The sequence below is a fragment of the Lentzea chajnantorensis genome, assembly GCF_054300775.1.
The window spans coordinates 7,088,817-7,145,039 of sequence record NZ_JBSDZT010000002.1; the positions used below are offsets into that span (position 1 = coordinate 7,088,817).

The 56,223-nt window shown below is 71.5% G+C and carries 51 protein-coding genes, 3 pseudogenes and 1 riboswitch (2 of these 55 running past the window's edge); of the genes and pseudogenes, 29 read left to right on the plus strand and 25 right to left on the minus strand.

Translation table 11 applies throughout. The annotated features are described in order from the left end of the window. From ACVDFE_RS33990 to ACVDFE_RS34020, 7 genes are all read left to right on the plus strand, one after another. On the plus strand, positions 1-272 hold the end of the coding sequence (locus ACVDFE_RS33990; protein WP_360386935.1) for a DEAD/DEAH box helicase. The gene continues 2,215 nt to the left of window position 1, outside the view; 272 of the gene's 2,487 nt are visible here — the last part of the coding sequence; its start codon lies off the left edge, out of view; it ends in the stop codon at positions 270-272. Positions 273-669: 397 nt separating this feature from the next. Then, positions 670-957, plus strand: a complete 288-nt coding sequence (locus ACVDFE_RS33995) for a hypothetical protein (RefSeq protein WP_360386932.1) — start codon at positions 670-672, stop codon at positions 955-957. A 312-nt stretch (positions 958-1,269) separates the two neighbouring features. After that, positions 1,270-2,181, plus strand: coding sequence for a LytR/AlgR family response regulator transcription factor (locus ACVDFE_RS34000; RefSeq protein WP_360386929.1), 912 nt, complete (start codon positions 1,270-1,272; stop codon positions 2,179-2,181). Positions 2,182-2,231: 50 nt separating this feature from the next. Next, a complete protein-coding gene (locus ACVDFE_RS34005) occupies positions 2,232-2,579 on the plus strand; it encodes a hypothetical protein (protein WP_458433370.1) in 348 nt (115 codons plus the stop codon). Next, the gene (locus ACVDFE_RS34010; RefSeq protein ID WP_458433371.1) at positions 2,576-4,321 is read left to right on the plus strand and encodes a sodium/solute symporter; all 1,746 of its coding nucleotides are present in this window, start codon (positions 2,576-2,578) and stop codon (positions 4,319-4,321) included. The genes ACVDFE_RS34005 and ACVDFE_RS34010 overlap by 4 nt, the downstream gene beginning before the upstream one ends. A 12-nt stretch (positions 4,322-4,333) precedes the next feature. Continuing rightward, complete coding sequence (locus ACVDFE_RS34015; protein WP_360386920.1) at positions 4,334-5,509, plus strand: histidine kinase; 1,176 nt, start codon at positions 4,334-4,336, stop codon at positions 5,507-5,509. Between the two features lie 33 nt (positions 5,510-5,542). Further along, the gene (locus tag ACVDFE_RS34020; protein ID WP_458433372.1) at positions 5,543-5,716 is read left to right on the plus strand and encodes a hypothetical protein; all 174 of its coding nucleotides are present in this window, start codon (positions 5,543-5,545) and stop codon (positions 5,714-5,716) included. A 146-nt stretch (positions 5,717-5,862) separates the two neighbouring features. Here the strand turns inward: ACVDFE_RS34020 and ACVDFE_RS34025 are convergent. Then, positions 5,863-6,261, minus strand: a pseudogene (locus ACVDFE_RS34025) (transposase); the annotation flags it as partial. A gap of 659 nt (positions 6,262-6,920) precedes the next feature. On the opposite strand from ACVDFE_RS34025, the gene ACVDFE_RS34030 reads away from it, so the two are divergent. Genes ACVDFE_RS34030 through ACVDFE_RS34060 form a run of 7 tightly spaced genes read left to right on the plus strand, consistent with a single transcriptional unit; the run spans position 6,921 to position 12,695 of the window. Next, positions 6,921-7,739, plus strand: coding sequence for a metallophosphoesterase family protein (locus ACVDFE_RS34030; RefSeq protein WP_360386917.1), 819 nt, complete (start codon positions 6,921-6,923; stop codon positions 7,737-7,739). Continuing rightward, positions 7,740-8,381, plus strand: a complete 642-nt coding sequence (locus tag ACVDFE_RS34035; protein ID WP_360386914.1) for a 4'-phosphopantetheinyl transferase family protein — start codon at positions 7,740-7,742, stop codon at positions 8,379-8,381. It abuts the gene before it with no gap. A 34-nt stretch (positions 8,382-8,415) separates the two neighbouring features. Next, entirely contained in the window at positions 8,416-9,159 is a 744-nt protein-coding gene (locus ACVDFE_RS34040; protein WP_360386911.1) for an amidohydrolase family protein, read from the plus strand. Beyond that, positions 9,156-9,884: an amidohydrolase family protein gene (locus ACVDFE_RS34045; RefSeq protein WP_360386909.1), complete on the plus strand. Its 729-nt coding sequence runs from the start codon at positions 9,156-9,158 to the stop codon at positions 9,882-9,884. The genes ACVDFE_RS34040 and ACVDFE_RS34045 overlap by 4 nt, the downstream gene beginning before the upstream one ends. Further along, positions 9,881-11,095, plus strand: coding sequence for an ABC transporter substrate-binding protein (locus ACVDFE_RS34050; protein WP_360386907.1), 1,215 nt, complete (start codon positions 9,881-9,883; stop codon positions 11,093-11,095). The genes ACVDFE_RS34045 and ACVDFE_RS34050 overlap by 4 nt, the downstream gene beginning before the upstream one ends. After that, entirely contained in the window at positions 11,095-11,901 is an 807-nt protein-coding gene (locus tag ACVDFE_RS34055; RefSeq protein WP_458433373.1) for a carbohydrate ABC transporter permease, read from the plus strand. The genes ACVDFE_RS34050 and ACVDFE_RS34055 overlap by 1 nt, the downstream gene beginning before the upstream one ends. Continuing rightward, a complete protein-coding gene (locus ACVDFE_RS34060) occupies positions 11,898-12,695 on the plus strand; it encodes a carbohydrate ABC transporter permease (RefSeq protein ID WP_360386902.1) in 798 nt (265 codons plus the stop codon). The genes ACVDFE_RS34055 and ACVDFE_RS34060 overlap by 4 nt, the downstream gene beginning before the upstream one ends. Here ACVDFE_RS34060 and ACVDFE_RS34065 read toward each other — a convergent pair. The 3 genes and pseudogenes from ACVDFE_RS34065 to ACVDFE_RS34075 all read right to left on the minus strand — a co-directional run. After that, positions 12,676-14,778, minus strand: coding sequence for an ATP-binding protein (locus ACVDFE_RS34065; protein ID WP_458434443.1), 2,103 nt, complete (start codon positions 14,776-14,778; stop codon positions 12,676-12,678). The genes ACVDFE_RS34060 and ACVDFE_RS34065 overlap by 20 nt on opposite strands. A gap of 42 nt (positions 14,779-14,820) precedes the next feature. Beyond that, positions 14,821-15,159 (minus strand): annotated as a pseudogene (locus ACVDFE_RS34070) (AfsR/SARP family transcriptional regulator); the annotation flags it as partial. A 166-nt stretch (positions 15,160-15,325) separates the two neighbouring features. Beyond that, positions 15,326-15,754 (minus strand): annotated as a pseudogene (locus ACVDFE_RS34075) (AfsR/SARP family transcriptional regulator); the annotation flags it as partial. 124 nt (positions 15,755-15,878) lie between these two features. On the opposite strand from ACVDFE_RS34075, the gene ACVDFE_RS34080 reads away from it, so the two are divergent. Further along, entirely contained in the window at positions 15,879-17,360 is a 1,482-nt protein-coding gene (locus tag ACVDFE_RS34080) for a glutamate--cysteine ligase (protein WP_360388337.1), read from the plus strand. Positions 17,361-17,420: 60 nt separating this feature from the next. Here ACVDFE_RS34080 and ACVDFE_RS34085 read toward each other — a convergent pair whose 3' ends face one another. After that, positions 17,421-19,103 (minus strand): cellulase family glycosylhydrolase, encoded by a 1,683-nt coding sequence (locus tag ACVDFE_RS34085; RefSeq protein WP_458433374.1) that lies wholly within the window; start codon positions 19,101-19,103, stop codon positions 17,421-17,423. A 181-nt stretch (positions 19,104-19,284) separates the two neighbouring features. Here ACVDFE_RS34085 and ACVDFE_RS34090 point away from each other — a divergent pair, with 181 nt between their 5' ends. Both ACVDFE_RS34090 and ACVDFE_RS34095 read left to right on the plus strand, forming a co-directional pair. Next, positions 19,285-19,959 carry an NAD-dependent protein deacetylase of SIR2 family gene (locus ACVDFE_RS34090; RefSeq protein ID WP_360386894.1) on the plus strand — a complete coding sequence of 225 codons (675 nt, stop codon included), beginning with the start codon at positions 19,285-19,287 and terminating at the stop codon, positions 19,957-19,959. Then, on the plus strand, positions 19,947-20,642 hold the full coding sequence (locus ACVDFE_RS34095) for a class I SAM-dependent methyltransferase (RefSeq protein ID WP_458433375.1): 696 nt from the start codon (positions 19,947-19,949) through the stop codon (positions 20,640-20,642). The genes ACVDFE_RS34090 and ACVDFE_RS34095 overlap by 13 nt, the downstream gene beginning before the upstream one ends. 318 nt (positions 20,643-20,960) lie before the next feature. Here the strand turns inward: ACVDFE_RS34095 and ACVDFE_RS34100 are convergent, their stop codons facing one another. The 5 genes from ACVDFE_RS34100 to ACVDFE_RS34120 all read right to left on the minus strand — a co-directional run bounded on the left by ACVDFE_RS34100 (position 20,961) and on the right by ACVDFE_RS34120 (position 23,911). Continuing rightward, positions 20,961-21,290 carry a condensation domain-containing protein gene (locus tag ACVDFE_RS34100; protein WP_360386889.1) on the minus strand — a complete coding sequence of 110 codons (330 nt, stop codon included), beginning with the start codon at positions 21,288-21,290 and terminating at the stop codon, positions 20,961-20,963. A 20-nt stretch (positions 21,291-21,310) separates the two neighbouring features. After that, positions 21,311-21,877: a TIGR03086 family metal-binding protein gene (locus tag ACVDFE_RS34105; RefSeq protein WP_458433376.1), complete on the minus strand. Its 567-nt coding sequence runs from the start codon at positions 21,875-21,877 to the stop codon at positions 21,311-21,313. Next, positions 21,877-22,287, minus strand: a complete 411-nt coding sequence (locus ACVDFE_RS34110) for a type III secretion system chaperone family protein (RefSeq protein ID WP_360386884.1) — start codon at positions 22,285-22,287, stop codon at positions 21,877-21,879. The genes ACVDFE_RS34105 and ACVDFE_RS34110 overlap by 1 nt, the downstream gene beginning before the upstream one ends. After that, entirely contained in the window at positions 22,212-22,919 is a 708-nt protein-coding gene (locus tag ACVDFE_RS34115; protein ID WP_360386882.1) for a DUF998 domain-containing protein, read from the minus strand. The genes ACVDFE_RS34110 and ACVDFE_RS34115 overlap by 76 nt, the downstream gene beginning before the upstream one ends. A gap of 134 nt (positions 22,920-23,053) precedes the next feature. Next, positions 23,054-23,911, minus strand: coding sequence for a LysR family transcriptional regulator ArgP (locus ACVDFE_RS34120; RefSeq protein WP_360388334.1), 858 nt, complete (start codon positions 23,909-23,911; stop codon positions 23,054-23,056). Positions 23,912-24,010: 99 nt separating this feature from the next. Here ACVDFE_RS34120 and ACVDFE_RS34125 point away from each other — a divergent pair, with 99 nt between their 5' ends. After that, complete coding sequence (locus tag ACVDFE_RS34125) at positions 24,011-24,559, plus strand: LysE/ArgO family amino acid transporter (RefSeq protein WP_360388331.1); 549 nt, start codon at positions 24,011-24,013, stop codon at positions 24,557-24,559. On the opposite strand, the gene ACVDFE_RS34130 is transcribed toward ACVDFE_RS34125, so the two are convergent. After that, positions 24,525-24,692 (minus strand): hypothetical protein, encoded by a 168-nt coding sequence (locus ACVDFE_RS34130; RefSeq protein ID WP_360386879.1) that lies wholly within the window; start codon positions 24,690-24,692, stop codon positions 24,525-24,527. The two genes, ACVDFE_RS34125 and ACVDFE_RS34130, sit on opposite strands and share 35 nt — an antisense overlap. 63 nt (positions 24,693-24,755) lie before the next feature. Then, a riboswitch (cobalamin riboswitch) is annotated at positions 24,756-24,965 on the plus strand. Between the two features lie 103 nt (positions 24,966-25,068). Here ACVDFE_RS34130 and ACVDFE_RS34135 point away from each other — a divergent pair. Together ACVDFE_RS34135 and ACVDFE_RS34140 are read left to right on the plus strand one after the other, a co-directional pair. Continuing rightward, a complete protein-coding gene (locus ACVDFE_RS34135) occupies positions 25,069-28,434 on the plus strand; it encodes a ribonucleoside-diphosphate reductase subunit alpha (RefSeq protein WP_458433377.1) in 3,366 nt (1,121 codons plus the stop codon). Positions 28,435-28,487: 53 nt separating this feature from the next. Then, positions 28,488-29,474: a ribonucleotide-diphosphate reductase subunit beta gene (locus ACVDFE_RS34140; RefSeq protein WP_458434444.1), complete on the plus strand. Its 987-nt coding sequence runs from the start codon at positions 28,488-28,490 to the stop codon at positions 29,472-29,474. Here ACVDFE_RS34140 and idi read toward each other — a convergent pair. Further along, on the minus strand, positions 29,460-30,044 hold the full coding sequence (gene idi, locus ACVDFE_RS34145) for an isopentenyl-diphosphate Delta-isomerase (protein WP_360388326.1): 585 nt from the start codon (positions 30,042-30,044) through the stop codon (positions 29,460-29,462). The two genes, ACVDFE_RS34140 and idi, sit on opposite strands and share 15 nt — an antisense overlap. 227 nt (positions 30,045-30,271) lie before the next feature. On the opposite strand from idi, the gene ACVDFE_RS34150 reads away from it, so the two are divergent. After that, positions 30,272-30,457 (plus strand): MbtH family NRPS accessory protein, encoded by a 186-nt coding sequence (locus ACVDFE_RS34150; RefSeq protein ID WP_360386874.1) that lies wholly within the window; start codon positions 30,272-30,274, stop codon positions 30,455-30,457. A gap of 79 nt (positions 30,458-30,536) precedes the next feature. Here the strand turns inward: ACVDFE_RS34150 and ACVDFE_RS34155 are convergent, their stop codons facing one another. Beyond that, complete coding sequence (locus ACVDFE_RS34155; protein WP_458433378.1) at positions 30,537-31,859, minus strand: serine/threonine-protein kinase; 1,323 nt, start codon at positions 31,857-31,859, stop codon at positions 30,537-30,539. Between the two features lie 69 nt (positions 31,860-31,928). On the opposite strand from ACVDFE_RS34155, the gene ACVDFE_RS34160 reads away from it, so the two are divergent. The 3 genes from ACVDFE_RS34160 (at position 31,929) to ACVDFE_RS34170 (ending at position 34,386) form a co-directional block, all read left to right on the plus strand. Continuing rightward, positions 31,929-32,885, plus strand: a complete 957-nt coding sequence (locus ACVDFE_RS34160) for a magnesium transporter CorA family protein (protein WP_360386868.1) — start codon at positions 31,929-31,931, stop codon at positions 32,883-32,885. Between the two features lie 10 nt (positions 32,886-32,895). Beyond that, positions 32,896-33,663 carry an enoyl-CoA hydratase/isomerase family protein gene (locus tag ACVDFE_RS34165; protein WP_360386865.1) on the plus strand — a complete coding sequence of 256 codons (768 nt, stop codon included), beginning with the start codon at positions 32,896-32,898 and terminating at the stop codon, positions 33,661-33,663. A gap of 99 nt (positions 33,664-33,762) precedes the next feature. After that, positions 33,763-34,386: a PIG-L deacetylase family protein gene (locus ACVDFE_RS34170; protein WP_458433379.1), complete on the plus strand. Its 624-nt coding sequence runs from the start codon at positions 33,763-33,765 to the stop codon at positions 34,384-34,386. 15 nt (positions 34,387-34,401) lie between these two features. On the opposite strand, the gene ACVDFE_RS34175 is transcribed toward ACVDFE_RS34170, so the two are convergent. The 4 genes from ACVDFE_RS34175 to ACVDFE_RS34190 form a co-directional block, all read right to left on the minus strand. Next, a complete protein-coding gene (locus tag ACVDFE_RS34175) occupies positions 34,402-35,697 on the minus strand; it encodes a UDP-glucose dehydrogenase family protein (RefSeq protein WP_360386859.1) in 1,296 nt (431 codons plus the stop codon). Continuing rightward, complete coding sequence (locus tag ACVDFE_RS34180; protein ID WP_458433380.1) at positions 35,697-37,025, minus strand: glycosyltransferase family 4 protein; 1,329 nt, start codon at positions 37,023-37,025, stop codon at positions 35,697-35,699. Before ACVDFE_RS34180 ends, ACVDFE_RS34175 begins: the two co-directional genes overlap by 1 nt. Positions 37,026-37,090: 65 nt before the next feature. Further along, positions 37,091-37,918 (minus strand): glycosyltransferase, encoded by an 828-nt coding sequence (locus tag ACVDFE_RS34185; protein ID WP_458433381.1) that lies wholly within the window; start codon positions 37,916-37,918, stop codon positions 37,091-37,093. After that, positions 37,915-38,865: a glycosyltransferase family 2 protein gene (locus ACVDFE_RS34190; RefSeq protein ID WP_458433382.1), complete on the minus strand. Its 951-nt coding sequence runs from the start codon at positions 38,863-38,865 to the stop codon at positions 37,915-37,917. The genes ACVDFE_RS34185 and ACVDFE_RS34190 overlap by 4 nt, the downstream gene beginning before the upstream one ends. 44 nt (positions 38,866-38,909) lie before the next feature. On the opposite strand from ACVDFE_RS34190, the gene ACVDFE_RS34195 reads away from it, so the two are divergent. Then, on the plus strand, positions 38,910-39,626 hold the full coding sequence (locus ACVDFE_RS34195) for a polysaccharide deacetylase family protein (RefSeq protein WP_458433383.1): 717 nt from the start codon (positions 38,910-38,912) through the stop codon (positions 39,624-39,626). A 31-nt stretch (positions 39,627-39,657) separates the two neighbouring features. Here ACVDFE_RS34195 and ACVDFE_RS34200 read toward each other — a convergent pair whose 3' ends face one another. From ACVDFE_RS34200 to ACVDFE_RS34210, 3 genes are read right to left on the minus strand one after another with little or no spacing between them, the layout of a single operon-like run. Beyond that, positions 39,658-40,638 (minus strand): hypothetical protein, encoded by a 981-nt coding sequence (locus ACVDFE_RS34200; RefSeq protein ID WP_458433384.1) that lies wholly within the window; start codon positions 40,636-40,638, stop codon positions 39,658-39,660. Continuing rightward, positions 40,635-41,900, minus strand: coding sequence for an MFS transporter (locus tag ACVDFE_RS34205; protein WP_458433385.1), 1,266 nt, complete (start codon positions 41,898-41,900; stop codon positions 40,635-40,637). The genes ACVDFE_RS34200 and ACVDFE_RS34205 overlap by 4 nt, the downstream gene beginning before the upstream one ends. 27 nt (positions 41,901-41,927) lie before the next feature. Beyond that, positions 41,928-43,073 carry a glycosyltransferase family 4 protein gene (locus tag ACVDFE_RS34210; RefSeq protein ID WP_458433386.1) on the minus strand — a complete coding sequence of 382 codons (1,146 nt, stop codon included), beginning with the start codon at positions 43,071-43,073 and terminating at the stop codon, positions 41,928-41,930. Between the two features lie 76 nt (positions 43,074-43,149). Between ACVDFE_RS34210 and ACVDFE_RS34215 the strand changes: the two genes are divergently transcribed. Both ACVDFE_RS34215 and ACVDFE_RS34220 read left to right on the plus strand, forming a co-directional pair. Then, positions 43,150-43,920 carry a GumC domain-containing protein gene (locus ACVDFE_RS34215; protein WP_360386839.1) on the plus strand — a complete coding sequence of 257 codons (771 nt, stop codon included), beginning with the start codon at positions 43,150-43,152 and terminating at the stop codon, positions 43,918-43,920. Between the two features lie 4 nt (positions 43,921-43,924). Continuing rightward, positions 43,925-45,307, plus strand: coding sequence for an O-antigen ligase family protein (locus tag ACVDFE_RS34220; protein ID WP_360386837.1), 1,383 nt, complete (start codon positions 43,925-43,927; stop codon positions 45,305-45,307). A gap of 17 nt (positions 45,308-45,324) precedes the next feature. On the opposite strand, the gene ACVDFE_RS34225 is transcribed toward ACVDFE_RS34220, so the two are convergent. After that, complete coding sequence (locus ACVDFE_RS34225) at positions 45,325-46,272, minus strand: right-handed parallel beta-helix repeat-containing protein (RefSeq protein ID WP_360386834.1); 948 nt, start codon at positions 46,270-46,272, stop codon at positions 45,325-45,327. 245 nt (positions 46,273-46,517) lie between these two features. On the opposite strand from ACVDFE_RS34225, the gene ACVDFE_RS34230 reads away from it, so the two are divergent. Together ACVDFE_RS34230 and ACVDFE_RS34235 are read left to right on the plus strand one after the other, a co-directional pair. Further along, entirely contained in the window at positions 46,518-47,981 is a 1,464-nt protein-coding gene (locus tag ACVDFE_RS34230; RefSeq protein ID WP_458433387.1) for an oligosaccharide flippase family protein, read from the plus strand. Between the two features lie 60 nt (positions 47,982-48,041). Then, positions 48,042-48,863, plus strand: coding sequence for an APH(3'') family aminoglycoside O-phosphotransferase (locus tag ACVDFE_RS34235; RefSeq protein WP_458433388.1), 822 nt, complete (start codon positions 48,042-48,044; stop codon positions 48,861-48,863). Between the two features lie 12 nt (positions 48,864-48,875). On the opposite strand, the gene ACVDFE_RS34240 is transcribed toward ACVDFE_RS34235, so the two are convergent. The 4 genes from ACVDFE_RS34240 to ACVDFE_RS34255 all read right to left on the minus strand — a co-directional run. Further along, positions 48,876-50,072 carry a glycosyltransferase family 4 protein gene (locus tag ACVDFE_RS34240; RefSeq protein WP_458434445.1) on the minus strand — a complete coding sequence of 399 codons (1,197 nt, stop codon included), beginning with the start codon at positions 50,070-50,072 and terminating at the stop codon, positions 48,876-48,878. A 2-nt stretch (positions 50,073-50,074) separates the two neighbouring features. Further along, the gene (locus ACVDFE_RS34245; RefSeq protein ID WP_360386826.1) at positions 50,075-51,232 is read right to left on the minus strand and encodes a glycosyltransferase; all 1,158 of its coding nucleotides are present in this window, start codon (positions 51,230-51,232) and stop codon (positions 50,075-50,077) included. Positions 51,233-51,249: 17 nt separating this feature from the next. Further along, positions 51,250-55,215 carry a DUF4082 domain-containing protein gene (locus tag ACVDFE_RS34250; RefSeq protein ID WP_360386824.1) on the minus strand — a complete coding sequence of 1,322 codons (3,966 nt, stop codon included), beginning with the start codon at positions 55,213-55,215 and terminating at the stop codon, positions 51,250-51,252. A gap of 277 nt (positions 55,216-55,492) precedes the next feature. After that, positions 55,493-56,223: the 3' portion of a hypothetical protein gene (locus tag ACVDFE_RS34255; RefSeq protein WP_458433389.1), read on the minus strand. The gene runs 127 nt beyond the window's last position; the window shows 731 of its 858 coding nt (coding positions 128-858); the start codon falls outside the window, past its right edge; it ends in the stop codon at positions 55,493-55,495.

Genomic DNA, 56,223 nt, shown 5'->3' on the forward strand with positions numbered 1-56,223 from the left:
AGCTGGACCACGAGTCCGGCTGGACGGCCAAGGAGTGGATGGACGCCCTGGAGCCGTACTTCGAGGAGCACTCGGACATCGGCACCGGCCCCAACGCGCGCGGCCCGGCGTTCCTGATCATCAACGTCGAGCAGGAGCGCTGGGTGTGCCGGCAGATCTTCGAGGACCCGGCAGGCGACAAGGACTGGGGCTTCAACGCCGAGGTCGACCTGGCCGAGTCCGACGAGCTGGGCGAGGCGGCGCTGACCATCACCGACGTCGGCCGGCTCTGAGGCCGTCCCCGCGCCCCGATCGCGGAACCGGGCCGCGGACCGTTTCGCGAATCCCGTACGAATTCGAACGACTCTTCGTCGTTCTCCGGCCTGGGTGCGCGCGACAGCGGCCACGACAAAAGCGTTAATGCGCAGAATCCGGGGTTACCTGGATTCTGCACCCGCTAAACGTTGAAACCCGATGCATTTCAGCGATCGGGCATAACCGCTGGCCAGTTGAGACGACGGCTCCACCGGGGCGCTATGACGGCTTGATTGGCCGGGTGGTCCGGTCGGGGCAACATCATTGCGCCGCACCTCCGCGGTCGAGATATGGTGTTGCCCATGGGGGAATTAGTTCGCGCTCGTTCTCGGCAGCCGCAGCCGCCCACTGGCGCACCACCACGGGAGGAGTGAAGTGGACCCGGCACTGGACTCGCTGCGCGACCGGCTGGCGGAGATCGTCGCGTCGCCGCCGGACAACACCGAAGCCCTCGTCGACACGCTGAGCGGACTGGCCAAGCTCTCGAACCAGTGGTCCGAGGCGATCCAGGCGCTGCGCGCGCCCACCCGCAGACTCGTCGGGCCGGCCGCTGCCGCCTCGGTGAGCGTGGCGGCGCGGCGCGCGGAGGAGTCGTTCATCGAGCTGGAGATCACGCTGGGTGACGCGCTGGCGGCTCAGCCGAGGGCGATCCGGCAGTCCTGAGGCCGCCGCTCGCGTGACCAGGCAACTGCACGGTGGGTGACGACGGCGCCGATGACAGGGGCCAGACGCACCCGTTCGGAGGGTTCCCGTACCTCCTCGCCCTGTCGGATGATGCGCCAATTGGGCTTTCTGGGGTCGAGGGGGTGCTTGCCGTGCGCACGACGGGCAACCGGACCCCCGCGGCGACTCACCCTCCGTGAGGAGGCATGATCGCGTATCCGACGCCCTCGGCTCACCAGGCGCGCGTTGACCGAGCGTGGTCCAGTCGCGCCACGTGAGGATCGGCCGTACACAGTTTGGACTCGATCTCGAATGACCTCAGGTCTGCCGTGCCCCCTGTGCGAGGGACCGGATCGACGTGGCAGCCTCGAACGGTCCCTGCGGGTGCTCGCCGTCGACGACGAGGCACCCGCGCTGGAGGACCTCACCTACCTGTTGCGCTCAGACCCGCGCATCGCGCACGTCGAAGCCGTCACCGACGCCACGAAGGCGCTGCGGGTGCTGCACCGGGCGATGGACGCGGGCCAGCCGCTCGACGCGGTGTTCCTCGACATCCGCATGCCGGGGCTGGACGGTCTCGACCTCGCCCGCGTGCTGTCGAGGTTCGCGCAGCCGCCACCGGTCGTGTTCGTGACCGCGCACCAGCAGCCCGCCGTCGAGGCGTTCGAGCTCAAGGCGCTCGACTACCTGCTCAAGCCGGTGCGCCAGGAGCGGCTGGCCGAGTCGGTGCACCGGATCGTGCACGAGGTCTGGGACTCGAAGAACCCCGCGGAGGCCGCCCCGCCCGCGGCCGCGCAACCGGCCAACGCCACCCCGCCCGAGGTCGGTGACGAGGTCATCCCGGTCGAGCTCGGCGGCGTCACCCGCTTCATCCGGCTCGCTGACATCCGGTACGTGGAGGCGCACGGCGACTACGCCCGGCTGCACACCGCGACCGGCAGCGGGCTGGTCCGCGCCGCGCTCAACGGGCTCGAGGAGCGCTGGCGCAGCGCCGGGTTCGTGCGCATCCACCGCAGCCACCTCGTCTCGCTCGGCCACATCGACGAGCTGCGGCTGGAGGAGGGGCACCTCAGCGTCACGATCGGCGGCGCGGTGCTGCCGGTGAGCCGCCGGCACGCCCGGCACCTGCGGCAGCTGCTCGTGCGCCGCGCCCGGCCGGCGCCGGTGTCCGGTCAGGCCGCGCCCGCGGCCACCGCGCACCCGCGCAACGGGCTGGGGTCGTGACGACACCGCCACCGGGGCAGCCGCCCCCGCGGCCGGTCCAGCGCGTGGTGGTGACGAGTCCCCGCACCAGGGCGCCGCGGGCCCGGCGGCCGTACCCGGGCACCAGGGAGATCAACGAGCAGAGCGAGCTCGGCGCTGTCTACATGCGCACCCTGATCCGCGCCCAGCGCAGGCTGGGCCTGTCGGTGTGCTTCGTGGTGTGCGGGACGCTGGGACTGCTGCCGCTGCTGTTCGCGATCGAGCCGCAGATCGGCAAGATGCGGATCTTCGGGCTCGGGCTGCCGTGGTTCCTGCTGTGCGTGGCGACGGGCCCGATGCTGCTGCTGGCCGGCTGGTTCTACGTGCGGCAGGCCGAACGCAGCGAGCGCGAGTTCGCGGAGCTGGTCGAACGGCCATGACGAGCGGGTACGCCGTCGTGGCGGTGCTGGTCGTCGCACTGGGCACGATCCTGGTCGGCACGTACGGGCTGCGCGTCTCCCGCACCACGTCGGACTTCTACGTCGCGTCGCGCACGGTGTCGCCGTGGTGGAACGCCTCGGCGATCGGCGGCGAGTACCTGTCGGCGGCGTCGTTCGTGGGCATCGCCGGGCTGATCTTCGCCTACGGGCCGGACATGCTGTGGTTCCCGGTCGGCTACACCGCCGGGTACCTGGTGCTGCTGACGATGGTCGCCGCACCGCTGCGCCGCTCCGGCGCGTACACGCTGCCGGACTTCGCCGAGGCCCGCTTCCGCTCGCGCGGTGTGCGGGGCGTCGCGTCGGCGCTGGCGCTCGCGATCGGCTGGCTGTACCTGTTGCCGCAGCTCGAAGGCGCGGGGCTGACGCTGAACACGGTGACCGGGGCGCCGGACTGGGTGGGTGCGCTGGTCGTCGCGGCGGTCGTGACGGTCAACGTGATGTCCGGCGGGATGCGGTCGATCACGTTCGTGCAGGCGTTCCAGTACTGGCTCAAGCTCACCGCGATCACCGTGCCGGTCGTGTTCCTGGTCGTCGCGTGGCAGGTGCACGGCGCCCAGTCGCTGACCGCACCGGAGTTCCCGTCGTTCCGGCAGGACACCGAGGTCGTGTTCCGGAACGAGACGGTGGTGCACGCCGAGCAGGCCGTCACCGTCCGGGGCTCCGGCGAGGTCGACGGGCAGCGCGTGGAGGGCGGCGGGCACGTGCTGACCGCCGGCCACCACCGCGTCGGACAGGGCTCGAAGCTCACGTTCCCGCAGGGCTCGACCGTGCCGCACGTGTCCACGATGGGGCACAACACCAACGAGACGTGGTCGCTGCCGGAGTCGAGCGGGCAGCAGTTCCCGCTGTACGCGGCCTACTCGCTGATCATCGCGACGTTCCTGGGGACCATGGGGCTGCCGCACGTGATCGTGCGCTTCTACACCAACCCGAACGGCACGGCCGCGCGCCGCACGACGTTGATCGTGCTGGGCCTGCTGTCGGTGTTCTACCTGATGCCACCGGTGTACGGGGCGCTCGGCCGGCTGTACACGCCCGAGCTGCTGATGACCGGGCAGACCGACGCCGTGGTGCTCGTGCTGCCGACGCGGATGATCGACGGTCTCGGCGGCGAGCTGCTCGGCGCGCTGGTGGCCGGTGGCGCGTTCGCGGCGTTCCTGTCGACGTCCTCGGGGCTGGTGGTGTCGCTGGCGGGTGTCCTGTCGCAGGACGTGCTGCGGCTCGGCGGCGTGCGCGGGTTCCGGATCTCGACGGTGCTCGCGGGCATCGTGCCGCTGGCGATGACGTTCGTGTCGACGGGCATGCCGGTGGCGGACATGGTGGGCCTGGCGTTCGCGGTGGCGGCGTCGTCGCTGTGCCCGTTGCTGATGCTGGGGATCTGGTCGACCCGGATCACGACCGCCGGCGCCATCGCGGGCATGCTCGCGGGCGGCCTGCCCGCCCTGACCGCGGGGCTGGTCACGATGTTCACCGACACCGGCGACGCCCGGTACGAGACGCTCCTGTCCCGTCCGGCGGCGTGGACGGTGCCGCTGGGCTTCGGGGTCATGTACGTGGTCTCCCTGCTCACCCAGCGGCACGTGCCGCCGGGGGTGCAGCGCACGATGGTCAAGCTCCACGCGCCCGAGAACCTCGGGCTGGACGGCTCAGGTTCGTCTTCCCACGGCGACGAGCGAAGCTAGAGGTGAACTGAGATGCACGACCTCCTCACCGCCGCGGCGATCCTGATCGTCGGCGGGGCGGCGGTGCTCGTGCTGTGGCGGGGCACGCGCAGCCGGCAGTCGCTGTCGACCGAGGCCCAGCGCGTGACCTACGAGACCCTGCACACCGCCTGGTCCGCCGCTCCCCCGCTGCGCGCGGGCCTGGTCCCGGACGCGGCGAAGAGGTCCGCGCGCCACCTGCGCACACTGCTCGACACCCCCGCGCTCGCGCTGACCGACGAGACCGAGGTCGTCGCGTGGGAGGGCGTGTCCGAGCACCACGCCGCGGAGGCGATGGCGCAGGCGCAGGACGTGTTCCTGACCGGCCGCACCCAGGCGTTCGACATCGGCTGCACCGAACCGAACTGCCCGATCAACTGCGCGGTCGTCGCCCCGCTGACCGTCGAGGGCCGCGTGGTCGGGACCCTGGCCGCCTACTCCCGCGAGGCCTCCGCGGGCCTGGTCCGCGCGACGAACCAGGTGGCCCGGTGGGCGGCGGGGCAGCTGGAGCTGGCCGAGCTCGACCGCTCGCGGACGCGCCTGGTGGAGGCCGAGGTGCGCGCACTCCGCGCCCAGATCTCACCGCACTTCATCTACAACTCGTTGTCCGCCATCGCTTCGTACGTCCGCACCAACCCGGAGCGCGCGCGTACGTTGCTCCTCGACTTCGCGGACTTCACCCGCTACTCGTTCCGGCGGCACGGCGACTTCACGACGCTGGCCGAGGAGCTGCGTTCGATCGACCAGTACCTCGCCCTCGAACGCGCCCGCTTCGGCGAACGCCTGAGGGTGACGTTGCAGGTGGCGCCCGAGGTGCTGCCGGTGACCGTGCCGTTCCTGTGCCTGCAGCCGCTCGTCGAGAACGCCGTGCGGCACGGCATGGAGGGCAAGGTCGAGCCGGGCCACATCCAGATCTACGCGAACGACAGCGGTGCCGAGGCCGAGATCACCATCGAGGACGACGGCATCGGCATGGACCCCGACGAGCTGCGGCGGACGCTCGCCGGTCAGGTCGACGAATCCGCGGGGATCGGGCTCGGGAACATCGACGAGCGGTTGCGGCGGGTGTACGGGGACGAGTACGGGCTCGTGGTGGAGACGGCGTGCGGGCTGGGCACGAAGATCACCGTGCGGGTGCCGAAGTACCAGGCGGGCATCAACGGCATGTGACGCGGGATGCGGTGAAGTGGCGCGGGAGCGGCCATGAGTGCGATGAGCGGTCGTGGTGCGATGAGCGGTCACGGGTGCGATGAGCGGTCTGGAGTGGCGGTGCTCGGTCCGGCGGGCGACGCGGTGGTGCTGACGATGCCGGAAGCCACGCGGTTCATCACCCACGCGCGCCAGATGATCGCGGAGGCGACAGCGACAACGCACTGAGCGGACACCGGTCGGCCGGTCACGGTGCGATGAGCGGTCAGTGCTCGGCAGGGCGCACGAACCGGGCGAGCGCAACACAACGCCGGGGCCACCCTTCCTCAGGGTGACCCCGGCGCGAGCAGGGGGACGGCGCCTCAGCCGGCCGCCTTCGCCGACCGGCGGTCCGCCGCGTCGAGCACGGCGCGGATCCAGTCGACCTCGTCGGTGCCGCAGGCGCCCTCGGCCACGGCGCGGCGCAGGCGGGTCCACAGGCCCAGGTCGGTCCACTCCTGGAAGCGGCGGTGCACGGTCGGCACGGTCACGCCGAAGGACGCGGGCAGGTGCCGCCACGCGCAGCCGGAGGAGAGCACGAAGACGATGGCGGTGAAGACCGTGCGGTTGCAGACGCGGCCGCGGCCACCGCCCTGGCGGCGGACCTTCGCGGGTGGGATGAGGGGTTCGACGACGGCCCACAGGTTGGGGCTGACCAGGCGGGACGAGAGCTGTTCGATGACGTCGCCGCGACCGGGGTCGGCGGTCTGCTCCGGCCACACGCCGGCGCGCATCCAGGAGTCCTGGCGCGGGACGGAGGTGTCGGCGGACCGGGTGTCCTGGCGGGCGGACTCGGCGCGCTGGCGGGAGCGCAGCAGGGTGGCCAGCGCGGTCTCCTCGGCCGTGCTGCGGCGCGAGGGGACGGCGTAGGCCTGGTGCTGCTGGGCGTGGCGGGCGATCTCGGCGCCGACGGTGCGGCGGAACGACGGTGCGGCGGCCAGGCGCGGGTCGACCGGCTGGCCGTAGCGGGGCACCTGGCCCTGGCGCGGCGGCAGCGGGCGCTGGGGCAGCTGACCCTGGGGGGCCTGGCGCGCGGGCACCGGGCGCGCGGGGACCTGACCCTGGGGGACCTGCCGCTGCGGGACTCCGCGCGCGAGTCGCGGGTCCGGCGTGCGGGCGAACTGGGAGTCGGTCATGGTGTGGTCCTCCGCCAGGACTTTTCCGTCAGGTGACAGCGCTCACGGTAGGAACGGTGCAGGTGGACAGGTAAGTGCGCGGGCCGTCGGCAGCGATGAGCGGGGCAAGGTCGGCGACTTGCGGCTCGCCCTGTTGAGACGAGTGGCGCACTGTCTGCGACGAACGGATAACCGGTCGTGTTACTCAGGACACGAACGGGTGGTCTCTTCGGTTCAGGTTGATCTCCTCGCGTTGACGCCACGGCTACCGTCGAGGTGTGAAGCTCTTGGCCACCAGCGACCTGCACGTCTCCTACCAGGACAACCGCGACGTGGTGGCGGCGATCACCGCACCGGACCCGGCCGACTGGCTGATCGTCGCCGGGGACGTGGGTGAGAAGTTCGGCGACATCGAGTGGACCCTGCGGACGCTGCGCCCCCGGTTCGGCCGGGTCATCTGGTCCCCGGGCAACCACGAGCTCTGGACCACGAAGGACGACGAGAACCAGGCGCGCGGCGAGGTGCGCTACAAGCAGCTCGTCGAACTCTGCCGCAGCCTCGACGTGCTCACCCCGGAGGACCCGTACGCGGTCTTCGACGGCGACGGCGGGCCGGTCACCGTCTGTCCCCTCTTCATCGGCTACGACTACTCGTTCAGGCCACCGGGTGCCACGGACGTGCAGTCCGCCCTCGCCATCGCGCACGAGGCGGGCGTCGTGTGCACCGACGAGTACTTCCTGCACCCCGACCCCTACCCGTCGCGCGAGGCCTGGTGCCGGGCGCGGGTGGAGGAGACGGCGCGGCGGCTCGCCGAGGTGAGCGGGCCGACCGTGCTGATCAACCACTACCCGCTCGTGCGCGACCCCACGTTCGTGCTGCGCTACCCCGAGTTCGCGCTGTGGTGCGGCACCACGGCGACGGCCGACTGGCACACGCGGTTCAACGCCGTCGAGATGGTCTACGGCCATCTGCACATCCCCCGCACGACCGTCTACGACGGCGTGCGCTTCGACGAGGTCTCCCTCGGCTACCCGCGCGAGTGGCGACCGCGCGGCGTGACCGGGGCCAAGTTGCACGACGTGTTGCGGGAGTCATAGGTGCTGGAACAACTCCTCCCCCCGCCGATCGCGGCGGTGGAACGGTTCGACGACGAGCAGCCGGCCGGCCTCTTCCCCGAGGAGGAGGCGCTGCTGGGCAACGCGGTGCCCAAGCGCCGCGCGGAGTTCGGCACCGCGCGCTGGTGCGCGCGCCAGGCCATGGCGCGGCTCGGTGTCGCACCCGCGCCGGTGCTGCCGGGGCCCAAGCGCGAGCCGCTGTGGCCGGAGGGCGTCGTCGGCAGCCTCACGCACTGCCTGGGCTACCGGGCGGCCGCGCTGGCGAGCACGGCGGACTTCCTGACGATCGGCATCGACGCCGAACCGCACGGGCCCGCGCCGGACGGGGTGCTGGGGGCCATCGCGGTGCCGGCCGAGCTGGACCGGATGGCCGGGCTGCGGGCGGAGGACCCGAAGATCTGCTGGGACCGGCTGCTGTTCAGCGCGAAGGAGACCACGTACAAGGCGTGGTTCCCGGTCACGCGGCGGTGGCTCGGGTTCGAGGACGCGGACATCACGCTCGACCCGGACGGCACGTTCCACTCGCGGATCCTGCTGCCCGACACCCCGATCGCGGACTTCCGCGGCCGCTGGCTGGTGCAGGGCGACGTCCTGGTCACCGCGATCGCGGTGCCCGCCGTGTAGGGCTCGTGTAGGGGCGGCCACCAGGCTGCTGGTCATGGTGGCTCCCCTCCCCCACGTCCCGCACGAGCGGCACGAGATCGCGCTCGACGTCGACGTGCTCTTCGGCGCTGTGCCCACCCGCGACGTCGACGCGTCCATCGAGGCCGTGGGTGAGCAGCTCTCTCGTCACGGCATCGCGCGCGGGTTGGTGTGCTCGTTGCGGGGCGGGTTGTTCGACGCGTGCTCGGGCAACGACGAGATGCGCAAGGCGATCGAACAGACGGGTCATGTCCCCGTGGGCACGGTGGACATCCGTGACGCGCTGACGGCCGAGACGGAGATAGCGCGCCTTGCGGCCGAGGGTGTGCGGCTGCTGCGGGTGTTCCCGCCGGAGCAATGGGTGGAGCCGGAGTCACCGGGTCTGCAGCACGTCGTCGGCCTCGCGTCGGCCCACGGCATGGTGCTGCTGACGAGCGGCGACATCAGCCGCTACTGGCCCGCGTTCAGCGGCACGCGGGTGTGCTTCCTGGACGTGCACGCCTACAAGGTGGCGGACTTCGTCGTACTCGCCCGTCGCGAGCCGGGGTTCGTGGCCTCGACCCGGATGCTGGTCGGACCCGACTCGATCGAGCGGATCGCGGGCGAGGTCGGGGCGCACCACCTCGCGTACGGCTCGCGGGCGCCGGTGCACGACGTCATGCCGTCGGCGTTGCGTCTGCGCATGTCCGGCCTCGGCACCGAGGAGTGGCACCAGGTGGCCGGGGGCACGGCCACGGCGTGGCTGGAGGACGCCCGATGATCATCGACGTGCACGGGCACGCGGGACCGTGGTTCTTCTCGACGGACGTGGGCGCCGTCGACGTCAACATCAAGCTCATGGACCGCTACGGCATCGACCGGCAGATCGTGTCCGCGTCCGAGGCGGTCACCTACGACATGGTGAGCGGCAACAGGTGGATGGCCGAGGCATTGGCCGAACAACCGCGTCTGCTCGGATACGTCGTCATCAACCCCAACCAGCTCGACGAGGCCGCACGCGAGCTGGAGCGCTACACCCCGGCGAAGCGGTTCGTGGGCGTGAAGATCCACACCACCTACCCCGCGCTGCCGCTCACGTCCACGCCGACGCGGGAGGCGCTGCGGATGGCTGCGGCCGCCGGGCTGCCGGTGCTGGTGCACACCTGGGACGACAGCGTGCTGGGTCTCGTGGACGTGCTGGAGGAGGTGCCGGGGCTGCGGGTGATCGCGGGGCACATGGGCGGGCCGGCGTGGCGGACGGCGGTCGAGGCGGCGGTCCGCAGCGACCGGCTCTACCTCGAACCGTGCTGCTCGATCACCGACCGCGACCGCTTCCGCTACGCCCTGGACCGCGTGCCGGTGGAGCAGGTGCTCTTCGGCACCGACAGCACGCTGGTCGACCCGGCGATCGCGCTCGGCGTGGTCGTGGACGCGGGCCTGAGCGAACGCGAGCACGAGCACGTGATGTGGCGCAACGCCGCCGGCCTGTTCGGGATTCCGGCGTGAGGCGCCTGCTCGCCGCGGCACTGGCGTTCGCCCTCACGGCCTGCGGCGCACCGGTGACCGGCCGGACGGTGACCGTGTGGCTGTACCCGGTCATCGACGACGAGACCGCGAGCAGGGCGTTCTGGCAGGAGGTCGAGCGCGGCTTCGAGTCGTCGCACGACATCGACCTGCGGATTCAACTGCAACCGTGGGCCGGCCGGCAGGAGAAGATCGGCACGGCGCTGCTGTCGGGCAGCGGACCGGACGTGGTGCTGCTGCAGCCGGACATGATCCCGCAGTACGCCGCCCAGCGGGCGCTCCAGCCGGTCGGCGACGTGGTGGCGGCGAGTGGGACGGCGTTCCGGCCGTCGGCGGTCTCGGCGCTGACGGTGAACGGCGAGGTCTACGGCGTGCCGCTGTACCAGACCGTCACGACGACGGTCTACAACCGCGCGTTGTTCGCGCAGGCGGGGATCACGGAACTGCCGCGGACGTGGGACGAGGTCAGGGCGGCCGCGCCGCGGCTCGCGGCCAGGGGCGTGCCGGTGCTCGACTACGCCGGGTCGGCCGAGGAGACGCTCAACATCACCTTCTACCCGCTGCTGTGGCAGGCGGGCGGCACGGTGTTCAGCCCGGACGGCCGGCGCAGCGCGTTCTCCTCCCCGGAGGGCGTCGCGGCGCTGCGGTTCCTCGTCGACCTCGCGGCGGCGGGCGGCCTGCCCGCGGACGTTACGACCCGCAAGAGCGACATCAGGGACGACCCGGTGGCGCTGGGGAAGGCGGCGATGAGCCACGTGACGACCGCCGCGGAAGCCCGCGCCATCGCGGCGGGCATCGGAGCGGACAACACCGCGGTCGGCCCGCCGTTGCAGGGCCGGGTGCGGGCGACGTTCGGCCAGCCCGGCGCGTTGGCGCTGGTGCGCACCGCGAAGGACACCGCGGCGGCCAGGACCGTGCTCGCCCACCTGAGCTCGCGGGAGGTCGTCGACGCGCTGTGCGCCCGGTCGGACTTCTTCGCGCCGTGGGCCGAGGTGGCGCCGCCGCAGGACGCCCTGGCGAGGAGCTTCCTCGACGCGCTGCCCTACGCGTCGGCCGGTGACCCGCACCCGCAGGCGCGCAGGGTGATGGGCCTGCTGGCCCCGCACCTGCAGGCCGCGCTGCTGGGCAGGAGCACCCCGGAGCAGGCGCTCGCCGACGCCGCCGCCGAGGTCGACGGGCTGCTCGGCCGCTGATGCGCGGCGCGGTCACGACCCTGCTCTTCCTGCTGCCGGTGCTGGTGCTCTTCGGCCTGTTCCGGGTCGTCCCGGTGCTGGGGGCGGCCGGGCTGAGCCTCACCGACCACGACGCGGGCGGCGGCTGGACGTTCGTCGGGCTGGCGAACTACCGCGACCTGGCCGCGAGCCGGACGTTCACGGCCAGCCTGCGCACCACGCTCGGCTACGTCGCGCTGTGCGTGCCGCTGACCGTGCTGGTGGCGCTGGGAACGGCGGTGCTGCTCGACCGGGTCACGTGGGCGCGCGGCTGGTTCCGCGCCGCCCTGCTCGCCCCGTACGCCACCAGCCCGGTGCTCGCCGCCGTGGTGTGGCGGTGGCTGTTCGAGCCGCTGGGGGTGCTGTCCCACCCGTCGCTGGTGCTGCCCGCGCTCGCCGTCGTGAGCGTGTGGAAGGGGTCCGGCTACGCGGTGCTGGTGCTCTTCGCCGGTCTGCAGGACGTGCCGTCCGACTGCCTGGACGCGGCCAGGGTGGACGGGGCGACCGCGTGGCAACGGGTGTGGCACGTGCTGCTGCCGTTCCTGCGCCCGGTGTTGTTCTTCGTGGTGGTGGTCGAGACGATCGGCGCGTTCCAGGTCTTCGACACCGTTTTCGTGCTGACCGAGGGAGGGCCGATGCGGGCCAGCCAGGTGCTGGCGTACGTGGTGTACGAGTACGGGTTCCGGTTGTTCGACCTCGGGCACGCGGCGGCGGCCGGGGTCGTGCTGTGGGCCGTGGTGCTGCTGATGGCGCTGACCCAGCGGCGGGTGTTCGGCGGGGACCCGTGAGGCGCTCGCGGTGGCCGGTCGTGGTGCTGGCGGTGGTCACGCTGCTCGCGCTGGGACCGTTCGCCGTGATGGTCGTGGTCGCGCTGTCACCACCCGGTTCCCCGACGCTGCCGCACGCCCTGCCGGAGTCGCTGACGCTGCGGAACTTCGCCGTGGTGCTCGCGGCCGAGGACTTCGTGCGGTGGACGCTCAACACGCTGGTCTACGCGCTGGTGTCGGTGGTGGTGGTCCTGCTGTCCGCGTCGATGGCCGCGTACGTGTTCGCCCGCAAGCGCTTCCGCGGCCGGGACCTGCTGCTGTGGACGATCGTGTCGACGTTCATGGTGCCGTTCCACGCGGTGCTGGTGCCGTTGCTGCTGCTGGTCGCGTCACTGGGGTGGGTGGACACCTGGTGGGGACTGGTGGTGCCGACGCTCGCCAACGCCCAGGCGGTGCTGGTGCTGCGGCAGTTCATCCGCGCGCTGCCGGGCGAGGTGTTCGACGCCGTGCGGGTCGACGGCGCCGGCGACTGGCGGACCTACTGGCACATCGTGCTGCCGTTGTGCCGTCCGGTGCTCGCCACGCTCGCGGTGTTCGTGTTCCTGTGGCACTGGAACGACTTCCTGTGGCCGTTGGTGGTCACGAACTCCACGGACATGCGCACGCTCACCCTCGGTCTGTCCACGATGGACTCCACACGGCTGGACATCGCCGAGCTGATGGCCGCCGCGACCGCCACGGCGCTGCCGTGCCTGGTGGTGTTCTGGTTGCTGCAACGGCACCTGGTCAGCGCGCTCACCGGCCGGGGCCGGTGAGGCCCGTGCTGTGCAGCGCGGCACGGGTGCGGACCTGGTGCAGCGGCATGTCGAACCGTTCGAACAGCCGCAACGCCCGCGTGAAGCACTCCTGCGCCTCGGTGAAGCGGCGGTCGCGGTGGGCGACCCAGCCGAGGCTGTAGAGGGTCTCGGCCTTGCCGACGCTCTCGTCCTGCGGCGAGAACGCGGCCTGCGACCGGGCCATCAGCGCCGCCGCGCGATCGGCGTCACCGCGCTGGGCGTGGATGGCGGCGAACACGTGCAGCGCCAGCGCCTCGTCGCGCGGACAGGACGCCGCGCGGAACAGGCCGACGGCCGCCGGCATCGCGTGCTCGGTGGCGGCGAGGTCGCCGCGGGCGTTGTGGAGCAGGCCGTAGCTGAACAGCACGCACGCCCGCCCGTAGTCCGAGTCGAGCTCGGCGAAGGCGGCCAGCGCGCGGTCGAGGAACGCCGCGGCCTCGTCGAGGCGGCCCTGGTTGCGCCGCACCACCCCGAGCCCCTGCAGGGCGAAGGCACCGCCGAACGCGTCGGCGCACCGGTGGAAGCCGGCCCTGGCGCGCGCGAGCAGGGCGGCGGCCTCGTCGTGGCGGCCGTGGAACAGGTCGACGCTGCCCAGGCCCAGGTTGGCGTAGGCCTGCCCCGGCACCTCGCCGAGGTCGTGGAACAGGTGCTGCGCCCGCGTGAAGTGCGTGCGCGCCTCGCTGAAGCGGTCGCGGTAGAACGCCAGCGCGCCGAGCCCCTGGTGCAGGACCGCGGTGCGCCGGGCGTCGCCGCTCTGCTGCGCGGCCGCCAGGACCAGCTCGTGCGTGTGCCGCCACAGGTCGTAGTGGCTGCGCAGGTCGAACAACGTCGTCAGCACCCCGGCGGTGTCGGCGGCGAGCGCGGTCAGGCCCAGCGCGAGCGCCTGCTCGACGACGGCGACCAGCGCGTCGCGTTCGGCCTCCAGGAACGCCAGCGGGTCGGCGAGCAGCCGGGCGGTGACGTCCCCCGGCAGGCGCGCGTCCCGCACCTCCAGCCGCACCTTGAGGAACCGGCTCGGCAGCCCGGACTCGGCGCGCGCGGCCAGGTCGAGCCAGGCGGTGAACGCGCGGGTGAGCGCCGCGGTGCGGCCGGGGTCGTCCTGCTGCGCGCGTTCGCGGCCGAAGACCCGCAGCAGGTCGTGGAACCGGTAGCGGCCGTGGCCCGCTGGTTCGAGCAGGTGCGCGTCGGCGAGGCCGTCGACGAGCTCCTCGGCGTCCGCGACGGGGACGTCGAGCAGCGGCCCCGCGACCCAGGCGGGGAAGTCCGGCACGTCGAGCAGGCTCAGCAACCGGAACGCGCGTCGCTGGGCGGGTCCGAGCGCCTCGTAGCTCAGCGCGAGGCTGGCGCGCGCCTCCAGGTCGTCGATGCACAGCTCGTTGAGGCGGGTGCCCTCGTCGGCCAGCCGTTCCGCGAGCCGCCCGACCGTCCAGTGCGCCCTGCGGGCCAGCCGGGAGCCCGCGATCCGCAGCGCCAGCGGGAGGTTGCCGCAGTAGCGGGCCACCGCCCTGGCGGCGTCGGGTTCCGCGGCGAGCCGGGACCGACCGGCGATCGAGGCGAGCACCCGCACCGCGTCCTCCGTGCTGAGCACGTCGAGGTGCACGGTGTGCGCGGTGTCGACGTCGACCAGCTGCGCCCGGCTCGTGATCAGCACCGCCGACCCCGCCGTGCCCGGCAGCAACGGCCGCACCTGCGCCATGTTCGCGGCGTCGTCGAGCACGACCAGCACGGGCCGCGCCGCGAGCTGCGACCGGTAGAGCGCGGCGCGGGCCTCCCGGTCCTCCGGAACGGCGTGCGGGTGCACCCCGCACGCGATCAGCAGCTCGGCCAGCACGGTCGCCGGGTCGCGCGGCGCGTGCGTGCCGCCCAGCCGCACGTAGAGCTGTCCGCCGGTGAAGTGCCCGGCCACCTCGTGCGCGACCCGCACCGCCAGCGTCGTCTTGCCCACGCCCGCCTTGCCGGTGATCGCGGCGACCGCACCGGCCCGCCCGGTCAGCAACCGGCGCAGCCGCGCGGTCTGGGTGGCGCGCCCGGTGACGTCCTGCGCGCCGGGCGGCAGCTGCATCGGTCGCACCACCACGGGTCCCTCGCCGCGCAGGACCTCCCGGTGCAGCTCCCGGATCTCCGCGCACGGTTCCACGCCGAGCGCCTCGACCAGCACCTCCCGCACCGCCCGGTACGTCTCCAGCGCCTCGGCGCGGCGCCCGGCCCGGTGCTGCGCGAGCATCAGCCGCCGCCACAGCCCCTCCCGCAGCGGCTGCTCCCGCACGAGCGCCGACAGCTCGGTGACGAGCGCCCGGTACTGCCCGGCCGCGAGCCGCGCGTCCGCGCAGTCCTCCCGCGCGGCGGCCGCCAGCTCCTCCAGCCGCACGACCTCGGTCTCGAGCCACCCGGCCCGCGGCACGTCCTCCAGCACCGCGCCCCGCCAGCAGTCCCACGCCTCCTGCCAGAGCTTCGACCGCCTTCAGCGCGTCCCCGGCGCGCAGTGCGCTCCGGGCCTGCCCGGCAGAGGCCTCGAACCGCACGCTGTCGAGCTGGTCCGGCTCCACCAGCAACCGGTACCCGCTGCCGTCGGTGACGAGCAGCCCGTCCAGCCCGACGTCCTTCAACGCGCTCCTGAGCCGGTTCACGTGCGTGTGCACGTTCGCCACCGCGCTCGCCGGCGGGTTCTCCCCCCACAGCGCGTCCACGATGCCGCTCAGCCCCACCGGTTTGCCCGCCCGCACCAGCAACGCGGCGAGCAACGTCCGCTGCCGAGGTCCCCCCAGTTTCACGGCCCTGCCGTTCCGCGTGACGCACAACGGTCCCAAAATGCCGAACCTCGCGATGTTCCCCAAGGCTCCCCACCCGGCTCTCGTCGCTGACTTCGCACGGTAGCACCGCCGGTACGGTGCGAGGACAGCCCACAAAAGGGTCAAAAAGTGGACAACTCGCAACCAGGTAAGGGGCCGAATGAAAATGGGCGCCTGAACGACCGCCGGCTTTCTCCGCGGACCGCCGGGAAATCCACCCCGGAATTCGGGACAATGGAAGGCTGTCATCGGGGCCGCGGCACGGCGGGCGTCCGGCGTCCCACCTGGTGCGCGGGAACGCTCCCCTGAGTGTCGGATTGATCAACCATGGTGCAGAGTGGTGAGGTGTTCCCTCGACCGCCGGGAGGCCACCATGGGCGAGGACGTCGCGAAGCAGGAGTTCACGCGCGAGGACCGCACGCGGTACCGGACGAAGGTCCGGCGGTGCCTCGACGTGTTCGCGCGGATGCTGCGCGAGGCGCGGTTCGACTTCGAGCGGCCGATGACCGGCCTCGAGATCGAGATCAACCTGATCGACGAGCAGGGTGATCCCGCGATGAAGAACCACGAGGCGCTGGAGGTCATCGACGACCCGGACTTCGTGACCGAGCTGGGCCAGTGGAACATCGAGATCAACGTGGCGCCGCGGCGGCTGGCCGGCGGGGGCATCACGGCGTTCGAGGAGACGGTGCGCCGCAGCCTCAACGACGCCGAGGAGAAGGCCCGCCGGGTCGGCGCGCACATGGTCGTCAACGGCATCCTGCCGACGTTGCGGTCCCGGCACATCACGCCGGACCTGCTGTCGGGCAACCCGCGCTACGCGCTGCTGAACGAGCAGGTGCTGGCGGCGAGGGGCGAGGACCTGCAGATCTCCATCGACGGCGTCGAGCGGCTGCACCTCACGTCCAGCTCGATCGTGCCGGAGGCGGCGTGCACGAGCACGCAGCTGCACCTGCAGGTGAGCCCCGAGCAGTTCCCCGCCTACTGGAACGCCGCGCAGGCCATCGCCGGCGTGCAGGTGGCGGTGGGCGCGAACTCGCCGTTCTTCCTCGGCAAGGAGCTGTGGCGGGAGACGCGGATCGCGTTGTTCCAGCAGGCGACCGACACGCGCGGCGACGAGCTCAAGGCGCAGGGCGTGCGGCCGCGGGTGTGGTTCGGCGAGCGGTGGATCAACTCGATCTTCGACCTGTTCGAGGAGAACGTCCGCTACTTCCCCGCGCTGCTGCCGATCTGCGACGACGAGGACCCGCTCGCGGTGCTCGACAAGGGCGACACGCCCTCGTTGAGCGAGCTGAAGCTGCACAACGGCACGATCTACCGGTGGAACCGGCCGGTGTACGACGTGGTGCGGGACCGGCCGCACCTGCGCGTGGAGAACCGGGTGCTGCCCGCGGGTCCGACCATCGTGGACACCCTGGCGAACGCGGCGCTGTACTTCGGCCTCGTGCGCGCGCTGGCCGAGGACGAGCGTCCGCTGTGGTCGCAGATGAGCTTCCAGGCGGCGGAGGAGAACTTCAACGCCGCCGCGCGCAACGGCATGGACGCGCAGATGTACTGGCCCGGCGTCGGCACCGTGCCGGTGGTCGAGCTGGTGCTGCGCCGGCTGCTGCCGCTCGCCCACGAGGGGCTGATCCGGTGGGGCGTCGACTCGGCCGAGCGCGACCGCCTGCTGGGTGTGATCGAGCAGCGGTGCCTGAGCGGTGTGAACGGCGCGACCTGGCAGGCCAGGGAGTTCCACCGGCACTACGACCACTCGCACCTGGACCGGGCGGACGCGCTGCGCACGATGCTGCGGACCTACGTGGACCTCATGCACGCCAACGAACCCGTCCACACCTGGCCGCTGTCGTCGTGAAGGGGGCGTGGCACCGGCCACGCCCCCTCACTCACCTCACCGGGACCAGCTCGTCCGGCATCAGCTCGTCGGGAAGTCGTCGGGCGTCCGGATGCGGTCCCGCACCCACACCCCGGCCGGCTTCAGCACACCGGTGCCCGCGAACGTGGTGCCCGAGCAGGTGCCGGTCTTGAACACCGCGCCCGTCAGGCCGTCGTCGGAGTAGTTCCAGTTGGCCCAGGAGATCTTCTTGCGGGCCATGAGGTCGACGTACCTCTGCGACATGGTGAAGTCGTTGCTGCCGCCACCGGACGCGGCCTGCGTGCCGAACTCGGTCACGAACACCGGGACCTGGCTCGACACCTGGTCCAGGACGCTGAGGTACGAGTCCTGGTGCGCCTGCGCGTAGAAGTGGAACGAGTACATGAAGTTCGTGGCGTTGACCCGGTTGTTCAGCACCTCGGACGGGCTGTCGCCGTCGGAGTGGCCGAACGTCGACCAGCCGTTCGTGCCCGAGACGATGAGGCTGTCCGGGTCGATGTCGCGGATGACCGGGATCATCTGCTCGGCGTAGGACTTCACCCGCGCCCACGAGACGTTGTTCGGCTCGTTGGCGATGTCGTAGATGATGTTGGTCTTGTCCCTGTGCCTGGTCGCGATCTCGGTGAAGAACGTCTTGGCGCGGGACAGGTTGTAGTTCGGGTCACCGGGGTCGAGCTGGTGCCAGTCCACGAGGACGTAGATGCCGCGGCGGGTGGCTTCCTCGATGTAGCCGTGCACCAGGTCGGTGAACTTGCGGGGGTCGGTCTCGTAGCCGTCCTCCTGGACGTACATGGCGACGCGGAGGAAGTCCGCGTTCCAGTCGTTGACCAGCGCGTCCCACCACTGGGACTTGGAGCACCGGTGGTACCACTGGATGCCGTGCGTGCTCATGCCGCGCAGCTGGACCGGCTTGCCGTACTGGTTGCACAGCTGCACGCCGCACACGCGCAGCAGCCCGTTGACGTCGTGCGGCCGGGTGCCGCCGGGGGTTCCGGGCTGCGTGCGCACCGTGACGGCACCGGAGGCGCCGGACAGGTTGCCCGCCGCGTCCCGCGCCCGCACGGTGAAGGTGTACGAGGTGTCCGGCGTCAGGCCGCTCACGGTGTGGGCGGTGCCGGTCGCGGTCTGCCCGCTCGACAGCACGTAGCCGGTCACGCCCACGTTGTCGGTGGACGCGTCCCACGCGAGCGACACCGAGGTCGCCGTGGTGCCGGTCGAGCGCAGGCCGCCGGGGACCGACGGGGCCGTGGTGTCCGGCGTGCCGGACTGCTGGTCGACGTCGACGCGGTCCAGGTTCGGGCCGCCGTTGGACGTGGTCGCGACGGTCTTGATCCTGTTGGTGCCCGCGGTGAGGGTCACGGCGGTGGAGCGGGTCGTCCAGGACGTCCACGCGCCCGTGCTCGGGAACGCGAGCTCGTCCGCGACCAGTGCGCCGTTCACCGAGATGTCCATCGGGCGGTCGGCCGTCTGGCCGTTGGCGAACCGGAAAGTAAGGGTCGCCGGGCCGGCAGCGGCGGCGGTCACGGTGAACTCCACCGAGCTGCCGACCTCGTTGTCGTAGTTGACGAAGCCCGAGCCGGTGAAGCCGGCGTGGTTGGACTCCACCACGCCGTGGGTGATCGTCGCGTTCTCCGCCTGGTGCTGGACCGGGGCGGCGACCGCGACGGCGGGGACGCTGAGCGCCAGTGCGGCTGGGACGACCAAGAACAGGGATCTGGCCACAGGTGCCTCCTGTGCAGGGGTACAGGGCGCGGCGGCGATTTAGTTAAGAAGGTTTCCTGTATGTTGTGCGTTGAATCACAGCACCGGACCACCGCCGCTGTCAACAAATTCGGGCGACCGGAACCGCGCGGGTGGGGCATCCTCGACCCCTGATGCGAACCACGGCCACGGCGGCGTCCTGATGGAGATCGCCTGCGACGAGTCGGGCTCCGAGGGCGAGAAGCTCGTCGGCGGGGTCACGGCGGTCTTCGCGCACGCGGCCGTGCGGCTGTCCCGCGAGGAGGCCGGCGCGTGCGTCGCCGAGCTGCGGTCGATGATCAGGTCGCCGGCCCTGGAGTACAAGGCGAACCACCTGCTGCGGCAGAAGAACCGGTGGGTGCTGCTGTGGTTCCTGGACCCGTCTGGCCCGCTGGCCGGCCGGGCGCGCGTGCAGCTGGTGGACAAGCGGCGGTTCCTGGCCGCACGGGTGCGCGCGGAGTTCGGTCCGGTCACCGGCCCGCTGGAGCACTACAACGACCTGCTGCGCGCCCGCGGGCCGCGCGGCGCCCTGGACCCGCTGTTCCCGGCGATCCTGCGGGCCGTGGCGCAGTGGCGCGGCCCGGTGTCGATCGTGCACGACCAGCAGCTGTCGCTGACCGAGGACCGCATCCGGCGGCTGAAGGAGGCTGCGCCGCGGCTGGCGGAGCTGACCCTGGCCGACTCGCAGCACGACGCACGGGTGCAGGTCGCGGACTTCCTCGCCGGGATCGCCCGGCGGGTGGCGGAGGACGAGCTGAACGGGCGGCCGGACCACGAGCTGATCGCACTGCTCCGCCCGTTCGTGACGGGGAACGAGGACGCGAGATGCCCGACCTGATCTTCTCCGACCCGCGCCTGGCGGCCGTCTACGACGCGTTCGACGGCCGGCGCACCGACCTGGACCTCTACCTGGCGGTCGCGGCCGAGCTCGGCGCGGCGAGCGTGCTCGACGTCGGGTGCGGCACCGGGTGCCTCGGGGTGCTGCTGGCCGAGGCGGGACTCGACGTGGTCGGGGTGGACCCGGCCCTCGCGTCACTGGAGCTGGCGCGCGCCAAGGACCCGCGGGTGACGTGGCTGCACGGCGACGCGACCTCGCTGCCGCCGCTGCGGGTGGACCTCGCGGTCATGACGGGCAACGTGGCGCAGGTGTTCCTCGGCACCGACTGGGAGGCGGCGCTGCGCGGCGTCCACGCGGCCCTGCGCCCCGGCGGGCACCTCGTGTTCGAGACGCGCAGGCCGGAGTCCCGGGCCTGGGAGGAGTGGGCGGACCGGCCGGACCGCGCGGTCGGCGGCGTGACCGAGCGGCTGGAGGTGCTGGAGGTGCGGCTGCCGTTCGTGTCGTTCCGGCACACCTACCGGTTCCCCGACGGGACCGAGCTCGCCTCGGACTCCACGCTGCGGTTCCGGTCGCACGACGAGGTCGTGGACAGCCTGGTGGGGTGCGGGTTCCGGGTGGCGGACGTGCGGGACGCGCCCGACCGGCCTGGGCGCGAGCACGTGTTCGTGGCGCAGCGGACCTAGGCCGGGCGGGGTCTTGTCGCGTCCGGACGCGACCCGCGGCGCGGGCGGTCACGGCGAGGGGTGGCGTGGCCGTGCTGTCCGGCCAGTCGATCGCACCGGGCCAGACTGGACGCACCCGGCGGTCGATCGCACCGGGCCAGACTGGACGCGCTGCGGCGGACCGGCCCCCTCGGCACGGACGGGCACGCTGGCGCGGACGCTCCCCCGGTGCACCACCGACGGGTGACCCAGCGGGTCCGGGCCGCGCTCACGCAGGGGTACCCCCGAGTCGGGATCCCCTGCGTCTCACCGTACTCAGCGGGTCCGACAAGATCGGGACTAGCCGACCAGCGCGGGTTGCTTCCAGGCCTGCACCAGCCACGGCAGCACGCGCGGCATCCGGTCGGCCACGACGTCGTGCAGCACCAGCACGATCCGCCCCGACCGCTCGGGTCCGGCGTCCAGCCACACGGCCTGCATCAGCACACCCGCCCGCAGGTCGAGCCCCGCCTCCGCTTCGGCCAGTGCGGCGGCCGTGGCGGCGGCGGGGTCGGTGACCTCGTGGTGCGCGAAGCCCGAACGGCACAGCTCGGGGTGCAGTTCCACCAGGGAAGCCAGTGCGGCGGCCAGGCGTCCGACGCCGAGCCCCGCCCGAACCTGCACCGTCATCGCTCTCACGTTAGGGGAGCCTAACCTACTTTCCAGGCGGGGTCGCGGCCACTGAGTCCCAGGACACGGTCCAGCAGCGGCGCGGTCGAGCCGACCTCCACCACGGCTCCGAACAGCGAGCCGTCGCGGTTGCCGGGACCGACCGACGACACGAAGCCGTGCACGACCTGGAGCAGGTCCTCGTCGACCTCGAACGGCTGCCCGGTGGCACGTGCGAGGTCCCAGCCGTGCAGCACGACCTCGTCCAGCGCCACGGCCGCGGCCACCTCGCCGGGCAGGTCGACGCCGGCCGCCGCGGTCATGCCCTCCCACGCCTGCGGTGCGCGCCAGGCCTGCGCGAGCTCGGCCAGGCGGGCCGGCACCGACTCGCGGAAGTCCAGCGGCAGCCGCGCCACGTCGCCGGAGGGGGTGCCCCGCAGCGGTGTCTTGCGCGCCGCCATCGTGAACGCCACGGCCAGGCCGTTGACGTGGTCGAGCAGGTCGCCGACCGCGTACTCCGGGCACGGCGTCGGTGCCGACAGGTGGCGGTCGGTCACCCCGCGCACCACCTCCGCCAGGCGGTCGGTGGCAGGTGCCAGGTCGAACATCAGTAGCCGTCCCCTCCCCAGAACTGCTCCTCCAGCGTGTCCGCCGTGCCGGCGAGCAGGTGCAGCGGGTCGGTGAACTCGTGGATGTCGAGGTCCTTGAGCGGCAACGAGTGCCGGACCACGACGTGCTCCCCCATGATCGCGAGGCCGCAGGCGACGGTGGAGTTGCCCACCTCCTCCAGCACGCGGCGGAGGTCCACCTGCGCGGCCAGCCCGCACGGGGAGGCGATCTGCACCCATTCGTGCATGTTGTCGAGCACTTCCCGGACGATGATCACGACCTGCGTGCGGTCGTCGTCGCCCTCCTCCACGTCCCCGAAGGTGAAGAGGATCCTCAGTTCCTCGCCCTGGTCGCTGATGACGTCGTACTCGGCGCGGACGTAATCCGCGAGGTCTCCCCAACTCGCCATGGCGCAACCCTACTGGCCGAGATCGCCCACAGCCCGACGACCAGCACGGCCAGGACCTCGGCGGCCAGCAAGATCCTCTCGATGTAGCCCAACGGGAACACGTTCCACCACCGGACGTCCGACACCGCACCCAGCACAATGGCGTAAAGCAGCGGCATGAATGCGACAACGCTCAACAAACCCGACGCCATCGTCCACCTGGCGTGTCGCCCCCAGACGTGGTCGCGCAGCCACGGCCGGGCCAGCAGGACGACCGCGACGGGCAGGCTCACGAACGCGACCATGCTGCCGAACCGGTGGATGCTGCCGCTGAGCTGGTTGGTGCCCATCGCCCAGTTCGTCTTCGGGAACACGACCACGAGCAGCAGGCCGAACGACCACAGCAGCAACGCGACCGAGCCCGCCGACCGCCACCGGGTCAGTCCTTTGTGGACCAGCGCGGTGAGGATGCCGGCCGAGCCCGCGACCAGCAGCAGCACGGCCACGTCGAACACCGGGCGGTAGTCGCCCAGGGCGTACTCGCTGATCGTGCGGTGCAGAGCGCCGACGGTCAGGTCGAGCAGGCCCACCATGGCGACGGTCGCGACGACCGCGAGCGAACCGCCGGTGGCGGCGAGGCGAGGAATCAGCACAAACCGGTCAACGAGCGGGTGAACCCCCGGGGTTCCTGGGTTCAGGAAGCCGACAGGATGCTCTCAGGCGCCGGACAGGTTCCCGGCCGGGAGCACGAGCCCGGTTCGGCGGCGCGTCGCCCCACCCCGGGGACTCAGCGCAGCGCCTGCGCGGCTTCGGCCACCACCGCCTCGGCCACGGCGGTGAGTGCGGGCGAGTCGAGCTTCCACTGCTGCCAGTACAGCGGGACGCTGACCGTGCGGCCGGGAGCGAGGTCGACCAGGCCGTCGAGCACCTGCTGCGGCGGCACCATGCCCCAGCCCAGGCCGGTGGCGACGGCGCGCACGTAGACCTCGGACGACGGGACGTGGTGGCGGTGCTCGGACGCGCCGCGGCCCCGCGTCAGAGTGCGGACGAAGCGGTCCTGGAGGTCGTCGTTGCGGTCGAACACCACGACCGGGGCATCCGGCAGCCACGACTTCAACGGCCCGGCCGCATGCCGGTTCACGAAGGACTCGGCGGCCATCGCGGCGTAGCGGATGTGGCCGAGCTTGCGCACCGAGCAGCCGGCGACGGGGTCGCGCGACGACGTCACCGCCGCCATCACCGCTCCCTGCCGCAGCAACGCCGTCGTGTGGTCCTGGTCCTCGCGGTGCAGGTCGAACGAGATCCGCAGCTCGGGCGGCACGCGGTGCAGCGCGGGCAGGAACCAGGTGGCGAGCGAGTCGGCGTTCACCGCGATCGGCACCCGCACGACCGCGTCCTCGCCGAGCGCCGCCCCGAGGTCCTGGTCGAGCGCCAGCAGTTGCCGACCGTAGCGGACGATCACCTCACCGGACGGCGTGAGCCGCACCGGGCGGGCGCGGACCAGCAGGACCCGGCCCGTGCGCTGTTCGAGCGCCTTGATGCGTTGCGAGACAGCGGAAGGCGTGACGTGCAACGCGGTGGCGGCGGCGTCGAACGTGCCGCTGTCCACCACCGCGAGCAGCGTGCGCACCAGGTCGAGGTCCATCACGAGCGCTAATGGTACGTAAGAATCTTCAGCTGGCCTCATCAAGAACGCGTCAATAGCGTGGACCGCGTGACAGACCTGCTGCTCGGCTTCGGCACCATGATGACCCTGATCGTCGCGATCGGCGCCCAGAACGCTTTCGTGCTGCGCCAAGGACTTCGCCGCGAGGCGGTGGCGAAGGTGGTCGCCGTGTGCGCCGTGTCGGACGCGGTCCTGGTCGCCGTGGGCGTCGCCGGGTTCGGCGCGATCGTCACCCGGTGGCCGCAGGCGGTCACCGTCGCCGCGGTCGTGGGCGGGCTCTTCCTGCTGGGGTACGGGTTCCTGGCCGCGCGGCGCGCACTGCGCCCGCAGGCCCTGCACGCCGACACCGGCGCCCGGCACCGGCCCGTGCTCACCGCGATCGCGCTGACGTGGCTCAACCCGCACGTCTACCTCGACACCGTGCTGCTGCTCGGGTCGATCGCCGCCGGCCGCTGGCTCTTCGGCGTCGGCGCGGTGACGGCGAGCATCACCTGGTTCGCCGCGCTCGGGTTCGGCGCCCGGCTGCTCAGCCCGCTGTTCGCGAAGCCGCGCGCGTGGCGCGTGCTGGACGGCGTGATCGCCGCCGTGATGATCAGCCTCGGGGTCGCGCTGATCGCCGGGACGTGACCAGCGCGGCGACCGCGCAGCCGGCCAGCACGCCGCTCGTCACCGGCGCCGCGGCTCCCGCGAACAGCGACGCGGAGGCGAGCCCCGCACTGAGCAGAGCACCGTAGAAGACCCGCGGCCGAACCTCACCCACGCCGACCACCCTACCCAGGGGACACGCATGTTGGGTGGTGATCAAGGACCCACCACCACATGTAGTATCTGCCGCACTGGTGGTTCGCCGGCCCGGACAACGGGCCGGTGAGGCAAGAGGGAACCCGGTGCGAGTCCGGGACTGCCCCGCAGCGGTGAGTGGGAACGAAAGCCGTCAACGAAGCACTGGGTCGCGAGACCTGGGAAGCGACGGCCGGTAGGCGCGAGTTCGACGCCCACGAGTCCGAAGACCTGCCACCGGGGTGCGCGCAAGCCTGCGCGCACGACACGGTGCCCCGAGGGAGGGCGGCTGTGTGCACCGGTGAACGGTGCGCGCATGCGCTTTTCCTCCTGGGCCCAGCTCGCGAGGAGAGAGCGTGCCCGACCGCCTTTCAGTGGTCATCGAGGAAGCCTGTGCCGATCTTCCGAACGCATCGGCCGAGGCGGTGCTGACCGAGACCAAGCGGAACCTGTACCACGGCATCACCGACGCCGAGCTCGCCCTGGCGCCGATCATGGCCGCCCGCGCGATGGTCGAGCAGGACCCGGACTACTCCTGCGTCAGCGCCCGCCTGCTGCTGGACCGGCTGCGCACCGAGGCGTGCGGCGTCCCGCTGTCGCACGCCGAGATGACCGAGCGCTACCCGTCGTACTTCGCCTCGTTCGTGCGGCACGGCGTCGACTGCGGCCAGCTCGACCCCCGGCTGACCTCGTTCGACCTGGCCCGCCTGGGATCGGCGCTGGACCCGTCCCGTGACCTCCGGTTCCAGTTCCTGGGCCTGCAAACCCTGTACGACCGCTACTTCCTGCACCGCGACGGCCGCCGCTACGAGCTGCCGCAGGCGTTCTTCATGCGCGTGGCCATGGGCCTCGCCCTGGAGGAGGACGACCCCGACGCCCGCGCGGTCGAGTTCTACGAGCTGCTGTCGTCGTTCGACTTCATGTGCTCGACACCGACGCTGTTCAACTCCGGGACGACCCGGCCGCAGCTGTCGTCGTGCTTCCTGACCACCGTGGCCGACGACCTCGGCGGCATCTTCCACGGCATCAGCAACAACGCGCTGCTCTCGAAGTTCGCGGGCGGCCTGGGCAACGACTGGACGCCGGTGCGCGGCATCGGCGCGCACATCAGGGGCACCAACGGCACGTCGCAGGGCGTGGTGCCGTTCCTGAAGATCGCGAACGACACGGCCGTGGCCGTGAACCAGTGCTTCGCACCGGACACCGGCGTCCACACCGCCGACGGCGTCAAGGCGATCAGGGACGTCGTGGCCGGCGACCTCGTGCTCGGGGTGAGCGGCACCTACCGCGAGGTCACCGACGTCATGCTCTACGACCAGGTCGACCCGATGGTCGAGGTGGAGGTCGAGCACTCCGCCGCACCCCTCAGGGTCACCGCCGGACACCCGTTGTACGCCGTCAGGGGCGTGCCGCTCGGCCAGGAGAACGCGCGGACGCTCAAGCAGCTCGCCGGCGACGAGGTGCGGCCGGAGTGGGTGGACGCCGGTCGGCTGGAGAAGGGTGACCTCGTCGCCAGGGTGGTTCCGCGGGAGGTCGTGCCCGTCGCCGGTTTCAGCGAGGACGATGCTCGTCTGTACGGCGTCCTGCTCGGTGGCGGGCACCTGTCGGAGGACGGGGTGCGGTGGGGTGTCTCCGGGAAACCCGGGCTGGACGCGCACCTGGACTTCGTCCGCGAGCACCTGTCGGCGCGCGGTGTCCGCTTCCGGGAGAACGGCCGCGACGACACCCACGTGTGGATCCACTGGGCCTCCGAACCCGAGGTGGGTGCCTCCGCGTTCCCGTTCACGCCTGAGGACCTCTACGACGACGACCGCCGGAAGCGGATCGCCCGCAGGTTCTCCCACCTGCCGCACGCCCAGACCCGGAAGCTCCTGCAAGGCCTGCTGGAGTCGAGCGGCGGTGCCTCCCGCGGCGTCGAGGTCCACTTCACCACGACGTCGCGGTCGCTCGCCGCGGGTGCCCGCTACCAGCTGCTGCGCCTCGGCATCCCCTCTGCCGGCGAGGACCTCGACGTCGGGGTTCCCGCCGTCGAGGGCATCGCCGAACTCGCCGGCTGCCGCCCGACCACCGAGCCAGACTGGGTCGAGCACCGGGGCATGGTGTTCTCGCGCGTCCGCGACGTGCGGGAGACCAAGGTGGTCCCCGAGGTGTTCGACCTCGAGGTCGAGACCGACGAGTCCTACCTGACCACGGCCGGCCTCGCCCACAACGGCGGGAAGCGCAAGGGCGCGGTCTGCGCCTACCTCGAAACCTGGCACATCGACGTCGAGGAGTTCCTCGACCTGCGCAAGAACACCGGCGACGAACGCCGCCGCACCCACGACATGAACACCGCGAACTGGGTGCCGGACGAGTTCCTGCGCCGGGTCCGCGCGGGCGGCACGTGGACGCTGTTCTCCCCCGACGAGGTGCCGGACCTGCACGACGCGTTCGGCGCCGAGTTCGCCGAGAAGTACCGCGCCTACGAGGCCAAGGCCGACGATGGCGGGATCAAGGTCTTCCGCCGGGTCCAGGCCGTGGACCTGTGGCGGCGCATGCTCACGATGCTGTTCGAGACCGGCCACCCGTGGATCACGTTCAAGGACCCGTGCAACCTGCGGTCACCGCAGCAGCACAGCGGCGTGGTGCACTCGTCGAACCTGTGCACCGAGATCACCCTGAACACCGCGGTCGACGAGGTCGCGGTGTGCAACCTGGGGTCGGTCAACCTCGCCCGGCACGTCACCGAGGACGGCATCGACCACGCCCGGCTCCGCAAGACGGTGCGCACGGCCGTGCGGATGCTCGACAACGTGATCGACGTGAACTACTACACGATCCCGGAAGCCAGGAACTCCAACCTGCGGCACCGGCCGGTCGGTCTGGGGCTGATGGGGTTCCAGGACGCGCTGTTCACGCTCGGCACGCCGATGGCGTCGCAGGAGGCCGTGGAGTTCGCGGACCGCAGCATGGAGGAGATCAGCTACTACGCCATCGAGGCGTCCGCCGACCTGGCTCGGGAACGCGGCGCGTACCGGTCGTTCGACGGGTCGCTGTGGTCGCGGGGCGTCCTGCCGATCGACTCGGTCGAGATCCTCGCGCGGCACCGCGCCGCGGACGAGCTGGAGCAGGACCGCGGGTCCATGATGGACTGGGCCGCCCTGCGGGCCAAGGTGCGGCAGGGCATGCGGAACTCGAACGTCATGGCCATCGCGCCGACCGCGACCATCGCGAACATCGCCGGCGTGAACCAGTCGATCGAGCCGCTGTACCGCAACCTCTACGTGAAGTCGAACATGTCCGGCGACTTCACCGTCGTCAACCCCCACCTGGTGAGGGCGCTCAAGCAGCGCGGGCTGTGGGACGAGCAGATGGTCTCCGACCTCAAGCTGCACGACGGCAGCCTCGGTGCGATCGACCGGGTGCCGCCCTACCTGAAGGCCCTGTACGCCACGGCGTTCGAGGTCGACAGCGCCTGGCTGGTCGAGGCGGGCTCGCGCCGGCAGAAGTGGATCGACCAGGCGCAGTCGCTCAACCTCTACCTGGCCGCGCCGAGCGGCCGCAAGCTCGACGAGCTCTACCGGCTGGCGTGGCTGCGCGGGCTCAAGACCACGTACTACCTGCGGACGCAGAGCGCGACGCACGTGGAGAAGTCCACGTTGCAGGGCACCGACGGCAAGCTCAACGCCGTCTCCCCCGTCGCCTGCTCCACCACCGACACCGACTGCGAGGCCTGCCAGTGACCGACCACATCATCGACGCCGGTGCCGCGCGGGTCGGCGTGGACGACAAGGCGATGATCAACTGCCGTGCGGACGTCAACCAGCTGCTGCCGCTGAAGTACCACTGGGCGTGGGAGAAGTACCTGGCCGGCTGCAACAACGCGTGGATGCCGACCGAGGTGTCCATGCAGGCCGACATCGGCCTGTGGAAGTCGAAGGACGGCCTCACCTCGGACGAGCGCCTGATGATCAAGCGCAACCTCGGCTTCTTCGCCACGTCGGAGTCGTTGGTGGCCAACAACATCGTGCTCGCCGTGTACCGGCACCTGACCAACCCCGAGTGCCGGCAGTACCTGCTGCGCCAGGCGTTCGAGGAGGCCGTGCACACCCACACGTTCCAGTACGTCTGCACCTCGCTCGGCCTCGACGAGGGCGAGCTGTTCAACATGTACCGGGAGATCCCGTCCATCACGGACAAGGCCGCGTGGGCGTTGCAGTTCACCCGGCACCTGGAGGACCCGGGGTTCCGCACCGGCACACCCGACCGCGACCGGGCGTTCCTCAAGGACCTCGTCGCGTTCTACGTGGTGTTCGAGGGCATGTGGTTCTACACCGGGTTCGCGCAGATCCTGTCCCTGGGGCGGCGCAACAAGATGGTCGGCGTCGCCGAGCAGTACCAATACATCCTGCGCGACGAGTCGATCCACCTGAACTTCGGCATCGACGCGATCAACCAGATCAAGCTCGAGAACCCGCACCTGTGGGACGACGCGTTCCAGGCGGAGGTGCGCACCATGCTCGCGGAGGGCTGCGAGCTGGAGATCGCCTACGGCCGCGACACCATGCCGAACGGCATCCTGGGGCTGAACTCCGAGCTGTGCGAGCAGTACCTGCGGTTCATCACGAACCGCCGCTGCGCACAGCTCGGGCTCGAGCCCGTGTGGGAGCCGGCGGAGAACCCGTTCCCGTGGATGTCGGAGATGATGGACCTCAAGAAGGAGAAGAACTTCTTCGAGACCCGCGTCATCGAGTACCAGAACGGCGGCTCACTGCAGTGGTGACAGCACCACGGCCTTAGGGAGTCCGGCCCGGTCCGCCACCGGCCACGCGAGCGGATCGGGCCCGAGCTCCACCAGCTCGGCGACCTGCAGGCGGGACCACGGCGACACCGGCCGGGTCCCGTCCAGGACGCTCGAGGCGTACACGCTCCACGGCACGCGCTCGGTCGAGTCGACCTCGTCGGGGTTCGGCACCGGCTCGGCGTCGGAGAGCACCCGGAACACCGGGCACATCTCGTTCTCGACGACACCGTCCATCTCCGCCCGGTAGCGGAACGCCGGCAGGACCAGCTCGGGCACGCCGACGTCCATGCCGAGCTCGTCGCGCAGCCGCCGCCGCACCGCCTCGGCCATGTCCTCCTCCGGCAGGGGGTGGCCGCAGCACGTGTTGGTCCACAGGCCGGGGAACGTCTTCTTGTGCAACGCCCGGCGGGTGAGCACCGTGTTGCCGGCCGAGTCGAAGACGTAGCTGGAGAACGCCAGGTGCAGCGGCGTGTCCGCGTGGTGCACGACAGCCTTGTCCTCGACGCCGATCGCCGAACCGTCCTCGCCGAGCAGGACCACCTGTTCCACAGTCACGACCACACGTAACCACACTCGGGCGGGGCACCGGAACCTGGGCGCCGACATCGTTGTCGTCGAGGGCCGGTGGGTGGCTCGCGGGCGGCAGGGCAACGCGGCGCGCAGCAGTGTGGCACGCCGACACCCGGTGGCCGTGAGGACTCCGCGCAGCGGCAACCCGGCGGCGACTTGAGCGCGCGCCGAGCGCCGCCCGAGGTGGTCCACGTCACCCTGGACGCATGACCCCGTTCGCTTCGGCTCACACCATGTTCCTGGTGCTGGTCAGCCCGGCGGGCCAGTACTCGATCTGGCCGGCGGTGCTGCAGGTGCCCGCCGGCTGGCAGGTCGTGCACGGCGTGGCCGGCCGGCAGTCCTGCGAGGACCTCGTCGCCGTGCTCCGCGCCGATCTGCCGATGGCCGCCTAGTCGCACCCGCGACCCTGATGTGGTCCACGTCACCACCCGGCGTGCCGGACACCGTGACGACCACCTGCGGGTGGACCGATCAGCGCCCGTCGTAGGAGCGCGGCAGGTACCAGGCCAGTGCGGCGCGCAGCTCGGCGACCTCGCGGTCACGGCGGCGGCGCGAGCGCTCGTGGGCGATCGGGAACACCCGCACCCCGCCGTGGTGGGCGCCGAAGAACCGGCGTGGCGCCGGGTCCTTGAGCCAGACCACGACCCACGGGCGCTTCTTGTGCGGCACCACCCGCACGCGCGCCAGCTCGTACCACCAGTACTGGTGGAACTTGCCGTTGCGGGTGGTGGCGATGCCCTCGCGACTGATCTCCACGACCACCTTGCGGCGTGCGGACGCGCCGAAGAACCGCGCGGCCCGCACCACCAGCACGCAGAACGCGGCCAGCGCCAGCAGCTGCGTCGCCCCGTTCGCCTGGGCGGCCGGGTCGGCGATGGCGGCGGCGAGCAGCGCGGCGGCCAGGTTCACCACGCCCCAGCTGAACGGCACGATCCGCGACGTCGAGAACGTGGCGGCGGCCGGGGTCATCGGGGCGGGCAGCTTCGTCGTCGTCGGCGGTTTCGCGACCTGCGCCAGCAGCCGTGTGACCTCGGTGGGCTCCGGGCGCTTGGCCGGGTCGCGGTGCATGCACCGCTGCACCAGCGGCCGCAACGACTTGGGCAGCCCGTCGAGGTCCGGTTCGCCGTGCGCGGCCCGGTAGAGCAGCGTCGCCGTCGGGCCCTCGCCGAACGGTCCCCTGCCGGTGGCCGCGTAGACCAGCACCGCGCCCAGCGCGAACACGTCGCTGGGGCAGCCGACCTCCTGGCCGGTGATCTGCTCCGGCGACAGGAACCCCGGCGTGCCGAAGACCATGCCGGTCTCGGTCAGCGCCGTGTGCTCCATCGCGCGGGAGATGCCGAAGTCGATGACCCGCGGGCCGTCCGCGCCGAGCAGCACGTTCGCCGGCTTGAGGTCGCGGTGCACGAGCCCGGCGCCGTGGATCGCGGTGAGCGCGTCGGCCAGGCCCTCGGCGAGTCGTCTCAGGTGGTGCTCCGGCAGCGGCCCGTGCCGTTCGACTGCCTCCTGCAGCGTCGGGCCGGGCACGTACTCGGTCGCCATCCACGGCCGCGGTGCCCGTGTGTCGGCGTCGAGCACGGCCGCCGTTCCGGTACCGCCCACCGCCCGCGCCATCTGCACCTCGCGCCGGAACCGCTCGCGGAACCGCGGGTCGTCAGCGAGCTCTGCCCGCGCGACCTTGACCGCGACCTGCCTTCCGTCACTGCTCTGGCCCAGGTAGACGGTTCCCATGGCGCCACGACCGAGCCTGCCCAGCAGCAGGTAGTCGCCGATGCGCTGAGGTTGGTCCACCTTCACCGGTTCGAGGGTAGCGGGAACTCGGGCCGGAACCTCACATCTGAGCGGATCTACGTATCGTTGTCACCCATGGGCCGGACCCGCTTGTACCGCAACGGCGAACTGGTCGACCAGGACTTCCCGGTCGCCGACGTCGCACACCTGCTGGAAGATCCCTCGGCCGTGGTGTGGTTCGACCTGTGCGCGCCCTCGGAGCCCGACGTCCGCCTGCTGCGCGACGAGCTGGGCCTGCACGACCTGGCGATCGAGGACGCCCTCGCCGAGCGCCAGCGCCCGAAGGTCGACCGCTACCCCACCCACCTGTTCCTCGCGATGCACGCCGTCACCTACGCCGAGCACGAGGTCAGGACCACCGAGGTCGACGTGTTCGTGCTCCCGCGGGTCCTGGTCACCGTCCGGGAAGACGAGTCCTACCCGCTCGACGGCGTGCTGCGCCGCTGGGACGCGGGCGCCGACCTCGCCTCCGCCGGGGTCAGCTTCCTGCTGCACGGCCTGCTCGACGACGTGGTCGACGGCCACCACGCCGCCGCGCAGGAGCTGGAGGACCACGTCGAGGACGTCGAGGACAGCATCTACGCGGAACGCCCCCACCAGGGCCGCAAGATCCTCAAGCTGCGCCGCGCCCTGGTCCAGCTGCGCCGCGTGGCCCTGCCGATGCGCGAGATCCTCGGCTCGCTCGTCCACCGCGAGCACGCGCTGGTCTCCGACGAGCTGATGCCGTACTACCTGGACGTGAAGGACCACACCCTGTTCACCGCGGAGCTGACCGAGTCGCTGCGCGAGCTCGTGACGAACCTGCGCGAGGCCGAGGTGGCCGTCCAGGGCAACCGCCTGAACTCGATCATGAAGAAGGTCACGAGCTGGGCCGCGATCATCGCCGTCCCGACCGCCATCTCCGGCTACTACGGCATGAACGTCCCGTACCCCGGCTACGACCAGCGGTGGGGCTTCTGGGTGGCCACCGCGGGCATCCTGGCCCTCTCCTACTACCTGTACCTGATGTTCAAACGCCGCGACTGGCTGTGAGGCTGCACCCGTGAAGATCCACCTGACCCGTCAGCACGAGCTCGCGATCATCACGATCGACGCACCCCCGCTCAACCTCTACACCCTGGAGCTGGACGCCGAGTTCCACGACGCCCTCGACGAACTGGGCGACGCCCGCTGCCTGCTGGTCAACGCGGCCGGCAGGGTCGTCTCCGGCGGCGTGGACGTCTCCCTGTTCGCCGCCCAGGAGTACCGCTCCGACGCCCAGGCCCTGTTCGACCGCATGATGCTGCTCCCCCAGCGCCTGGCCGCGCTGCCGATCCCCACCGTCTTCGCCGCCCACTCCCTGTGCCTCACCTGGGCCTTCGAGCTGGCGGTGGCCTGCGACCTGGTCCTCGCCGCAGAGAGCGCCCGCTTCGGCCTGGTCGAGAAGGTCGTCGGCCTCACCCCGACGATGGGCGGCACCCAGCGCCTGGCCGCCCGCGCCGGTGTCGGCCGCGCCAAGGAGCTCGTCATGACCGGCGACCTGTACTCCGCCGAGACGCTGGAGCGCTGGAACGTCGTCAACCGCGTCCTGCCCGACGAGGGCTTCGCGCTGGCCGCCGAACGGTTCGCGCACGGCCTGGCCGTGGGCCCGACCCAGGCGCACGCGGCGACGAAGCAGGTGCTCGCCCACTTCGAACACGGCGGCGTCCCGGAGGCCGACGCGCACGTGACGACGATCGCGGCGGCCCTGTTCGACACCGAGGACCTGCCGAACGCCGTGCACAGCTTCCTGACCGACGGGCCGGGCAGGGCGACGTTCATCGGCCGCTGACGCGGGTCGCGGTGGAGCCGGAGTCCGGGCAGGGCTCCGGGAACAGCGCTCCAGCGCGGCGACCGGGCCACGACCCGGTCCTCGGGTACGTTCCCCGGCGTGCACTTACCCGTACCGCGCACCCTCCTCGTCCTGCACGCCCACTCCGGTGACGAGTCGGCGACCACCGGCGGCGCGCTGGCGCTGTACTCCCGCCAGGGCGTCCGCACGGTCCTGGTCACCTGCACCGGCCCTGCGCAGAACCCGGAGCTGCAGGCCGCTGCCGACGTACTGGGCGTCACGGACCTGGAGGCGCTCGGCTACCTCGACTCCGGTGAGGACGGTGAGGTGGGGCAGGGCGGGTTCTGCGCCATCCCGGTGAACATCGCCGCCGGCCGGGTCGCGGCGCTGGTCGAGCGCTACCGGCCGCAGGTCGTGGTCACGCACCACGGCGCTCACCGCGACCACGTGCACGCGGTCCGGGTGGCGAAGTCGGCGGTCTACCGCACCGGCATCCCCGCCAAGCTCTACCTCACCGCCGGCGGGGGTGCGACGACGATCGACATCGACGACGTGGCCGACGTGAAGCGCAAGGCCGTGCAGTGCTACCCGGGGCGGTACGCGGAAGGGGCGCTCGCGGTCCAGGAGCACTACTTCCGCGACCTGGACACCACGAACGCCCCGCTGCCGGAGACCGACCTGTTCGCCGGCGTGACGAACTGCGGGCCGGACCTGCCGCGCTGAGTTCCGGGGAGGACCTCAGCGGCGGCCGAGGGACGTGCAGGTGAAGCCCGCCCTGCGGATGACGTCCGGGTCGAGGATGTTGCGGGTGTCGACGACCACCGGCTGGCGGACCGTCTCGGCGAGGCGGGCCCAGTCGAGCGAGCGGAAGTCCGGCCACTCGGTGAGCACCACGAGCGCGTCGACGTCCTTCGCCGCCTGGTAGGCGTCGTCCACAACGGACACCGCACCGAGGTCGGTGCCGCCGCTCAGTGCCGGGTCGTAGCCCACGAGCTCGGCACCGGCCTGCTTGAGCAGCGCCGCCACGGCCAGGGCCGGCGAGTCGCGCAGGTCGTCGGTGCCCGCCTTGAACGTGAGTCCGAGCAGGCCCAGGCGGACGTGCGAGAGGGAGCCGCCGCGCTTGCCGGTGACCGCCAAGCGGACCTTCTCGACCATCCGGGTGCGCTGGCGCTCGTTGGTGTCGATCGTGGCGCGCAGCAGCCGGAACTCGAAGTCAGCGGCGTCCGCGGCCTGGAGCATCGCGTGCGTGTCCTTGGGCAGGCAGGAGCCGCCCCAGCCGGGACCGGGCGAGAGGAACGACTGGCCGATGCGCTTGTCGTAGCCCATGCCCTCGGTCACGTCGGTGATGTTCGCGCCGAGCCGTTCGCACAGCTCCGCGACCGCGTTGACGTACGAGAGCTTCATCGCGAGGAAGCAGTTCGCCGCGTACTTGACCAGCTCGGCGGAGGCCGCGTCGGTCAGCACGGTCGGCGCACCCAGGCGGGCGTACAGGGCGGCCACGCGCTCGGCCGCGTCCTGCTGGTCGCAGCCGACGACGATGCGGTCCGGGTTCAGGAAGTCGTGCACGGCGGAGCCCTCGCGCAGGAACTCCGGGTTCGACACGACGGCCACGTCGTCGCGGCGCAGCAGCTCGGCCGTGCGGACCGCGGTGCCCACCGGCACCGTCGACTTGTTCACGATCACGCAGCCCGACGGCAGCAGGTCGCGGGTCTCGTCCACAACGGACTCGACGGCCTGCAGGTCCGCGATGCCGCCCACGCCCATCGGCGTCGGCACGCAGAGGAACACGACCTCGGCGTCGGCCACCGCGGCCGACGCGCCGACGACGAACGAGAGCCGGCCAGAGGCCAGGCCGCCGCTCACCAGGTCCGCGAGACCGGGTTCGAGGATGTCGACCTCGCCGCGCGAGAGCCGTTCGACCTTGGCCTCGTCGACGTCCGCGCACACCACGCGGTGCCCCAGTGACGCGAGACACGCACCGGTGGTCAGGCCGACGTAGCCGGTGCCGACGACAGCGATCCTTCTGACGAACATCATTCTCCCGTTCGGTTCACGGCGAACGCGCGGAGAACGGCGTCGTCGCTCACGTCGATCATCTTGTTGCCCCACTGGTCGGTACCGGCGGCCAGGTCAGGTCTACCGTCCGGGAAGGGCCCGCGCGACACGAATCCGGTGAGTCCGTCGAAGACCGAGACGTACGCCTCAGCCTGCGGGCGCCAGTCGAGCTCGGCCTCGCAGCGGCGGCGGCCCTCGAAGCCGAGCCGGCCGCGGCGCTCCGCGTCGTCGAGCAGGTCGAGCAGCGCCGACGTGAACGCCTCCACGTCACCCGGCTCGACGTAGACGGCGCAGTCGCCCGCCGACACCACGGTCTCGGTCAGCCGGTAGGACAGCACCGGCAGCGCGTAGGCCATGTACTCCATGGTCTTGTTCATGGTGGACACGTCGTTCAGCGGCGACAACGGGTCCGGCCCCAGTCCCACGGCGGCCGTGGACAGGTAGCGGGTGATCTGCTCGGGACCGACCCGGCCGGTGAACTCGACGTACGGGTCGAGACCCCAGGCCGCGGACTGCTTCCGCAGGTCCTCCAGGCAGTCGCCGAAGCCGAGCAGGGCGAACCGGACGTCGCTGCGGCCGTGGTCGAACACGACCCTGCGGGCCACCTCCAGCACGCCGTCGACACCGTCCTGCGGGCCCATGATGCCCAGGTAGGCGACCAGGTGCTTGCCGCCGCGGCGCAGCTCGTCCACGCCCTCGACCGGCCGCATGACCGTCGTGTCCGGGCCCGAACGCACCACCGTCGTGCGCTCGGGCGGCACGTCACCGCGGGTCCACGCGATCTTCTGGTACGAGGTGTTGGTCGAGGTCACCCGGTCGGCCGTGCGGAACGTGCGCCGCTCCAGCCACTTCAGGACCCGGTACTGCAGCTTGCCTGCGAACCCGGCCGGCTCGCCGAAGCGGGACAGGAAGACCTCGGGGTTGAGGTCGTGGTGGTCGAAGACGAACTTCACGCCACCGAGCCGCCACAGCAGCGCGAGCGCCCAGTACGTGTCCGGCGGGTTGCACGCCTGCATCACGTCGAACCGGCGGCGCATGCGCACCTTCACGCTCAGCACCGCGGTGCGCGCCCAGCAGTAGAGGAACTCCCAGGCGTAGCCGAGAGCACCCTCCGCCTGCGGTGGCGGGGCGTACTTGTGGAGGTGCACCCCGTCGAGGAGCTGGTAGGCGGGGTCACCCGGTCCCTTGGGGCAGATGACCGACACCTCGTAGCCGGCCGCTGTCAGCGCACGGCATTCGAGCCACACCCGCCGATCCAACGGCACGGGCAGGTTCTGCACGATGATCAACACGTGCGGTGCGCTCACAGCTAAGACCTCTCACCGGGGGACCGGGCCAACGCTCAGGTAGTCGTTCCACCAACGGGTGTGCGTTACCTCGTGGTGCGGTCGGTGGACCATTCGCCGGTCACACCGGTCAGGTGGCGCCAGCGGGCGAGCACCTTCTCCACGGCGAGCACCGACAGGAAGCACAGCGCGTCGAGTCGTGCGACCTCGCGCGACCGGACCAGGCCGCGCAGCTGCCCCAGGGCGAGCGGCGGCTCGTGGCCGGTGTGACCGAGCGCGTCCAGCTGCCGGTTGCCCAGCCGCACCCTGGCCCGGCGGCGCACCAGCGCCCCCACCGTCCTGGCCGGGCGCACGACCGCACGCGCCGACGGGACGATCTTCTTCTCCGCCAAGGAGAACCTGCGCTGCACGTACCCGTCGTCGTTGACGACGTCGGGCATCGGGAAGATCCGGGCGTGACCGCGTTCGGTGACCATGTAGGCGCCGGTGCCGGACAGCCCGCGGCGCTGGGCGAGCAGCCGCGCGATGGTGCGGTGGAAACCCGCGGCGACGCGGGAGCAGCCGGTGAGGTCGAGCTCGGGCACCGGCGCGCACGCGAGGGCCGTGTCGTCGGAGGTGAGCTCGAACACCATGGCGCGCAACGACTCGGCGGTCAGGTCGACGTCCGCGTCCAGGTACACCCGCGGGAACGTGGCGCACACCTCGTCACCCAGGGCGAGCGCGTGCACCTTGCCCGCCACCGGGGTCTCCACGACCTTCACGCCCGCCGCGCGGGCCACGTCGGCGGTGGCGTCGGTGCACGCGTTGGCCACGACGACGACGTCGAACTCCCCGCCCAGCAAGGACAGCGACCGCGCGATGCCGCGTTCCTCGTTGTGCGCCGGGATGACCACACCGGCGACCGGCCGCGTCACGCGGACCCCGCCACGTCGGTGCGGGCGCCCCAGCCGCCGGCCCATTCCGCGCGGCGGCGCCACACCTCGCTCCAGCGCGGACCCCTGCGCAGCACCCGTTCGGCCGCGGCGCGCAACGCCACGCCCGCCCGCAGCGCGAAGAGCCCGTACCGCCGCGCCGGCACGTGGCGCTGCACGACCGTCGCCCGGCCGGTGAGCACCAGCACGTCGCGGTTCACCCGGTGCGCGGAGGAGGCGCCGACGGCGTGCTCGAACTCCGCGGCCGGTGCGATGCACGGCGAGAAGCCGAGTGCGGCGGCGCGCAGGCAGAGGTCCTGGTCCTCGCCGTAGATCCGGTAGGTCTCGTCGAACCCGCCGAGCCGTTCCCAGGTCTCGCGGGAGATCAGCAGGAACCCGCCGCTGATGACGTCGACCGGCCGCTGGTCGTCGCGCTGCCAGCCGCCCAGCGACTCGGGGTCGAAGAACGCGGAGCCGCGGAAGGCGCTGGACAGGCCGAGCATGCCGCTCGTGAGGCTCCAGGCGGTGATGCGGCCGAAGCAGCTGCGCGGGTCGAGCTCCCCGTCGGGTGTGACGCAGCGCCCACCGACGATGCCCGTGCGCGGCCGTGCCCGCAGCACCGCCAGCGCCGCGTCGATCGCGCCCGGCCTCGGGTGCGCGTCCGGGTTCAGCAACAGGAAGTAGTCGCCCCTGGCGCGTTTCGCCGTGCGGTTGACCGCGAAGCCGAAGCCGGTGTTGCGGTGCATGCGCTCGACCGCGCCGGTGCCCAGCAACCGCTCGGCCACCTCGGCCGCGCCGTCCGCGGAACCGTTGTCCGTCACCAGGACCTCGAACGGGTCCGACGGCGCCGCAGACCCCTGCAGCGAACGCAACGTGGCTTCGAGGTGGTCGGCGGCGTTGTAGGACACCATCAAGATCGACAGACTCACCAGGTCGGAGCCACTCGTCATGTCAACTGGATCGAGAGCCCGTCTGGAGTCGTTACAGTGACGGCATGATCCGTCGCCTCGCCCGGCGCCTCGTCCTGCCGCTCACTGCTCCGATCGGCTCAGTGCGACAGGTCTCTTCGCCGCAACCGCACGTCGTGCTCACCTACGACGACGGGCCGCAGCCGGGCGCGACCGAACGGGTGCTGGAATCCTTGGCGAACTCCGGTTGCACGGCAACGTTCTTCGTGTTGACGGGCCGGGCGCGCAAGCACCCGGGACTGCTCGCCGAGGTGCAGGCCGCGGGCCACGAGATCGCGCTGCACGGCGTCGACCACGTGCGCCTCACCACACTGGCACCCAAGGAGGTGCGCGCCCGCACGGCCGACGGCAAGCACTTCCTGGAGGACGTCCTCGGCACCGAGGTGCGCTGGTTCCGCCCCCCGTACGGCGCGCAGCGGCCGGCGACGTACGCGGCGATCCGCGCCACCGGCATGGACTCCGTGGTGTGGGACGTGGCGGCGTTCGACTGGGAGGACGACCCGGCCGCCACGATCGCCGAGCGGACGCTGCGGGAGGTCCACAGTGGAGCGGTCGTGCTGATGCACGACGGCTACGCGGGACCGGAGGACGGCGTCGACGACGGTCCCGCGCCGACGTTCGACCGCGGCGAGCTCGCCCGGCTGGTGTGTACCGGTCTGGCCGAGCGCGGCCTGAAGGGCGTCTCGCTGCGCGACGCCCTCGCGCACGGCCGGCCGGTGAAGCGGGCCTGGTTCCGCTCCTGACGGTGAACCTCACCGCCGAGGGCGCCAGGGGCTACCGCACGGGCACCGGGGAGGCGGCGGCGGTGATCAGCACCTTCGGCGCGGTGGACCCGTCCGCGCGCACCTCGTAGATCGACGAACGCTTCTCGTCACCGTTCGTCGCGGCGTAGGCCAGGGTGTCGCCGTCCAGCCACGTGGCCTGGTCGTCGATGCCGGTCGTGCCCTCGATGACGGTCTCGGCGTTCGTGCGCAGGTCGGCCACCGCGAGCCGCCACGGCCCGGTGCGCGAGGTCCGCTTCTTGTAGGCGACCTTCGTGCCGTCCGGTGACAGCGACGGGCACTCGGCGGTCTGCCGGACGTCGGTCATCGTCCGCGCGACCAGGTCGCCCTTCATCAGCCACGTGCGGCCGGCCGTGGCCATCGTCGCGTAGAACGTGCGGTCGTCCTGGGCGACCGTGACGCCCCAGAAGTTGATGTCCGCGGCGGTCATGACCTGGCCGCCGACGGTGGACCGGAAGGTCTCCAGCGACTCGACGAGCGTGCCGGAGGCCAGGTCCAGCACACCGGTCCTGGTGGAGAAGCCGCCCGGCACGGAGTAGGAGTCGCCGGTGACGAACGTCGTCCAGGAGACCACCTTGCCCGACTGGGAGACCCGCGCCCGGCTCGGCGTGCCCGGCAGCGCGACCGTGCGGAGCACCTCGCCGTCCGCGTCCAGGACGGCGGCCTCGTAGGACGGCCCGATGCCCGCGAGCCGCAGGCAGACCGTCGTCCCCGCGGCCACGTAGACCCGCTGGCACCGCAGCGCGGTCGGGGTGCGCTTGCCGCCGGGGTCGGCGAGCGCGACCTGGTCGACCTGGCCGTCGTAGCTCTCCAGGTCGACGAACAGCAGTCCGCCCTGCACCGGCGGCGCGGCGCTCGCCCGCGCGTCGTCGCGCTTGGCCACGGTCCAGGCGACGAACCCGCCGCCGCCGAGCAGCACCAGCACGATGGCGGCGATGCCGATGGCGACGCGGTGCCGGGCGAGCGCGGTCACGCCGCCACCTCCGCGTCGGCGCCGGTGCGGCCGCGGCCGGTGAGGACCAGCGCGGTCCCGAGTGCGGCGAGGAGCGCGACGGCGGCCACGAGCACGGCCCAGCGCATGCCGAGGAAGGTCAACAACACTCCGAAGAGGACGGACGAGAGCAGCCGGGCGACGGCCTGGCCGGTCTGCAGGATCGCGAGCCCGCTCGCCCTGATCGACTCGGGCACCAGCTCCGCTCCGTGCGCCATCAGCACACCGTCGGTAGCGGCGTAGAAGAGGCCGTGCAGCAGCAGGACCAGGCACACCACCGCAATTCCGCGACCGCCGAGGACGAGCAGCGCGTACACGCCCAGCAACGCGACGTGGCCGACGGCGAACATCCGCCAGCGGCCGAACCGGTCGGCCACGCGCCCCAGCGGCAGCGCGGCCAGCAGGAACACCAGCGCGGTGCCCAGCGGCAGCAACGGCAGCAGGCTCGTCGGCACCCCGGCGGTCTTCTGCAGCACGACGAAGACGAACGCGTCGCTGATCGTGGCGAACCCGAGCACGGTGGCCGCGACCGACGCGCCGCGGAACCTCTTGTCGCGCAACAGGTGCAGGCCATCACGCCAGCGGATCTCCGGCCGGGGCGCGGCGACGGCGGTGCGCGGCGGGCCGGGCACGAACGTCACCAGCACGATCACGCCGACCAGCGCGAAGCAGAAGCTCACGCCGAAGACCAGGCTCGGGTCGGCGCCGAGCTGGATCATGATGAGGAACGTCACCAGCGGGCCGAGCATCGCGCCGAACGTGTCCATCGCCCGGTGCAGGCCGAACGCCCTGCCCAGCACGGGCGCCGGGGTGGCCAGGGAGATCAGCGCGTCGCGCGGCGCGGTGCGCAGGCCCTTGCCCGCGCGGTCCGTGGCCACGACGGCACCGATCGCGGCGGTCGAGGCGCCGGCGAACGGGAAGAGCAGTTTGGACAGTGCCGAGATCCCGTACCCCGCCAGCGCCACCGCCCGGTACTTGCCCAGCCGGTCACCCAGGTGGCCGCCGACCAACCGGAGAAGGACGGTGGCACCGCTGTACAAACCGTCGAGCAGTCCGAACTGGACATACCCGAGCTGCAGGACGTAGAGCACGTAAACCGGCATGAACGCGGTGACCATCTCCGCGGACACGTCGGTGAGGAGGCTCACAGCGCCCAGTGCGACGACCGTGCCGGGCACCTTCCCGGCGACGCCGGTGCCGCCGGCCGCCTCGACCGGCTTGGTGCGCGCGGAGGCCAGGTACATCGAGCGTCTCTCCTCCGCTGCGGGAACCTAGGTGCGGACCACCTGCCGCGCGACCGCGACAACCTCGTCAGCTGCGCGTTCCCACGAGTAGTGCTCGCGAACGGCAGCCGCCTCGGCGGCCGTTCGCGTGAACACGGTGTCATCCGCGAGCAGGCGTGCGACAGCGCCAGCCAGCTCTGCTGGGTCATCGGTTGCGACGAGGGCGCCGTTACGGCCGTCCTCCACGATCTCGGGCATGGCGAAGGCCTTGCGGGCCACGCACGGCAGGCCGCGGGCCAGCGCCTCGACGAGCGCGATGCCGAAGCCCTCGAAGCGCGACGGCATGACGAACACGTCGTGGTCGTCGTAGATGCCCGCCATCGCGTCGATCGGCTGGCGCCCGAGGAACGTCACACCCGGCGGGACCTCCCCCGGCAGCGGCCACTGGGCGGGGCCGACGACCGTGAGCGTGATCCCGGGGTCGACCTCGGCCCGCAGCCGGGCGACGGCGCCGAGCACCTGCGGGCCGTTCTTGGTGAAGAAGTCCTTGCCGACCAGGAGAAGCCGCCGCCGTGGTCCGTCGACCCGGCGCTGCCGCACCTCCGCGGGCACCTCCTGACCGGTCCACGCGGCCGACGCGCCGGGGTTCACGACGTGCACCCGTTCACGTGGCACACCCGAGACGTTCACCAGGTGGTCGGCGAACCACCGGCTCATCGCCACGACCCCGGCGGCGCGCTCGTACATCCCGCGCTGGCGGTCGCGAAGCCGTTCCAGGTCACCGCGTGCCAGCGACGGGAAGTGGACAAGTCGCCCGTTCTCGTCCATGTGGTCGAAAAGCACGTCGTAGCTCAGGTCCTGGAGGATGAGGAACGGCGCGCTGACCGGTGCGAGGTCCTGGATCTGCAGCACCACGTCGCACGGGTTGGCGCGCAGGCTCCGGTCGAGGCTCCGCTCCCCGTAACGGCGTGCGAGAGCGGAGTGCTTCCACATCGACACCCAGCGGCCGTCGACGCGCCGGGCGTTGACGGCCTTGAAGGCGGCGCGCACCGCCCCGGGGTAGGTCAACCCGACGTCGACGACCTCGATACGCTGGCGCAACGCGTTTCTGAGGTTCCAGGGGGTGTGCGACCACGTCCCTTCCGGACGGGGGTCCCACGCGCAGGCGAATCCGAGGCGCATGGGGCACACCATAGCGGCGGGTAACGGGGAGGCGGGGCGACGCGATTACCGTTTCGTACAGGCGACTGCCCCGCGACTTGAGGTGAGCATGGATTTCTGGAAGACCATCAAGGTCCTCCTCCGCCGGTGGTACGTCGCTCTGCCCGTGCTGTTGCTGTCCCTCGGTGGTGCGGGGGTCGTGTTCGCATCGGTGCCGCCGGAGTACGAGTCGACCGGCACGGACCTGCTGACGGTGCCGAAGGCCGGCGCCACGCTCGACCCGTCGAAGCCCTCCGGGATCATCAACCCGTTGCTGGCGTTCGACGCGAGCCTCACGACCACGGCGCAGCTGCTGACCCAGGTGCTGCTCGACCCGGCGGTCTACGCGCAGCTGACCCGGAACAACCCGGACATCGAGTGCGAGGCGGGCGACGGCGGTCTGCGCGGTCCCTTCGTCCAGGTCGTCTGCAAGGCGCCGACCCCGGAGGCCGCGCGCGCCACCGTGGACGGGGCGTTCAAGCGGCTGAGCCAGGAGCTCGTCGAGCGGCAGCGCAAGCTCGGCGCGCCGGAGTCGACGTTCATCAACGTCGAGACCGTCGTCGCGCCGACCGAGGCGACACTGCTCGTCGGCGGCAAGCTGCGGGCGGCGGGCGCGGCACTCGCGCTGGGCCTCGCGGCGAGCCTCACATCGGCGTACATGATCGAGAGCTTCATGCTGCGCCGCAAGAAGCCCGAGGCGCGCAAACCGGAGCCCAGGAAGCCGGACGACCCGAAGTGGCCGTCCGACGAGGGCGAGCGGCGCGCCACCCCGGCCGCGCCCCAGCACCACAAGCTCTCCAACGAGGCGAACCCGACGGTGCGCATCGCCCGGCCGGGCTGAGCCGATGCCGAGAACACCCGTCCACCCCCGCACGCTCACCCGCACCGACGGCGCCACCCTCTCGGTGGTCTACATCGCCGTGCTGGTGCTCGTGCCGTCCCGGCTGGTGCTCGCCGGCATCCCGCTCGACATCCGGCCGTCGATGCTGCTGGGCTTCGGCCTCGGCATGTGCTGGCTGTGCGCGCAGATGGTCGACAACCTCGGCATGGCGAAGGGGCGCAGCGGTGTCCGCACCGCGATCTTCCTCTTCGCCTCGTCGCAGATCGCGACCTACGGGTACGTGACCCTGCGGCACATGCCCTACGACGAGCTGAAGTCGGCCGACCTGAGCTTCGTCACGATCGTCTCGCTGATGGCGGCCGGTCTGCTGATCATCGACGGCGTCCGCACCCTGGACCGCCTCGACAGGGTGCTGAAGTTCGTGGTGATCGCCTGCACGATCATGGCGGTCATCGGCATGATGCAGTTCTTCACCGGCTTCGACCTCACCAAGTACATGGCGATGGTGCCGGGCCTGCGCTCGGTCGGCACCGGTGAGGCCGTGCTGGCCCGTGCCGCGTTCCGCCGCCCCGGCGGAACGGCGGGCCACCCCATCGAGTTCGGCGTCGTGTGCGGTCTCGCCGTGCCGCTGGCCGCGCACTACGCGTTCCGCACGAAGAAGCGCAGGCAACCCAGCCGCCGCTGGTGGTTCTGCGTGCTGATGCTCGCGATGGGCGCGGTCGTGTCGCTGTCCCGCTCGGCGATCCTGGGCCTGCTGGTGGCGGGCATCATCCTGCTGCCGACGTGGCCCGCCAAGCAGCAGCTGCACACGATCCTCGCCGCACTGGGCTTCCTGACGGTGCTGCGCGCGTTCGTGCCCGGCCTGGTCGGCACGCTGCTGAGCCTGTTCCGCAACATCTCCAACGACCCGAGCATCCAGGGCCGCACCGACGACTACGCGAGCACCGAGGCCACGATCGAGCAGAACCTGTGGCTGGGCCGCGGGTTCGGCACCTACCTGCCCACCAGGTACGGGCCGATCGACAACCAGTACCTCGGCTCGCTGGTGGAGAACGGCCTCGTCGGCATGCTCGCGTTCCTGTTCCTGTTCATCGCCGGCATCTACGCGGCAGCGGCGGCCCGGCGGCTGAGCACCGACCCGCACGTGCGGGACCTGTGCCAGTCGCTGCTCGCCTGCATCGCGATGCTCGGCGTCTCCAGCGCCACGTACGACACGTTCGCGTTCAAGATCGCGAGCGGGCTGATGTTCGTGCTGCTCGGGTGCGCCGGCGCGCTGCTGCGGATGCAGAAGGCCGCGGCCGCGACGATGGCCTCGGCGCCGGTGCCTCCGCTGCCGCAGACGGCGACGTCCCCTTCCCGCGCTGTGCGGGAGGGGACGTCGCCGTGAGCGCTGCCGCGAGCCGGTCAGTTCTTGACGGCCGACCCGTCCTCGTAGGTGTTGTTCACCCACTCGACCTGGCCGTCGAGCCGGGCAGGGCCGTAGACGAAGCCCTTCGTGAAGACGTTGTCGCGGATGACCCGGTTGGTGCCCTTGGGGTCGAGGTAGATCGTGTAGTTGCCGCCGTTGAGGAAGTTGTTCGCGATCAGGATGTTCGACGGCGAGCCGAACTCACCGCCGACGAGGATCGCCGACGTCTGGTTCTTCGGGTTCTCGATCCGGTTGTGGCGGATGGTGATGTTGGAGCCACCGGTGATCTGGATGCCGTCGTTGTGGTCGCCGGGACCCTTGCTCAGGTCGTGGATCCACGAGTCGACCAGGCTCGCGCCGGTGTCCATCTTCACGCCGTCCGAGCAGCCGCTGATGTTGATGCGCACCGAGGTGACGCCCCCGTAGCCGACGCCGTACTCGCAGTCGTCGGAGCCGATGATCTCGACGTCCTGCACGGTGAGCCGGGTGAACTTGTCCACGAGGTAGACGCCCCACTGGCCGGTCGCCCTGACCTGGCTGCGGGTGATCTTGACGTCGTTCGCGGTGACGCGCACCGAGCAGGGGATCTGCTTGCCGTCGATGACCGTGCCGGCCTTGTCGATCAGGTACTCGCCGCCCTTGCAGGGCAGCGGGGCGAGCTTGACGCCGGTGTGCGCCCAGCCGGTGTTGTCGGGACCGGGCCAGCCCCCCGCGGCGGGCGGTGTGGGGGTCGACGGGGGCTTGGGCGTCGTGGTCGTCGGCAGCGGCGGCGCGACCGACGACTGGGTGCTGCTGGGTGCGGCGCTGCTGGAGCTGGCCGGGGCCGGCGAGGACGTCTCGGTGGACGTCGGCGCGGCACCGGTGGGGTCGCCCTCCTCCGCTCCCGCTCCGGCCTTGCAGCCGGCGAGCGCCAGCGCGGCCGCGATCACCACAACAACGGACAACCGTGCCGGCCGACCATTGTTCCCACAGGTCACGGCCCTATCACGGGCAGTTCTCATGAAGAATTCCTTCGCGTGATCATTGTGCAGTACACGGCGGACACCGACCAATGTCACCCACGTCCGTCCAACCGCGACTTCGCGGCAGCACGGCACTTCTTACCCCATGGCCCGGCGGTTGCCAAACCCCCGCAACCAATTTCCCGAGCCATAGGAATAATTGATGACCCGTTGCGCGGGGAGTACGCATGACCGGCGAAGAACCGATCACCACCACAAAAGACGCCGACCACCTGGCGAAATCCACTTCAGGCGGAAAGGTCCGCCGCGCACTCGGCTTGAGCTTCCTGAACACGGTGTTCGGCAAAATTGGAACACTGCTCACAGGAATCCTCCTCGCGCGGGTTCTCGTGCCGGAGGACTTCGGTGTCTTCGCGGTCGCGCTGGTCGCTCTCGGGGCTCTGCTCGCGATCAACGAGCTCGGCGTCAGCCTGGCACTGGTGCGCTGGCCCGGCGACCCGAGGGAGATCGCGCCGACCGTCACGACGATCTCCATCGCGTCCAGCGGCCTGCTCTACGCCCTGTGCTGGTTCGCCGCGCCCGCGTTCTCCGAGGCGCTGGGGGCACCCGACGCGACCGGTGTGGTGCGGCTGCTGTGCCTGTCGGTGCTGATCGACGGCGCGACGGCCGCGGCCGCGCAGTTCACCAACCGCGAGTTCCGCCAGGGCGCCCGGCTCGCGGTCGACATGTCGAACCTGGTGCTCACGACCGGGGTGACCGTGGCGCTGGCGCTGGCCGACCACGGGGCGTGGAGCCTCGCGTGGGGCAGGCTCGTCGGCAACGCGCTGTCGGCCATCCTGTTGTTCCGGCTCGTCGCGCTGTGGCCGAAGCCCGGTTTCGACCGCAGGCAGGCCCGTGAGCTGATGACGTTCGGCCTGCCGCTGGCCGGGGCGAGCCTGCTCGTGTTCGCGATGCTGAACGTGCACTTCGTGATCACCGGCTCGCTGCTCGGCGCGGTGGCGCTGGGCCTGTACCTGCAGGCGTTCAACCTGTCGAGCTGGCCGGTGAACATGTTCTCGGTGGTGATCCGCCGGGTGTCGCTGGCCGCGTTCGCCCGCGTGCAGGACTCGCCGGCCGAACGCGAGGCGCTGCTGGCCAGGTTCACGACGCTGCTGATGGCCGGCGCGTTGCCGGTGTGCGCGCTGCTGGGCCTGCTGGCGCTGCCGACGGTGACGACGCTGTACGGGCACAACTGGGCCGGGTCGGCCGCCGCGTTGCAGTTCCTGGTGGTGCTCGCGATCGTGCGGGTGGTCACCGAGCTCGCCTACGACTACCTCGTCGCGCTGAACCTGCCCTCCCGCACGATGTGGTTGCAGGCGGGCTGGCTCGTGGTGCTGGTCGCGCTGCTGCCGCTGGGGGCGATGTGGGACGGCATCCGCGGGGTGTCGGCGATGCACGCGCTGATCGCGGTGTTCCTGGTGCTGCCCGCGTACACGCTCGCCGTGACCCGCACCGGCGTGCGCCTGCGCGTGCTGCTCGCGGCGGTCGCACGGCCGGCGCTCGGCTGCGCGCTGCTGGCCGCGGTGGTGCTGGTCGTCCGGTGGCTCACCGAACCGTCGGTCCTCCAGCTGCTGCTCGGCGCGGGCCTCGGCGGTGCCGTCCACCTGGCCGTCGTGTGGCCGCTGCGCAACCTCGTCAGACACCTCGGCTGACCGCTCCCGACCGCGTTGCGCGCGGTGATCCGGTGGAGGGCGCTGGCTAGGATGATCTTCATGGCTGGGAGGTCACCGGTTCCCGAGTGGGAGTCCCTGCTCGTCCGGCGGCTTCCCGGCACGTGGGAGCCCGTCACGGGTGGGGAGTCGGGCGCTCGTGTCCTGCGCAGTGCCGACGGCTCGCGGTACGCCAAGTGCGTACCCGCAGAGCAGCAGGACCTCCTGGCACGGGAACGGGACCGGGTCGACTGGCTCAGCAGCAGCGGTGTCCCGGGCCCGGTGGTGCTCGAATGGGTCGCCGACGCCGACGCCGCCTGCCTGGTGACCAGCGCTGTCCGCGGGGTGCCCGCCGACAGCATGCTGGCCGACGCGCTTCGGCGGGCGTGGCCGTCCATCGCGGAGGCCGTGCGCGGGTTGCACGCGTTGCCCGCAGGCGACTGCCCGTTCACCCGGGACCTGGGGCAGATGTTCGCCGTCGCCCGGGACGTCGTCGCGCGGGGTGCGGTCAACCCGGAGTTCTTGCCGGTCGAGCAGCAGCAGGCGGCTCCCGCAGAGCTGCTCGCGAGGCTTGCCGTGCAGGTCGACCGCCGCCTTGAGCAGGAAGCCGCCGACACCGTCGTCTGCCACGGCGACCTGTGCCTGCCCAACATCATCCTCGACCCCGGCACGGCCGGCGTCGCGGGCTTCATCGACCTCGGACGCCTCGGCCGGGCAGACCGGTACGCCGACATCGCCCTGCTGCTCGCCAACGCCAGGGAGACGTGGGAGGACGAGGACCAGGCCATCGCCGCCGACGACGCCTTCGCCGATGGCTACGGCATCGCGCTCGATGTCGACCGGCAACGGTTCTACCTCCACCTGGACCCGCTCACCTGGGGGTAGCCCGCGGTCCGGTCAGCGGCGGGTCGCGGCCGCGTTGGCGTCGTCCACGGCGACGCGGCCGCGCAACCGTTCGACCTTGCGGCGCACCTTGTACGCCGCCAGACCGCTCGTGGAGCGCACGACGTCCAGCAGGTCGGTGCCGGCCGTGCGCGCGGCGATCTCGTACTCCTGCTCCTGCAGCTCGGCGGCACGGCGCAGGCTGAACCGGTCGACCACGAGCTTGCGCCCGAACTCCCCCAGCTCGGCGCGCAGCCGCGGTGACTCGACGAGCCGCCGCAGAGCAGCCGTCAGCGACGGCACCCCGTCCCCGCCGAAACCCCACCAGCCGCCCGACAGGAACCCCGGCAGGCTCTCCTCGGTGACCAGCTCGCTGAACCCGTCGAGCCCCAGCACCACCAACGGCTTGCCGAACGACAGCGCGCGCAGCGCAGAGCCGCCCATGCCGGCCGCGATGTCGGCGGCGGCGTACGCGGGCCGGGGGTCGGCGAGCTGACCGGTCAACACGACCGCACGACGGCCCGCGCGCGCGTTGGCCTTCTCCGCGCGTTCGGCGATCTCGGACCGCGCCGGACCGTCGCCGACGATGGCCAGCTGGGCGTCGTCGAGCTCCGCCACCGCGTCGCACGCGGCCAGCAGGCCCGGCAGCTTCAGGTCCGGCACGAGCCGCGACACCGCCACGACCAGCGGCGCGTCGGTGAGCCCGTGCCGGGCGCGGAACCCGCCGTCGGCGAACCCCGGGTGGTCGCCGTCGGTGTCGACGGGCGGCTCCAGCAGCGTCACGCGGTGGTGCCCGGCGGCCACGGCCTCCTGGCGGATCTGCTCGGTGCCCACGATCAACGGGATCGAGCGCGGGAAGAACGGCACCACCGACATCGACATCACGGTCGCGATCGGCGCGGCCGTGCGGCGGATCCCGGCGCCGTACAGGGCCTCGAACGCGGGCGGCCACTCGTAGCCGTGCACGACGTCGATGCCGCGCGAGCGCACCAGCCGGTTGATCGTCGAGACCACCCGGCGGTCGGGGCGCTTGCGCCGCAACGGGATCTCGACGTGCTCCAGGCCGTGCGCGGCGACCAGCGGCACCAGCTCCCCCGGTTCGGACACCACGACCACCTCGTGCCCGCGGTCGCGCACGGCCGCGGCGAGCTGGAGCGCGTTCAGCTGGGAGCCCCCGAGCTCCATGCTGTGGGGGTAGACGACGACCCGCATGCTCACCTCTGCCGGGAACCTTCCGCGACGCGCAGGCCGATGGCGCCTGCCACCACCGCCGCGCGGGCCTGCCACGAGTGCTGCTCGGCGAAGCGCTGCCGGCGCGCGGGGTCCTGCGGTGCGCTGAGCGCGGTCAGCACCGCGCGGGCGAGCTCGGCCGGGTCCCCCACCGCCACCACGTCGGGCGACTCGTCAGCGAGCCGGAGCGTCGCGGGCAGTGCGCTGCCGACGACAGCGCGCCCGGCAGCGAGGTACTCCAGCGTCTTCAACGGGAACGAGGCGCGGTTGAACGCCGTGTCCGCGTACGGGGTGAGCCCGACGTCCATGCGCCGCAACCACTTCGGCAGCTCGGCGAACGGGACCGCGCCGGGGTGGTGCACGTTCGGGCGGGCGACGAGGGCGGGGAACCGCTCCGGCTCCCACGCCGGGTCGCGCGGTCCGACGAGCAGCAGCCCGATCCCGGTGTCCGCCACGGCTTCGAGGTACCGGATGTCGATCCGGTCGGTCAGCTGCCCGACCACACCGGCGACCTCGTCCGGGAACCCGTCGGGCAGGCCGGCGGGGACGACGGACTCGATGCCGCGGTAGGCCGCCGTGTCGCAGCCGTTCGGCACGACCACGGGGTCCGCGCCGAGCTCACGCCAGCGCGCGGCCAGCTCCGGTGTCACCGCGAGCACCACGTCCGTGCGGGCCAGTGCCGCCTTCTCCTGCGCGCGCAGCCGGGACGCGTCCTGGTTCATCAACGCGGCACCGGAGACCCAGTCGTCGGTGCCGTACAACACGTTCAGCGCGTCCCAGCGGCCGAGCACGTCGTCGAAGGAGCACGCGATGACGGCGTGCGGCCTGCGCGGGAGGTGCTGCTTCACCTGGGCCCGCACCAGCGGCCACGTGGTCGCGCGGATGCCGGGCCTGGTGAGGCCCGGCAGCGCGATCGGGGTCAGGCGCGTGACGCCGGGGAGGGCCTCGCGCACGGAGGGACGCCACGACCGGCGGGTGCTGCCGATGCCCCGGTACCGCTGGGGCGTCACGGGTGAGACCGGCGGGTCCACCCACAGCACGTCCGCGTGGGCCGTGAGAGCTTCGGTGAGCTGGCGTTCGGAACCCCGAACGCCGTCCCACGTCACTCCCGAGAACAGCACGACCAGCGGTCGTGGCGTCACTCAGATCAACTCCTGTGTCAGCTTCCCGGGGTGAACACGACGTCCACCCAGTAGTTCGCACCGCCGAAGGTGTCACCGGGGAAGCCCGTGCCACCGCGGAACACACCGTTCGGAGATGCTGCCGCGGCCAGCGGCGGACTGCTGACCGCCGACCGGTTGAAGTACCCGGCGTCGGCGGAGTAGCGGCCGACGGTCGTCGTGTACGAGGCCACGTACGTCTGGCCGGCGGTGATCGGCACCGGGGTGTCGAACACGAGCGTCTGCCAGCCGGTCGCCGTCTCGTTCACGAACGTGCCCGTCGCGAGGCTGGTGCCGTTCGACGCCCACAGCGACCCGGTGTGCGTGCCGGTGTTGCCCGCGCCCTTGTAGAACTTGACGCCGGACACCTGGCCGTTGACCGCCGCGGTGAACCGCACGCCCAGCTCGTAGGCGTTGTTGTCGTTGGACGACGTCACCGCGGGCAGGGCGGCGGCGCTGAACAACGAGCACGGGCAGGTCGCGGCCGAGGTCGTCGTGAACGACCACGTGGCCGGGCTGGTCGTGGCGTTGCCGTTGACGTCCAGGATCCGCAGCTCGGCCGCGTACTGCGTACCCGGTGCGAGCGGGGCGTCCGGCGTCCAGGTCACCGTCTTGCCGTCACCGGAGACGGCGAACGCGCCGGAGGTGCCGGCCCCACCGGGGTCCTTGAGCGAGAGCTGCGCCGACGCCACGTCGACCGGCTCGTTGAAGGTGGCGGTGACGGTGGTGTTCAGCGCGACACCGGTGGCTCCCGGCGCGGGCGTCCTGGCGGTCAGGATCGGCGGCGTGCTGTCGCCGTTCGCGCCGTTGCGCCAGATCACGTCGACCCAGTAGTTCGTCGAGTTGTACGTGCCGGTGGGGAAACCACCGCCGGTGCCGTAGCGGTACACGCCGTTCGGGCCGTCCACACCGGACTTCAGCGCGTGCAGCGAGTAGTAGTCGTGGCTGGAGTTGAAGCTGCCGTTGGTGGCGGAGTAGCGGCCGTTCGGCGCGTAGTAGGACACCACGTAGGTGGTGTTCGCCTGCACGTCGACGGGCTGGTCGAACGTCAGCGTCTGCCAGCCGCTCGCCGTCTCCCCGTTGAACGTGCCGGTCGCGAGCCGCTGCCCGCTCGCCGACCACAGCGAACCGGTGTGCGTGCCGGAGTTGCCGAAGCCCTTGTAGAACCGGACGCCCAGCACCTGGCCGCGGCCGTCGAAGCGGATCTTGGTGCCCACCTCGACCGCGCCCGTGTCGCTCACCGCGTTGACGGCGGGCGCCGCGAAGTCGTCCCACACCGTGCACGGGCACGTGGCGCCGCGCGGGGTACCGGTGGTGAAGGACCACAGCGTCGGGCTCGGCGTGTTGCCGGACAGGTCGGTCGCCTTCCCGGACACGTCGTAGGTTGTGCCCGGCAACAGCGGGTTGTTCGGCGTGAAGGTGGCCTTCATGCTGTTGGCCGCCACCGAGATCGTGCCGGACACACCGCCGTTGGGGCCGTTGACGAGGATCTGCGCCGAGCTCGGCGTCACCGGCTCGTCGAAGGTGATGCTGACCGCCGGGGTCAGCGAGACGCTGCCCTGCTGGTTCAGCGGGTCCGTGGACAGCGTGCCGGGGGCGCGGGTGTCCGGACCGGGGTCGAGCGCGAAGATCGGGTCGACCCAGTAGTTGGCGTTGCGGTAGCTGTCGGTCGGGAAGCCGGACGACCCGCCGCGGAACACGCCGTTCGGGTTGCCGGAGACGCCCTTGGCCGCCGACAGCGGTTCCAGGCCCACCGCCGCGCTCGTGAAGTAGTCGGCGTCACCGGCGTAGCGGCCGTTGGGCGCGAAGTACGACGCGACGTAGGTGGTGTTCGCCGAGACCTGCACGGCGGTCGGGAACGTCAGCGTCTGCCAGCCGGTCGCCGTCTCCGCGCCGAACGTGCCGGTGGCCAGCCGCTCACCGCCGGCCGACCACAGCGAGCCGGTGTGCACGCCGGTGTTGCCGGTGCCCTTGTAGAACCGGACACCGCGGACGTACCCGTTCACGCTGGACTGGAACTTCACGCCGAGCTCGATCGCGCCGCCGTCGTTGGTCGACGGCACCGCCGGGGTGGCGTTCTCCGTCCAGATGGTGCACGGGCAGTCGCGGGCGAGCACGGTGACGTCGCGGCTCACCGCGGCCGAGAGGTTCGCGGAGTCGTCGACCGCGCGGACCTTCAGCGTCTTGGGACCGGCGGCCGAGAAGGTGTGCGTGTAGTTCCACGACGCCGTGCCCGCGGTCCAGTTGGCCGGGTGCCAGGTGGCGCCGTTGTCGACCGAGACCTCGACGCCGGCGACGCGGCCCGACGAGTCGATCACGGTGCCGTTGAACGTGTAGCCGGTGCCGACGGTCGGCGAGTTCGTGGTGCCGAACGCGACCGACGGCGGTGCGGTGTCGGTGCTCGCGGTCGTGGCGAAGAGGTTCGGCTCCAGCGTGGTGGGCTGGACGCCCATGTCCGCCAGCAGGTTCACCGTCGCCTGCTTGATCCGGACGTCCGAGGTCGGCTCGTCGGTGCGGAACGCGTGCTCGTCCTCCAGGCCCCACGCCCACTGCACGGTGCCCGCGCCGAAGACCAGCGCGCCGGAGGAGTGCCTGTACAGCGTCAACGCGTGCGTCTTCGTGCCGCTCCTGTAGAGGTCACCGTGGTTCTGCAGGACGTACTGGCCGTCCATCGTCACCGTCGTGCGCGACAGCTGCGCCACGCCCGGCGGCTGGAAGCCGTTGTCCTCGACGGAGTCCCACTCGTAGCCCAGGGTGCCCGGCTTGAAGGAGTAGGCGCCGGTCGTCATGGACGCGAGCGGGGTGTTGCGCCACAGCCGCATCTTGCCGTAGGCGGCGGGGACGACCAGGGAGTCGTCGCGGCGGCCGTTGACCGTGAAGATCTGGCCCAGCAGGGCGTTCTCCGGGTTCGCGCCGTTGGGCGAGGTGGTGAACCGCGGGTCGCGCCAGGTGCCGGTCCACTCCGGGCTCGGGTCGATCTTGGCGCTGGCCTTGGTCTCCTTGTAGGTCACCACGGTCCGCCAGTCCGTCGGCGAGGAGCCGAGGCTGGGGGCCCAGCGGTGCTTCCAGAAGACCTCGTTGCCGGTCATGAACGCGAGGTGCACGCCGGCGGCCCGTGCGTTCTCCACGGCGGTGCGCTGTTCCCTCGACCAGTACTCGTCGTGGCCGACGGCCATGAACACCTTGTGGTTGAGGATCAGGTTGCCGCGGCGGGCGGTGTCGGCGTTCGTGGTGTAGCTGACGTCGTAGCCGTTCTTCTCCAGCCAGGTCAGCATCGGCACCTCGGCGTTGAAGATGAAGTTCTCGTCACCGGTGTTCGCGATCGGGCGGTTGTAGCTCACCGCGTAGGCCGAGCCGCCGTCACCGGGACCGGAGCCGTAGTAGAGGCTGTTGCCGCCGTAGCGGTTGTAGGCGTGCCAGGTGGCGTCGGAGGTCTGGAAGAAGATCTTCGACCGGCTGGAGTCGTCGCGGATGACGAACGCGATCTCGTTCTCACCGCCGGTGTCGTTGCGGTGCAGCACGGCGTAGTAGAGGCCGGACACGGTGTCGGAGGGCACGTCCCAGGTGAGGGAGACGGCCCAGTTGCCGCAGTCGACCAGCGCGACGGCCGAGTCGGGCAGGCAGTCGACCGGCTGGCTCTGCGGGGTGGTGCGGTCGAGCTGCTTGACCAGGCGGGCGCCGGCACCGCCGTAGTAGCCGAGGCGGAAGATGTCGATCCGGTAGGACAACGCGTCCGTCTTGACCTTGAACTTGACCTGTCCGCCAGGAGTCGAGCTGATGTCGGTCGTGTAGCCGACGATCGAGTCGTCGAGCGAGTTGAGCGACCAGTTCGCGTCACCGGTCCTGGTGTTCTCGCACGCGACCTTGTTCACCACCGGTGCGTCGCACGGCGCTGCCTGCGCGGCCGGGGCGAGCACCACGGCCGGCACGACCACAGCGGTGGCCAGCACCGCTGCGGCTGTCACTTTCGCACCCATTGATCTCAGGCGACTCCTGGGATCGGACAAGGACATGGGCGTCTACCTCTTCTTCCTGCTTGCTGCCCCAGACGATGGTTGCCACGAGCACACCGCCGCCGCACCTCCAACCGGCTCTCCCACCAGCCCAGGGCGACTCTCCACAGTGAACTTCGGGACGATACCTGCGTTCGTTACAAGGAATTCCGCTGAGCGGCCCAACGGTTGTGATTAGTCCGATCAGCGGAATCACTTGTGTCACAACGCATTGACGGGGAGCGATCAACTACCGGCAGCTGACCAGGACCAGGCTGACGACTGTGCACTGTGTACTCGCGGCGTCATTGCCCGTGTTCGGGTCGATCGGGTCCGAACCAGTGCGGGCCGCGCGGAACTCGTAGTCCAGCCCGATGTTCAGCAGCCGCACCGGGACCGAGAACGCGAGCTTCGTGCTCGCACCGGGTTCGAGGCGCGGCACCGGGCAGGCCACCGTGTTGCCACTGGCGGTGCACGTGCCGTTCACCCCGGTGATGCCCGGCGGCAACGTCGTGGTCACCACGCCGCTGAGCAACGCGTTCGGGCCGTGGTTGGTCACGTCGACGGTGAAGTCGATGCGCGGCACCAGGATTCCGAGCCGGGGCGTACCGGTGACCTTGGCCACCTGCAGGTCCGCTTCCGTGTGGACGGTCAACTGTGGACCGTCCACGGGGAACGTCGCGTAGTTGCTGCCGGACAGCTGCGCCTGGAGCGTGCCGGTACCGCCGACCGCGTCCTGCTTCACCGCGAGGGTGAACGTGACGGTCGCGGACTGGTAGCCGCCGAGCGCCTCGGCCAGTGCCGCGCGGTAGCCCGTCGGGCCACTGGGTCCGGTCAGCGTCGTGCAGCTGGCCGCACCGGTGCAGCCCACCAGGGTCGTGTACTCCGCGATGGCCCGCGGGGCGCCGAACAACCTGGCAGAGGGCTGCAGGACCGTGAAACCGTTGGTGTTGGTGAGCTTCACCGTCACCGTGAACTGCT

Bases quoted from the DNA above. Each gene is read 5' to 3' on its own strand.
- ACVDFE_RS34000 (WP_360386929.1), top strand. From the start codon at position 1,270: ATGACCTCAGGTCTGCCGTGCCCCCTGTGCGAGGGACCGGATCGACGT.
- ACVDFE_RS34010 (WP_458433371.1), top strand. From the start codon at position 2,576: ATGACGAGCGGGTACGCCGTCGTGGCGGTGCTGGTCGTCGCACTGGGC.
- ACVDFE_RS34015 (WP_360386920.1), top strand. From the start codon at position 4,334: ATGCACGACCTCCTCACCGCCGCGGCGATCCTGATCGTCGGCGGGGCG.
- ACVDFE_RS34020 (WP_458433372.1), top strand. From the start codon at position 5,543: ATGAGTGCGATGAGCGGTCGTGGTGCGATGAGCGGTCACGGGTGCGAT.
- ACVDFE_RS34040 (WP_360386911.1), top strand. From the start codon at position 8,416: ATGGTGGCTCCCCTCCCCCACGTCCCGCACGAGCGGCACGAGATCGCG.
- ACVDFE_RS34045 (WP_360386909.1), top strand. From the start codon at position 9,156: ATGATCATCGACGTGCACGGGCACGCGGGACCGTGGTTCTTCTCGACG.
- ACVDFE_RS34055 (WP_458433373.1), top strand. From the start codon at position 11,095: ATGCGCGGCGCGGTCACGACCCTGCTCTTCCTGCTGCCGGTGCTGGTG.
- ACVDFE_RS34065 (WP_458434443.1), bottom strand. From the start codon at position 14,778: ATGCAGCTGCCGCCCGGCGCGCAGGACGTCACCGGGCGCGCCACCCAG.
- ACVDFE_RS34080 (WP_360388337.1), top strand. From the start codon at position 15,879: ATGGGCGAGGACGTCGCGAAGCAGGAGTTCACGCGCGAGGACCGCACG.
- ACVDFE_RS34090 (WP_360386894.1), top strand. From the start codon at position 19,285: ATGGAGATCGCCTGCGACGAGTCGGGCTCCGAGGGCGAGAAGCTCGTC.
- ACVDFE_RS34095 (WP_458433375.1), top strand. From the start codon at position 19,947: ATGCCCGACCTGATCTTCTCCGACCCGCGCCTGGCGGCCGTCTACGAC.
- ACVDFE_RS34100 (WP_360386889.1), bottom strand. From the start codon at position 21,290: ATGACGGTGCAGGTTCGGGCGGGGCTCGGCGTCGGACGCCTGGCCGCC.
- ACVDFE_RS34105 (WP_458433376.1), bottom strand. From the start codon at position 21,877: ATGTTCGACCTGGCACCTGCCACCGACCGCCTGGCGGAGGTGGTGCGC.
- ACVDFE_RS34110 (WP_360386884.1), bottom strand. From the start codon at position 22,287: ATGGCGAGTTGGGGAGACCTCGCGGATTACGTCCGCGCCGAGTACGAC.
- ACVDFE_RS34120 (WP_360388334.1), bottom strand. From the start codon at position 23,911: ATGGACCTCGACCTGGTGCGCACGCTGCTCGCGGTGGTGGACAGCGGC.
- ACVDFE_RS34125 (WP_360388331.1), top strand. From the start codon at position 24,011: ATGATGACCCTGATCGTCGCGATCGGCGCCCAGAACGCTTTCGTGCTG.
- ACVDFE_RS34140 (WP_458434444.1), top strand. From the start codon at position 28,488: ATGATCAACTGCCGTGCGGACGTCAACCAGCTGCTGCCGCTGAAGTAC.
- ACVDFE_RS34150 (WP_360386874.1), top strand. From the start codon at position 30,272: ATGACCCCGTTCGCTTCGGCTCACACCATGTTCCTGGTGCTGGTCAGC.
- ACVDFE_RS34160 (WP_360386868.1), top strand. From the start codon at position 31,929: ATGGGCCGGACCCGCTTGTACCGCAACGGCGAACTGGTCGACCAGGAC.
- ACVDFE_RS34175 (WP_360386859.1), bottom strand. From the start codon at position 35,697: ATGTTCGTCAGAAGGATCGCTGTCGTCGGCACCGGCTACGTCGGCCTG.
- ACVDFE_RS34190 (WP_458433382.1), bottom strand. From the start codon at position 38,865: ATGACGAGTGGCTCCGACCTGGTGAGTCTGTCGATCTTGATGGTGTCC.
- ACVDFE_RS34195 (WP_458433383.1), top strand. From the start codon at position 38,910: ATGATCCGTCGCCTCGCCCGGCGCCTCGTCCTGCCGCTCACTGCTCCG.
- ACVDFE_RS34205 (WP_458433385.1), bottom strand. From the start codon at position 41,900: ATGTACCTGGCCTCCGCGCGCACCAAGCCGGTCGAGGCGGCCGGCGGC.
- ACVDFE_RS34210 (WP_458433386.1), bottom strand. From the start codon at position 43,073: ATGGTGTGCCCCATGCGCCTCGGATTCGCCTGCGCGTGGGACCCCCGT.
- ACVDFE_RS34215 (WP_360386839.1), top strand. From the start codon at position 43,150: ATGGATTTCTGGAAGACCATCAAGGTCCTCCTCCGCCGGTGGTACGTC.
- ACVDFE_RS34220 (WP_360386837.1), top strand. From the start codon at position 43,925: ATGCCGAGAACACCCGTCCACCCCCGCACGCTCACCCGCACCGACGGC.
- ACVDFE_RS34230 (WP_458433387.1), top strand. From the start codon at position 46,518: ATGACCGGCGAAGAACCGATCACCACCACAAAAGACGCCGACCACCTG.
- ACVDFE_RS34235 (WP_458433388.1), top strand. From the start codon at position 48,042: ATGGCTGGGAGGTCACCGGTTCCCGAGTGGGAGTCCCTGCTCGTCCGG.
- ACVDFE_RS34240 (WP_458434445.1), bottom strand. From the start codon at position 50,072: ATGCGGGTCGTCGTCTACCCCCACAGCATGGAGCTCGGGGGCTCCCAG.